Origin of the sequence: Maribacter aquimaris (genome assembly GCF_014596745.1) — a bacterium.
Taxonomy (GTDB): domain Bacteria; phylum Bacteroidota; class Bacteroidia; order Flavobacteriales; family Flavobacteriaceae; genus Maribacter_A; species Maribacter_A aquimaris.
Genome location: NZ_JABTCF010000013.1, coordinates 57,672 through 115,342 on the forward strand (window position 1 = coordinate 57,672; position 57,671 = coordinate 115,342).

Annotated in this window: 40 protein-coding genes (2 of these 40 cut by a window edge); 18 read left to right on the top strand and 22 right to left on the bottom strand. The window is 41.8% G+C overall.

All coding sequences use genetic code 11. From position 1 onward, the window contains the following. Both HPE56_RS17360 and HPE56_RS17365 read right to left on the bottom strand, forming a co-directional pair. A protein-coding gene (locus HPE56_RS17360) for an alkaline phosphatase (protein ID WP_188245023.1) crosses the window boundary here: on the bottom strand, window positions 1-550 show its 5' portion. 866 nt of this gene lie to the left of the window's left edge; only the first 550 of its 1,416 coding nucleotides appear in the window; the start codon lies at window positions 548-550; its stop codon lies off the left edge, out of view. A gap of 615 nt (window positions 551-1,165) precedes the next feature. Next, the gene (locus HPE56_RS17365) at window positions 1,166-3,238 is read right to left on the bottom strand and encodes a hypothetical protein (protein ID WP_188245024.1); all 2,073 of its coding nucleotides are present in this window, start codon (window positions 3,236-3,238) and stop codon (window positions 1,166-1,168) included. A 698-nt stretch (window positions 3,239-3,936) separates the two neighbouring features. On the opposite strand from HPE56_RS17365, the gene ppsA reads away from it, so the two are divergent. From ppsA to HPE56_RS17380, 3 genes are all read left to right on the top strand, one after another. Further along, window positions 3,937-6,345, top strand: a complete 2,409-nt coding sequence (ppsA, locus tag HPE56_RS17370; protein WP_188245025.1) for a phosphoenolpyruvate synthase — start codon at window positions 3,937-3,939, stop codon at window positions 6,343-6,345. 155 nt (window positions 6,346-6,500) lie between these two features. Next, entirely contained in the window at window positions 6,501-7,190 is a 690-nt protein-coding gene (locus HPE56_RS17375) for a 2,3-bisphosphoglycerate-dependent phosphoglycerate mutase (RefSeq protein ID WP_188245026.1), read from the top strand. Window positions 7,191-7,285: 95 nt separating this feature from the next. Next, window positions 7,286-8,332, top strand: coding sequence for a class I fructose-bisphosphate aldolase (locus tag HPE56_RS17380; protein WP_188245027.1), 1,047 nt, complete (start codon window positions 7,286-7,288; stop codon window positions 8,330-8,332). 85 nt (window positions 8,333-8,417) lie between these two features. On the opposite strand, the gene HPE56_RS17385 is transcribed toward HPE56_RS17380, so the two are convergent. From HPE56_RS17385 to HPE56_RS17420, 8 genes are all read right to left on the bottom strand, one after another. Continuing rightward, a complete protein-coding gene (locus tag HPE56_RS17385; protein WP_188245028.1) occupies window positions 8,418-9,494 on the bottom strand; it encodes an ABC transporter permease in 1,077 nt (358 codons plus the stop codon). Further along, window positions 9,491-10,468, bottom strand: a complete 978-nt coding sequence (locus tag HPE56_RS17390) for an ABC transporter ATP-binding protein (RefSeq protein WP_188245029.1) — start codon at window positions 10,466-10,468, stop codon at window positions 9,491-9,493. Before HPE56_RS17390 ends, HPE56_RS17385 begins: the two co-directional genes overlap by 4 nt. After that, a complete protein-coding gene (locus HPE56_RS17395) occupies window positions 10,468-11,616 on the bottom strand; it encodes an NEW3 domain-containing protein (protein ID WP_188245030.1) in 1,149 nt (382 codons plus the stop codon). Before HPE56_RS17395 ends, HPE56_RS17390 begins: the two co-directional genes overlap by 1 nt. 70 nt (window positions 11,617-11,686) lie before the next feature. Continuing rightward, window positions 11,687-12,649, bottom strand: coding sequence for a DUF4340 domain-containing protein (locus HPE56_RS17400; RefSeq protein WP_188245031.1), 963 nt, complete (start codon window positions 12,647-12,649; stop codon window positions 11,687-11,689). Window positions 12,650-12,671: 22 nt separating this feature from the next. Next, entirely contained in the window at window positions 12,672-14,174 is a 1,503-nt protein-coding gene (locus HPE56_RS17405) for a GldG family protein (protein WP_188245032.1), read from the bottom strand. A 15-nt stretch (window positions 14,175-14,189) separates the two neighbouring features. Next, window positions 14,190-14,912, bottom strand: coding sequence for an ABC transporter permease subunit (locus HPE56_RS17410; protein ID WP_109651487.1), 723 nt, complete (start codon window positions 14,910-14,912; stop codon window positions 14,190-14,192). A gap of 2 nt (window positions 14,913-14,914) precedes the next feature. Further along, on the bottom strand, window positions 14,915-15,844 hold the full coding sequence (locus HPE56_RS17415; RefSeq protein ID WP_188245033.1) for an ATP-binding cassette domain-containing protein: 930 nt from the start codon (window positions 15,842-15,844) through the stop codon (window positions 14,915-14,917). A gap of 99 nt (window positions 15,845-15,943) precedes the next feature. After that, the gene (locus HPE56_RS17420; RefSeq protein ID WP_188245034.1) at window positions 15,944-16,276 is read right to left on the bottom strand and encodes a hypothetical protein; all 333 of its coding nucleotides are present in this window, start codon (window positions 16,274-16,276) and stop codon (window positions 15,944-15,946) included. A gap of 825 nt (window positions 16,277-17,101) precedes the next feature. On the opposite strand from HPE56_RS17420, the gene HPE56_RS17425 reads away from it, so the two are divergent. The 6 genes from HPE56_RS17425 to HPE56_RS17450 all read left to right on the top strand — a co-directional run bounded on the left by HPE56_RS17425 (window position 17,102) and on the right by HPE56_RS17450 (window position 24,608). Further along, window positions 17,102-17,788: an NUDIX hydrolase gene (locus tag HPE56_RS17425; RefSeq protein ID WP_317173225.1), complete on the top strand. Its 687-nt coding sequence runs from the start codon at window positions 17,102-17,104 to the stop codon at window positions 17,786-17,788. 98 nt (window positions 17,789-17,886) lie between these two features. Continuing rightward, window positions 17,887-19,578 carry a ribulokinase gene (locus HPE56_RS17430; protein ID WP_188245035.1) on the top strand — a complete coding sequence of 564 codons (1,692 nt, stop codon included), beginning with the start codon at window positions 17,887-17,889 and terminating at the stop codon, window positions 19,576-19,578. Next, complete coding sequence (locus tag HPE56_RS17435; protein WP_188245036.1) at window positions 19,571-20,275, top strand: L-ribulose-5-phosphate 4-epimerase; 705 nt, start codon at window positions 19,571-19,573, stop codon at window positions 20,273-20,275. Before HPE56_RS17430 ends, HPE56_RS17435 begins: the two co-directional genes overlap by 8 nt. A 25-nt stretch (window positions 20,276-20,300) precedes the next feature. Further along, complete coding sequence (locus tag HPE56_RS17440) at window positions 20,301-21,926, top strand: sodium:solute symporter (protein WP_188245037.1); 1,626 nt, start codon at window positions 20,301-20,303, stop codon at window positions 21,924-21,926. 13 nt (window positions 21,927-21,939) lie between these two features. After that, window positions 21,940-23,430, top strand: coding sequence for an L-arabinose isomerase (gene araA, locus HPE56_RS17445; RefSeq protein WP_188245038.1), 1,491 nt, complete (start codon window positions 21,940-21,942; stop codon window positions 23,428-23,430). Between the two features lie 269 nt (window positions 23,431-23,699). Continuing rightward, window positions 23,700-24,608 carry a 1-phosphofructokinase family hexose kinase gene (locus HPE56_RS17450; RefSeq protein ID WP_188245039.1) on the top strand — a complete coding sequence of 303 codons (909 nt, stop codon included), beginning with the start codon at window positions 23,700-23,702 and terminating at the stop codon, window positions 24,606-24,608. Window positions 24,609-24,688: 80 nt separating this feature from the next. Here the strand turns inward: HPE56_RS17450 and HPE56_RS17455 are convergent, their stop codons facing one another. Continuing rightward, entirely contained in the window at window positions 24,689-25,840 is a 1,152-nt protein-coding gene (locus HPE56_RS17455) for an SIS domain-containing protein (RefSeq protein WP_188245040.1), read from the bottom strand. Between the two features lie 198 nt (window positions 25,841-26,038). Here HPE56_RS17455 and agaR point away from each other — a divergent pair, with 198 nt between their 5' ends. Further along, window positions 26,039-26,824: a transcriptional repressor AgaR gene (gene agaR, locus HPE56_RS17460; protein ID WP_188245041.1), complete on the top strand. Its 786-nt coding sequence runs from the start codon at window positions 26,039-26,041 to the stop codon at window positions 26,822-26,824. A gap of 229 nt (window positions 26,825-27,053) precedes the next feature. Here the strand turns inward: agaR and HPE56_RS17465 are convergent, their stop codons facing one another. The 6 genes from HPE56_RS17465 to HPE56_RS17490 all read right to left on the bottom strand — a co-directional run bounded on the left by HPE56_RS17465 (window position 27,054) and on the right by HPE56_RS17490 (window position 41,323). Further along, window positions 27,054-27,941 carry a DMT family transporter gene (locus tag HPE56_RS17465; protein WP_188245042.1) on the bottom strand — a complete coding sequence of 296 codons (888 nt, stop codon included), beginning with the start codon at window positions 27,939-27,941 and terminating at the stop codon, window positions 27,054-27,056. A 19-nt stretch (window positions 27,942-27,960) separates the two neighbouring features. Then, window positions 27,961-29,499: a hypothetical protein gene (locus HPE56_RS17470; RefSeq protein WP_223170360.1), complete on the bottom strand. Its 1,539-nt coding sequence runs from the start codon at window positions 29,497-29,499 to the stop codon at window positions 27,961-27,963. 128 nt (window positions 29,500-29,627) lie between these two features. Then, a complete protein-coding gene (locus tag HPE56_RS17475) occupies window positions 29,628-32,840 on the bottom strand; it encodes a VCBS repeat-containing protein (RefSeq protein WP_188245043.1) in 3,213 nt (1,070 codons plus the stop codon). A gap of 64 nt (window positions 32,841-32,904) precedes the next feature. Then, window positions 32,905-36,420, bottom strand: a complete 3,516-nt coding sequence (locus HPE56_RS17480; RefSeq protein ID WP_188245044.1) for a VCBS repeat-containing protein — start codon at window positions 36,418-36,420, stop codon at window positions 32,905-32,907. A gap of 229 nt (window positions 36,421-36,649) precedes the next feature. Beyond that, on the bottom strand, window positions 36,650-38,203 hold the full coding sequence (locus HPE56_RS17485) for a RagB/SusD family nutrient uptake outer membrane protein (protein WP_188245045.1): 1,554 nt from the start codon (window positions 38,201-38,203) through the stop codon (window positions 36,650-36,652). A gap of 24 nt (window positions 38,204-38,227) precedes the next feature. Further along, entirely contained in the window at window positions 38,228-41,323 is a 3,096-nt protein-coding gene (locus HPE56_RS17490; RefSeq protein WP_188245046.1) for a SusC/RagA family TonB-linked outer membrane protein, read from the bottom strand. A 548-nt stretch (window positions 41,324-41,871) separates the two neighbouring features. Between HPE56_RS17490 and HPE56_RS17495 the strand changes: the two genes are divergently transcribed. The 4 genes from HPE56_RS17495 to HPE56_RS17510 are packed head-to-tail and all read left to right on the top strand — an operon-like array spanning window position 41,872 to window position 46,771. Further along, a complete protein-coding gene (locus HPE56_RS17495; protein ID WP_188245047.1) occupies window positions 41,872-42,816 on the top strand; it encodes a carbohydrate kinase family protein in 945 nt (314 codons plus the stop codon). Between the two features lie 3 nt (window positions 42,817-42,819). Next, window positions 42,820-43,638 (top strand): class II fructose-bisphosphate aldolase, encoded by an 819-nt coding sequence (locus tag HPE56_RS17500; RefSeq protein ID WP_188245048.1) that lies wholly within the window; start codon window positions 42,820-42,822, stop codon window positions 43,636-43,638. A 6-nt stretch (window positions 43,639-43,644) separates the two neighbouring features. Next, a complete protein-coding gene (locus HPE56_RS17505; protein WP_188245049.1) occupies window positions 43,645-44,718 on the top strand; it encodes an amidohydrolase family protein in 1,074 nt (357 codons plus the stop codon). After that, window positions 44,711-46,771, top strand: a complete 2,061-nt coding sequence (locus HPE56_RS17510) for a glycoside hydrolase family 36 protein (RefSeq protein WP_188245050.1) — start codon at window positions 44,711-44,713, stop codon at window positions 46,769-46,771. The genes HPE56_RS17505 and HPE56_RS17510 overlap by 8 nt, the downstream gene beginning before the upstream one ends. A 133-nt stretch (window positions 46,772-46,904) precedes the next feature. Here HPE56_RS17510 and HPE56_RS17515 read toward each other — a convergent pair whose 3' ends face one another. Genes HPE56_RS17515 through HPE56_RS17525 form a run of 3 tightly spaced genes read right to left on the bottom strand, consistent with a single transcriptional unit; the run spans window position 46,905 to window position 51,348 of the window. Further along, window positions 46,905-49,334, bottom strand: a complete 2,430-nt coding sequence (locus tag HPE56_RS17515; RefSeq protein ID WP_188245051.1) for an ABC transporter permease — start codon at window positions 49,332-49,334, stop codon at window positions 46,905-46,907. A gap of 22 nt (window positions 49,335-49,356) precedes the next feature. Continuing rightward, window positions 49,357-50,052 (bottom strand): ABC transporter ATP-binding protein, encoded by a 696-nt coding sequence (locus tag HPE56_RS17520; protein ID WP_188245052.1) that lies wholly within the window; start codon window positions 50,050-50,052, stop codon window positions 49,357-49,359. A 51-nt stretch (window positions 50,053-50,103) separates the two neighbouring features. Next, window positions 50,104-51,348 carry an efflux RND transporter periplasmic adaptor subunit gene (locus tag HPE56_RS17525; RefSeq protein WP_188245053.1) on the bottom strand — a complete coding sequence of 415 codons (1,245 nt, stop codon included), beginning with the start codon at window positions 51,346-51,348 and terminating at the stop codon, window positions 50,104-50,106. A gap of 161 nt (window positions 51,349-51,509) precedes the next feature. On the opposite strand from HPE56_RS17525, the gene HPE56_RS17530 reads away from it, so the two are divergent. Together HPE56_RS17530 and HPE56_RS17535 are read left to right on the top strand one after the other, a co-directional pair. Then, entirely contained in the window at window positions 51,510-52,868 is a 1,359-nt protein-coding gene (locus tag HPE56_RS17530) for a sigma-54-dependent transcriptional regulator (protein WP_188245054.1), read from the top strand. A gap of 6 nt (window positions 52,869-52,874) precedes the next feature. Then, window positions 52,875-54,206 carry a sensor histidine kinase gene (locus tag HPE56_RS17535; protein ID WP_188245055.1) on the top strand — a complete coding sequence of 444 codons (1,332 nt, stop codon included), beginning with the start codon at window positions 52,875-52,877 and terminating at the stop codon, window positions 54,204-54,206. A 22-nt stretch (window positions 54,207-54,228) separates the two neighbouring features. Here the strand turns inward: HPE56_RS17535 and HPE56_RS17540 are convergent, their stop codons facing one another. After that, window positions 54,229-55,113: a dienelactone hydrolase family protein gene (locus HPE56_RS17540; RefSeq protein ID WP_188245056.1), complete on the bottom strand. Its 885-nt coding sequence runs from the start codon at window positions 55,111-55,113 to the stop codon at window positions 54,229-54,231. A 127-nt stretch (window positions 55,114-55,240) separates the two neighbouring features. Between HPE56_RS17540 and HPE56_RS17545 the strand changes: the two genes are divergently transcribed. Beyond that, a complete protein-coding gene (locus HPE56_RS17545; protein ID WP_188245057.1) occupies window positions 55,241-56,347 on the top strand; it encodes a Gfo/Idh/MocA family protein in 1,107 nt (368 codons plus the stop codon). Between the two features lie 12 nt (window positions 56,348-56,359). Here HPE56_RS17545 and HPE56_RS17550 read toward each other — a convergent pair whose 3' ends face one another. Beyond that, window positions 56,360-57,307 (bottom strand): hypothetical protein, encoded by a 948-nt coding sequence (locus HPE56_RS17550; RefSeq protein ID WP_188245058.1) that lies wholly within the window; start codon window positions 57,305-57,307, stop codon window positions 56,360-56,362. A gap of 188 nt (window positions 57,308-57,495) precedes the next feature. On the opposite strand from HPE56_RS17550, the gene HPE56_RS17555 reads away from it, so the two are divergent. After that, window positions 57,496-57,671, top strand: the beginning of a protein-coding gene (locus HPE56_RS17555; RefSeq protein WP_188245059.1) for a pyridoxal-phosphate dependent enzyme. The gene runs 760 nt beyond the window's last position; only the first 176 of its 936 coding nucleotides appear in the window; the start codon lies at window positions 57,496-57,498; the stop codon falls past the right edge of the window.

The window sequence follows — 57,671 nt, forward strand, 5'->3', positions numbered from 1 at the left end:
CCATCATAACATCAAATTTCAGCTTTAAATACTTTTCGGCAATGCCCGCTTGGTCATTTCTACTTTTACTGTTCACACAAAATCCGGCAGGTGTTGCGTGTGTTATGGGTACGGTGGTCACACACCCCGCCATTTTGCCGACCTTTTTGAATTTTTGCCATATCGGAAGGTATGCTTCGCCCTTGGTTCCTATATTCAACCCTCCATTGTTTATTCTAAAACCACTTCCCCAAGAAGAACTTGCGGCAGCGGAATCCGTAACAATCGAACTTGCGGAAGCCATATCCATTAAGGCCCTATTGACCCTGTTGTCCTTATACAACTGAAGCCAGTTACTTCCCCTTCCCGTTTTTCTTGAAAGGTATAAATCGGCCATGTTCAAAGTTCCGGTACTCATACCGTCACTCACCAGGATGATTATATTCTTTGCTTTTTTATTTCTGTTTATCGCATCAGGCGCTAAGGTTGTTGCCTTTAGATCGAAAGGACTCAATAAGGTGGAGCCAAGTGCAAAAAGAGATCCGTTTCTGAAAAATTTTCTTCTATTCATAAAATATTATTTTACATAAAAAAAACAGCCTTAAATACACCCCAGTTACAATGGATCCATACATTAAATCTATAAGATAAGCCACTAAATGGTTTCGCGGCCTATCAAAAATCCCATTAATTCTCTACCATCGATATGGATATAAGGAATATTCAAAACAGTTGGATTTGGAAAAGGTGGAACAACTTGGAAATCAGGAATACGGTAACAAAGGTGCTAAAAATGCATAACTCAATCAACCAGAAGGGAAGATCCTTGAAGTTTGTTTGTAGGCAATGATATGCTTTGACCATATTACTTTGTTTAATCCAGGAAATTAAACCTATACAATAACCAAAAACACAATCAAAAATGGTTGTGATCAATCCTTAATCGGATTGATATCATAAAGGTACAAAAACGTGTTTGATCCAAGTGCAAATATCAATTATAATAGGGGGGGATTTTGGGCAGTTTATTCCCATAGTGGTACTACCTGTCTATTTTTTTTAACGTGACAGGGTTAACCATGGTAGCCCATGTATATGGTTGTTGGCCGATGTTCAAATAAACAATGGGTTCAAAGAATAAAATAAATACCAATATGTCGTCAAATAGTTGGTGTGTTCTATTTTCTTAATCCAACAATTCGGGAGTACCAAGGATGAGTTCTATTTTCTTGATAATGACGGTAATTTGACTCATTTGGGTTTCTATATTCCTGAAATAGAGACTAATATCCCTGTTGACCCAGCTTTCGGAAATAACCCTTGCACCTAGGCTGATTCTTAAAACAGCACTTTCGATATCATTGCCATATTTTACATTGACCGCTTGTCCTATATGGCATTTTTGGGCAGCAAGTCTAATTGTTTCCAAAGAGGAACCCTGATAATGGTCAGATAGGTCAGAATTCAACAAGGTGTAGAGTTTTTTGACTTTATCAATAGGTAATGCCTCATTGTCTTTCAGGATAAAGAAAGGGAAAATAGTACGTATATTCCGAATTCCGAATTCCTTACTGTTATAACTATTCGTTTTTGTTTCGTCCCCATATATCGGTTCTAAAAAACTAGCGTCTTTTATGGAATCCTCAACAAAATTGCAAAACATCTCAATACCCATGTTCCTATATAGGATAGGTGTTCTGTAATATCTGTCCATTTCGACCATGGCAGCGTTCCAGCGCATATAGGAACCGTAATTATACCCGCCGGGCAGATCCTTTGAACAGAACCACGATGTTGGCCAATCGGAATGATTGTAATATTTGGTTAAACCTTCTGGAAGTTTGTTTTTTACGGAATGGATTGATTCACCAACACTTTTGGGCAGGATCAAGGCGCCTGAATAAGGAGGGCCGGTAAAATATTTACTTCCTGTTATGGTAACAATGTAGCCTTTGTTTAGATAATTTTTAATGTCTTTGGGGTCCAGCCTAAGTTGCGAGCCATCCACGATTATTTGCATTGACAATTTATCGAGGGTGTTCAGTCGCTGAATGAGTTCGTCACTAGGGGACTGGTAACCCAATTTCGATTGATCCATAGTATGCAATACGACATGCCTACCCAGTGCATTGGTTTTGGAAATGGCATTGAAAACCTCATCGTCTAATTGTTTGGTCGATTTTAACGCACCTTTTTCATCCCTAAAAGTAATTTTGATTACATCAACATCCCTAAAACCTTCGATTTTATCGCCTTTCTTAACCGGATGGTTCAAAGCGGTGGTATTCTCAAAATGACATCCTTTTAATGCTGCAGGTACACCACTGCCCGTTTCATCCGAAGCCACTAAGACATGGGTAATGTCATTCTGGGAAACAATTTGGGTAATGGCCGCTATCTGCAATGCGGAATCGGTGCCCGACGGTGAAAAAATGATTTCACATCCATCATATAACTTAAATACTTTTCTAAGATTGTTTTTCAATAATTCGGAAAACTCAATAGTGGTCTTTTCAAAACCATTTTTCAGGCTATTCCTAATGAGTATACTTCTGACTTTATCCGTTTTATCAAAAGCATAATTCGAAACGCTGGTTGCTGTAGAAGAGGCAAAAGTAAATGCTTCGGGCCTAGGAAAAGGTCGGCACCCATATTTGTTCAACAAATCTATTTCGTCTATGTTCAAGCGAAGATCACCCCCGTCCATCAATAAATACTCAGTGGGTTTTGCCAGATTTTCAATTATGGGTTTCCAAGATTCCTTAAATTCCTTGTTCGTGTTCTTTAATCCATGAAAAGCCTGTAATGCCTCATTCTTCAATATTGATTCGGCATTGTGGACTTCTTCACTTTTAATCAGATCGATTAAAAAATAATCAAGGGATTTTAATTTCTCCTTATCATCCTTAGGTAATAGCTTGTAGAATATCTTAGTGACCTCAATCGCAGCCATATCACATAAAACGGTATCCTGTTTTTCGCCACTCAAAGCCTTGTACCAAAGTTGCCATTCAATACCATATCTTAAATATATCAAGGCCAAAACGGGTTGTTCTAAAAACACCGAACCAATGACAATCGATTTATTGGGTACGATCTTAAAGACATTGGGCTCACTGTTAGAGGTAATGATGTTGATGTTGTTTATCTTCGGTACCGTATTGAATCTTTTTAAAACGCGAACCAGGTAATTCACATTTTCCTTTTCAAATAAACTTGTTCTTTTATATTGATTTTCAATAAGTATATTATTTGTCATAGGTGTTTTAATTTAAAACGTTCATTAGAACGAAGTTCGCATTCGGGAATATTTTCCCAACCATCCGGATTTTGTATTTCTTCTGTTCCCAAACTTCGAAAAGAACGCCTTTATGGCTATTAAGGGGGATTCCAAGATATCAACCATTTCTATATGGATAGCATTGTTTTCAAGCATTGGATTTTTCGCCGATAAAGGTCTTAATATATTCGGACAATTAGGTGATTTAGTGGCAAATAATACAAATTATCCATAAAAGGTTCTACCATTATTTCGTCTCCATTTGTTTTGAGCAAGTGATATCATAGTGTAATGTATGAAAATCGGGGTAAAATTGCCAATTGAAACAACCACAAAGGGAAATTCCCGGCATAACTTCCTTTTACCCAATTTCAGCACTGCAAAAAAAAACATTTATGGGCAAGTTTGAAATAGTTTTAACGAAATCATAAGTATCCAGGCGCAATAATATAGTTGCGGGAGTATGTAATCAGGATAATTGTGCCCCTTAGATTCGGAAGTTTCATTATGGGATTGGCTTGCTGGGATACCCAGACGATTTGTAGTAAACCAATGTACATTCATCCAAGGCGTTAAAAATTCGGTGGCATGACCTAGGTCATAATCATTGGTGGGGAATCTCCTGAACTTTGGGGTTGGAAATTTTAGTCGTGAAAGATCTTTTAAAATATAAGGCAATGAAAAATTATATTCGACATTTTAATGAAATAAACATTAACGATGTTCCTATCGTAGGAGGGAAAAATGCTTCATTGGGAGAAATGTTCCAAAATTTGACATCAAAAGGGGTACAGGTTCCCGACGGTTTTGCAACCACTTCCGAGGCCTATTGGCATTTTCTGCAGGAAGTTCATATAAAGGATGAAATTTTTAGTCAATTGGAAAAATTGGATACCAAAGCATTCTCCAATTTAAAGGAAATAGGCACCTCCGTTCGGAAGGCCATTCTGGATACCGAACTTCCGGATGATCTTAAGGATGCCATTGGGGAAGGGTACGATACCTTATCGAAAAAATACAAGGGTGATATTTCTTTGGCTGTGCGAAGCAGTGCTACGGCCGAGGATTTGCCCAACGCTAGTTTTGCAGGCCAGCAAGAGAGCTATTTAAACGTTAGGGGAAAAGAAGAACTTATTGACGCCTGCAAAAAATGTTACGCATCACTTTTTACCGACCGAGCCATTAAATACAGGGAGGACAATGGTTTTGACCATACAAAAGTAGCTCTGTCGATCGGTATCCAAAGGATGGTACGATCCGATTTGGCGGCTTCCGGGGTGAACTTTACCCTCGATCCCGATACTGGTTTTGATCAGGTGGTAATGGTTTCCAGTATTTATGGCCTTGGTGAGAATATAGTGAAGGGCACGGTTAATCCCGATGATTATTTCGTCTTTAAGCCCAGTTTGGGAAATGGCGTTCCCCAACCCATTATTTCCAGAAATTTAGGCAGCAAGGAAAAAACCATGGTCTACGATACATCGGGTAGCGGCACGGTAAACCTTGATACCCCCTTAGGGAAACAGGAGCAATTTGTACTAACCGATGCCGAAGTGATACAACTCGCCCAATGGTCATTGATCATTGAGGAGCACTACAAACGCCCTATGGACATCGAATGGGCCAAGGATGGTAAGACGAACGAACTATTTATCGTTCAAGCAAGACCCGAAACCGTGCAAAGTGCAAAAAAGGACAAATTAAAAATCAGTACCTATACGTTGTTGGATAAAGGAAAGGAAATTACCAGGGGTATGGCGTTGGGTAATAAAATATCCTCAGGGAAAGCTAGGATACTTCATAGTCCGGAAGAATCGGATAAACTTCAACAAGGGGAAATACTGGTTACGGAACGAACCAATCCCGATTGGGACCCCATTCTCAAAAAAGCAGCTGGAATCATTACGGATCAAGGGGGGCGTACCAGCCATGCTGCCATTGTTGCCCGTGAAGTGGGTGCTGCGGCAATAATAGGAACGAACAATGCGACAAAACGGATTAAGGATGGACAGGAAATCACCATTTCCTGTGCTGAGGGGGATACCGGTATTGTCTATGACGGTCGTTTGAAATGGGATGAAAAGGTCGTGGATATCGCAGCCTTGGGTAAACCACATACCGAGCCGATGTTGATTCTTGCCGACCCGGACCAGGCCTTCAAATTTTCATTCTATCCTGCGGAAGGGGTTGGGTTGATGCGGTTGGAGTTTGTTATCAATAATTCCATTCAGATCCACCCTATGGCTTTGAAGCATTTTGATCAGCTAAAGGATACTGCCGTAAAGGATAAAATTCAAAAACTGACGCATCACTATCCTGATAAGTCCGATTATTTTGTACATAAACTGGCAGAGGGCATCGCCACGATTGCGGCCGCCTTTTACCCTAAGGATGTTATCGTTCGTACCAGCGATTTCAAATCGAATGAATATGCCAACCTTATAGGGGGCACGGAGTTCGAACCCAAGGAATCAAACCCTATGCTTGGTTTTAGGGGTGCGTCGCGATACTATAGTCCCAAGTACCAGGAGGCTTTTGAATTGGAGTGCAAAGCACTGAAAATGGTTCGGGAAGATATGGGATTGGATAACGTAAAAATTATGATTCCCTTCTGCCGAACACTGAAAGAAGCTGCAAAAGTTGTAGGAGTTCTCGAAGAAAATGGTTTGAAAAGGGGCGAAAAAGGGCTTCAACTGTATATGATGACCGAAATACCCAATAATATCATCTTGGCTGAACAATTCGCCGAATTCTTTGATGGATTCTCAATTGGCTCCAACGATCTTACACAATTGACCTTAGGTGTAGATAGGGACTCTGAATTGCTAAGCGATATCTTCGATATTAATGACCCTGGGGTCAAACAAATGATCGCAATGGTCATTGCATCGGCCCATAAGACCCACACCAAGATAGGGCTTTGTGGACAGGCACCCAGTGACTATCCCGAATTTGCCCAATTTCTCGTGGAAAAGGGTATCAATTCGATTTCCTTTAATCCTGATGCGTTGATTTCGGGAATAGAGAACATCAATAAGGCAGAGAAAACCGAAATACATTTTGGGATGGCCGAAAGTGGAAATTGAAAAGGAATGCCTATTACGGAAAGGCAGTAATATGCAATGAACGCAATGGGCATAAGGTGGTAAAGCCATCTTCATATTTACGGAAATAATGTTTCGATTGAAATCCTGGATCATATGGAAGAAGGAGATACATTAGGGAATAAAACAAAACAAAAATGGGAAAATTAATATTGGTCAGGCATGGCAAGAGTTTATGGAACGTAAAAAACGTATTCACGGGATGGACGGATGTAGACCTTGCCCCCGAAGGGATCGAGGAGGCAAAAAAAGCTGGGAAGCTCATCAAATCGAACCTTATCGATGTTGATATTTGTTTTTCCTCCTACCTGAAACGGGCCATCCGTACCGCTTGGATCATATTGGAGACTGCGGATATGATGCATGTTGATAGTCATTATAGTTGGAAATTAAACGAGAGGCATTATGGGGATTGGCAAGGTAAGAACAAAGATGAGGTGCTCAGGGAAATAGGGGAGGAACGCTTTTTAAGTGTACGAAGGGGTTACGATACCCCACCCCCTAGCTTATCCGAAGAGGATAAACGTAATCCCCGATTCGATTCGAATTACAGATTACTGAACCCTTCTGTTTTACCGTTGGGTGAATCATTGAAGGATACCTCAAAAAGGGTCGTTAATTATTTTTTCGAAGCCATTGCCCCAGAACTGGCGAAGGGAAAAACCGTACTTGTTTCGGCACATGGCAATTCATTGCGGGCATTGATCGAATATTTAGAGCATATATCCTCAGAAGATATAGCAAAGGTCGAGGTCGCTACAGGCGTACCACATCTCTATGAATTTGACGGCAAGTTGAATGTCATTGATAATTACCAATTGGAATAGATAAAGCATGGAATGTAATCTTGACGAAGGATGATACGGACAAGATCTACTATGGGATATAAAAACTATACTAATAACAAATTAAAACAGAAGAAATGCAACTTGAAAAGTATTTAAAAGACGAAACATCATATTTGCTAGATCACGTATGTAGTACCATAACCAAAGATAAAATCAACCTGCCAGGTCCTGATTTTACCGACCGGATCATGGCATCATCCGATCGTTCGAATAGGGTCTTGGGAAGTCTACAACAGATTTTTGACCATGGTAGACTCTCTGGTACGGGGTATCTTTCACTTTTGCCGGTGGATCAAGGTGTAGAACATTCGGCGGGGTCCAGTTTTGCCCCAAACCCTGAGTATTTTGACCCAGAGAACATTATAAAATTGGCCATTGAAGGAGGGTGTAATGCGGTAGCCTCTACTTTAGGCGTACTTGGGGCTGTCTCGCGAAAATATGCACATAAAATCCCCTTCCTGGTTAAATTGAACCATAACGAATTATTAACCTATCCGAACACCTTTGACCAAATCTATTTTGCCCAGGTAGAACAAGCCTGGGATATGGGTGCGGTTGCCATAGGGGCCACCATTTATTTTGGTTCCCCGGAATCGGACAGACAGATAATGGAGACCAGTAAGGCTTTTAGGCGTGCCCATGAACTGGGAATGGCGACAGTATTATGGTGTTACCTTCGTAACGATGCCTTCAAAAAGGATAAGGATTATTCCGTTAGTGCCGATTTGACCGGACAGGCCAACCACCTTGGCGTGACTATTGAGGCTGATATCATCAAGCAAAAACAACCGACAAACAATGGTGGTTTTCTTGCCTTTGAAAATTTCGGAAAAACCAATGAATTGGTGTATAGCAAACTGACTACCGACCATCCTATTGACCTGACCCGATACCAAGTTGCCAACTGCTATATGGGTCGTGCCGGACTCATTAATTCCGGTGGTGCTTCAGGCAAGGATGATTTTGTCGGCGCTGCACGTACGGCAGTCATCAATAAGAGGGCAGGAGGTATGGGACTCATTTCAGGAAGGAAAGCTTTTCAAAGGCCTATGAAGGAAGGTGTTGAATTACTACACCTTATTCAAGATGTTTATTTGGATGAATCGATCACAATCGCTTAGGCCGAACATACTTAATCCAATATATGGTTCCCTGTCCATGGACAGGGAACTTTATTTCCCATGCACCGTCAAATGGCACGATTTGCTAACCCCTAGAACGAATTTCACGTTTCATAAAGAGCAGATACGAAAACAAAAAACACAATAAGGTCAATGCTAATAACCCCGTAAACTGTGGCCAAACCAATAGGATACTCTGTCCTAAGGGCAAACTACTCGGAATGGCTCCTTGCATCTGTTCGGTGGTCAGTGGCCCCAAACTACGTACGGAAGGCACCAAAATGGCTGAGGTGATTTCATCAAATAGTTCATTGGGCATTATTTGAACCAAATAAAATTTCAACTTTTCATAGAAATAGATGGCATTCGGTGTGGCGTATTTTGAGGGTTCATATCCCTTGATTATCAAATTGGCGATCAATGGGTAGAATATCGTAAAAAACAGCCAAACAGCTATACCTGACAAAGCGGAAGTGGCCGATTGCCTGAAGCGGACCGAAAACAAAATGGAAAGGTTCAACCAAAAAGAAACATATACGATGCTCAATACCGTATAAACCATAATGCGCATAAATTCTTCCGCTGTGGGAGGAATACCCAAAGCCAAGAGTCCAGCCCCGAGGACCAAAAAGCTTAAAGCGAAGAACATCACACTGATTACAATGATACCCGCCAAAAATTTGGCATTAAGTATACTGTCCCTAGGGATGGGTTGCGCCAAAACACGACTCAAGGTCCCCCGATTCTGTTCCGAACTAATGGCATCAAACCCTAAGCTTATTCCGAACAAGGGGCCAAGGAATCCCACAAAAACAAAATACGCGGGCAAAGTGCCATCAGATTTAGTGAACAAATTCAAGAAAAAGAAGTTGTTTTCGGTAGTATCGTTTACTAGGACCTTCATTCCATCGGAGAGTGTAGCGAATAATGTACCCATACAGGCCAATGAAATAAGGGCAAATAGAATAATAAAACGCCAGTTTCTAATATGGTCGGTGATTTCCTTTTGTACCATTGCTTTGAAGGGACTGAATGCCAGTGAACTATCGCTGACCGGATTTCCGTTCTTAAAAAACGAAAAGGAGTTTATATGGGAGATTCCTTTGGGTAATTTTATAGCGGTCAATTTTGATGTTGCCCTTCTAAATATTTTATTCTTCATATCCTTTTTTCTTCTTCTTGAAAATATTGATGATAAATGTCGTCCAAACCATATTTCTTCTTGGTTAGATAAGCAAGACCGTATCCGGAGTTAACAATAAGTCGGGACAATTCGGCCGATACATCCTTTTTGGATTCCACTACAAAATGGTCTTTGTCGACCTCCACAAGGGAAACCTCCTTTATCCGTTTCATTTTGTTGACGACCTCCTCCAAGGAATCGGAAGCTTGGTTTGGGTTTTCGTCCATGGGGGTGATTCCCCCCTCAAGGGTAAAGGTGTTCTTGGAAAACAACTGTTCTGCCAGCGAGCTGATTTTTCCTTCAGCCAATAATTTTCCTTTGACAAAAATGCCCACACGATCGCAAAGTTGTTGTACCTGATGCAGGTGGTGGGACGAAAAAAGAACGGTAATTCCTTTCTTTCTGCTTAGTTCGACAATAAGTTGAAGGAATTTTTTAACGCCCTCTGGGTCCAGTCCCAAGGTTGGCTCGTCCAATATTATTACCTCTGGGTTTTTTATAAGTACATCGGCTAGGCCCAAGCGTTGGCGCATTCCCCGGGAATAGCTGGCCACTTTCTTGTCCATTTCCTCTTCCAGGCCCACCTCGGCTAGTGTTCTCAAGGCTGTTTTTTGGGCCTGTTCCAAGGGAATATTGTTTAAGCGGGCTACGTACAAAAGATTCTGTAATCCGGTATAATCGTTGTAAAACCCAACATCTTCCGGTAAATACCCGACCTTTCTTTTGACCTCAAGGGGATGTCGGGTGGTGTCTATCCCGCAGACCTTAACACTCCCTGAATCTACTTCGGTAAGCCCTAATAGCATTAATATTGTGGTTGATTTTCCCGCCCCATTGGGCCCCAACAGACCAAAAATCTCACCTTTATCAATAGACAGTGTTAAATTATCCACTGCCACATGTTGGCCGTACTTTTTGGTCAATCCGTTTATTTCTATGCTCTTTTCCGCCATTACCTTCTACCGTATTTTTGAAACAGGTAATAAATGGCTCCTAATGTTCCCAGAATGATGAAGATTCCCAACCATCCCCATAATAAAGGAGTCTTTACTAAAAGCCTTAAGGCTGTGGTAGAGGAGGCCTCTGGTGTTTTGGCCGTAATCTTGGTTACATAGTCTCCGGGGACCGACTTGTCGGCTGCTGTTATGGTGGCCTGAACCTTTGTGCTGGCACCTGCCTTAATGAGGGGAATGCTATCGGGTTCTATCGATATTTCCCAATTTTTGGGTTTGTTATGGGTGAAGGTGATATTCCGCAATTCACTGGAGCCGGTATTCCTGACTAAAAGCTCCAATTTTTTTTCCCTTCCAGAGGTTATACTGGAACTCAACAAACCATTGGGTGTGGTAAGTTCCATTTCATAGTTCCCTTTGATAACCACTTCCAATTCCAATTCGGCCGTGCTGTATTTATTGGCCGCTTTAATGGCGATTTTATAAGATCCGGCTTTCACAAGGGGAGAGGGTTTTACCTCAACTGTGATGTTCGTTGTTTTTCCGGGGGTGATCTCCACTGCGGTGGCTTGTCTTCCATTGGGTTTGAAAGCTACGTTCCAACCCCGTGGTGGTGCCGCCAACAAGGAGTATACTTGCTTTTCGCCAGTGTGGTTTTTTAATTTTGTCGAAAAGTTGAAATTGGATTTTGAATGTCCTTCCATATTGATTTGGTCAGAAGTGAATTCGGTTTTGAAGGTTCCTTCCTCAGAGACGTTGATGACCAAGGGAAGTACATCGTAGTTCTTGGCAATTAGCTTAATGTCATATTTACCTTTCTCTACCTTTAGCGGTACATTCACCGTTAGTGACAAGGTTTTTTTCTCACCGGGAAGTACGGCGATTCGCTTTATGGCATACCCTCCGGCTTTTAGGGATGAATTCCAATCTTTGGGCAATCCCGACAGAAGGATTTCCACATCCTTTAACTGACTTCCATAGTTTTTGACCTCAACGCTATAGTCAATGGATTCCCCCGGGGGTACTGAGATATTCGTATAGGGGGTGTATAAAATAACACCGTTGCCCGCCTTGGCAACCGTGCTATACAGGAATAAAAAAGTAAACAAAAACAGTACGTTCTTTAAATGGGATTTAGTGGGTTTCATATATAATGGTTTAGAATTCATAAAATGCTCAAAAGTTTGGGTTATTATAACCTCAGGTTCAACACATGGTTCATTTTTTATCGGCCTTGAAATACTGCTTGTCAACAAAAAGGCGTTTAAACATGCCTGCGGAATCGCTCTCGATATAAACATCCGGATGTTGGGACGAATTAAGGATGTATTTGTTCCCTAAGGTATCGGCATAGGCCTTTACAATAAGCTCATCCATAGATTCGCCAAGAACGGTCAAAGTGCGGAGGGCTTCCTCCTTTGGTACAAATGTGTCCGCAAATAGGGAGCTGTTCTGGCTGCGGAGGATATTCAAATAACGGGCTACCTTGGTACTGTCGGTTTGGGAACCGGAGATAGTCCATAGGGAGTCGTTTTTCCTTAGAATAAAATCCTCTTGGTCGTTACTTTCAAATCTTAGCTCGGTAATCTGGTCCTTATCCAACTGTATGAATTGGGGATTCCTCCATGCGTTGAACTTGTGGTTGAACGCCTCCGCGATTTGGTTGTTCAGGGCATAGGTTTCGGGTTTGTCGTTTATTCGAAAGTAAGTGGACCCCGTCAATGATGCCCTACCGTATTGGGATGCCGCTGTCTGTTCATATGAGGTTTTACCGAAGTAAATGGTTGTAGTCTCCCTACTTCCTTTTTCTTGAATCTCCAGTTTTCTCGCCAAGGAATCGGTGAGCCCATAGCTTTGCCATTTGTCTTTGGTTTTGGCTACCAAGCGTTGGGCCTTTATATCCTGCAGTTGACCCAATGCACTTCGTACCCGTGTTGGGTTTGCTTTCGATTTGATATTGGCCTGTGTAACCTCCCAATCCTTTTCCGATCTTGAAATTAGGATAGGTCCCTGTTCTGTTTCGCTCGGTGGGTATATAGTCACTTTTTCCACCTTCGAGGAATCCAATTGTATTATTTCAGGATTGAAAGTAGTGCTGCCATTACTCTTAAAATAACGGGAGGAAAAATAGAGTAGTACCAAAATGAGCAGTACCGCTAGCAACAAGTTGTTTTTCTTCATGGCGTATATTTCGTTTTAGTGATCATTCATAGTTTTCTTCCAATCTTCGACTGCGCTTGTTTTTGTTCATTTGCATCCGTACCATGCCGTAAACGATTACCATGACAATGGGCAATAAAAAATTGGCATATTTTAAAGTGGTCTTGGTTCCTTCCTCCAATTTGGCTATTGGTCTATAGCGTATTCCTTTGGTCCTAAGGTCGATCAGCCCCGTATCGTCGCTCAGCCAATCGATGGCATTGACCATCAGGTTCACGTTGTCGGCCTGTAGCGACTGCTGATTGCCGCCAACCGGGAAATCGCCATCGGCGACCACGTAAATTCGGGAACGATTACCGTTGGGATGGGTTTGCTCCAAAACCCCGGCAACAATCCGGTTGGGAGCGTTGAAATCGCTATCCGTCCATTCCTTTTGGATATTAAAAAACTGGGGGGCCGGTATACTGCCCGATTTTTTTGAGGAAAACGCCAAGGGTGTAAAAGTGGAAAGGGAATCCTTGGCCGTAAATTTCAGCGAACTGGCAAACTGCATCACTACGGCATCCAAGCCCTTGGTGCTGGGGTGGTCTGCAAATTCATTGATGATGGGGATGTATGGGAAGGCAACATTGGACGTAATGTTAAAGAAGCCCTGGCGTTGTTGTACGGCAACAGTGGCACATTGGGCGTCGATGACAAAATCTTCATGTACTTCCAACCCTTTTTCATGTAACCATTTCTCGACCCCGGTAGTTAATCCGGCTCCGTAAGAGTTGTTCAAGTCTCCGTTTACCCTGTTCAGGGCAATGAACAAATTCCCACCGTTTTCCAAAAAAGTGTCCAGTTGGCCGAGGGTAGCGTTATTGATGGTGTCCGTTGGGCGCACCAAGGCTAGGGTCTTGATCCCTTCGGGGACGGCCACACTGTCGTTTACGGTAATCGCCTTAAAATCGTACAATACATCCAAGGCTGTTTTCACTTGGGAGAGGTCTGTAATGGAGGCTTGGCCATGACCTTGCATCAAGCCTACCTCGGGTTTATCGGTTATGGCTATTTTTTTTATGGATGAGGACAACAGATATTCCAATGGTGCCCCGGGCTGTACAAACGGAATGGTTTCCTTCCGGTCTTCCAATTGCAAAACAGCTCCCAAAAAGGCCTTTTGTTGCTTCATCTGATCCTTTTCACGAACATTGATCATTACGGGATTGATTCCCGCTTCCATGGCCTCTTGTTCAAGGGCCTCGTTTTCGTTCGGATTGATAAAGGTGTAGAACAGATTGTTGTCGGAGTGTCGCGCATACTCGATCAGGTATTCCTCAAAATCGTTTTTGGTCTTGGCGATATCGGGCGGAAGGTTTTCCGAAAAATAGGCCTTTACGGTAATCGGGTTTTCCAAGGATGCCATAATGTTCTCCGTGGCATCACTTAGGGTGTACTGTTTGTCTTCCGTAAGGTCTAGCCTAAAAAAATACTGTTCTGATACCAGATTGGCAAACACCAAGATTGCGATGATCAGGACAATGGTTAGGTTTGTTTTTTTCATTTGATATACAAGCGTTTAAGAAATATGTCTTTTGGATAGGGACCATTCCCCTAGGTATAGCCCCAACACGGTTATAGAAAGAAAATATACCAGGTCCTTGGAGTCTAAAACCCCTCGGGAAATGGACTCAAAATGGGATTGAAGGTCTAGGGTGTCGAAGATTTGCCCCAGACTTCCTGTGAAATTTTGGGCCAATACCCCGAAAATGATCTGAAAAAATAAGCTAATGAGCAATGCGGTCATAAAGGCCACAATCTGATTGGTGGTAATACTGCTTGCAAAAATGCCTATGGCCGTGTAGGTAATACTGAGTAACAGTAATCCGAGATAGCCACATATGGTACCACCGTTATCGAGATTTCCGATATTCGATACCGTAATCACATAGGGCAGGGTAGCCGCCAAGGCAATACAGACCAATAGGATAGATCCCAAAAACTTACCAAGAATTACTTCCCTGTCCGATACCGATTTGGTCAACAGCAGTTCCAAAGTGCCCGTCTTTCGTTCCTCGGCCAACATTTTCATGGTAATGGCGGGAATAAAGAAGAAGAGGCTCCATGAGGCAATATTGAAGAATACGCGTAGGTTGGCCTGACCTACCAAAAAAATATCGTTTCCATAAAGCCAGGTGAAAAACCCACTAAACCCTAAAAAAAGAACCAGAATAATATAGGCGATGAGCGAGTCGAAAAAAGTTGCCAGTTCTCGTTTGGCAATAGTCCAAATGATATTCATATTTAATTTACCGTTAAGTTTCTAAAAATGTCCTCGAGTTTGGTTTCCAAAGGCGTGAGTTCGGTCAATACCCATTTATTTTCCACACAGAGATTAAAAATGTTCCGTTTGGAGGATTGTTGGGCGACACTCTGTACTTCGAATACGTTTTCTTCGCGTTGTATGGGGTCTACAACCTGTACCGTATCAAGGGCATTTAGGGATTTTATGATTTTTCCAGCCTCGGCGTCTTCAATGCGCACCCTCAAAACCTCATTGTCCTGTGCTTGTTTCCTTAGGGTTTCGGGTGTCCCATTTGCTACTATCTCCCCCCTATTGATGATTAGGATACGGTCGCAGGTAGCCTCTACTTCAGGAAGGATATGGGTGCTCAGGATAACGGTCTTCTCCTTTCCTAAATCGCGAATCAGTTTTCGGATCTCGATGATTTGGTTGGGATCCAACCCCGTAGTTGGTTCATCCAACACCAAAATCTCCGGATTATGGATCATGGCCTGGGCGAGTCCCACACGTTGGCGATACCCTTTGGATAGTTCCCCGATTTTTTTGTGCTTTTCGCGGTTAAGGCCACATAGCCTGATCATCTCACGAATCCGACTATTGATCTTGGTCTTTTCTACCCCTTGAAGGGAGGCACAGAAGGCTAGATAGTCAATTACGGGCATATCCAGGTACAACGGATTGTTTTCCGGCAGGTAACCAATATGTTGTTTAAAGTTGCTCTCAGGAGCGGCCACACTCTTGCCACCGATCCGTATATCACCTTCTTCAATGCCGATGTAGCCGGTAATCATTTTCATTGTGGTCGATTTCCCAGCTCCATTCGGGCCGAGAAATCCGAGGACTTCCCCGGTCTTAACATCGAAACTGATGTTGTTTACAGCTTTTTGTGGACCATAGGTTTTGGTCAGTTTTTCTATTTGTATATCCATTCGCGATAGGTCATATATTTATGATTGAATAATTCCTGATAGTATGTGGTAGGCTATGTGTTTTTTCTTGTTGCCAAATCTTTCTTTTATTTGGGTCGGTCATGGCGCAGTGATTCTATTGGACGTTACTGATGGTCTGAATTTTATAATGTCTCTTTTATAGTGTTTGGTCGTAAGGTGTATTTTTAGGATTCCATGGCGAAAGTGTATCGAGTTTATATATCTATACCGTTTATTGGGAAGGGCAATATGGAAATCCATATCCTTTTTATTTCTTTTTAAAGGCATCGTCTTGTCGTACTGGTCGTAACTGCCCTCAGGATGTTTGATTTTTAGATGCAACATTCCGTTGTGTACCCTTACGGAGTGGTTTCCTTTTTTTAGGAAATTGGCAGCGATTAGGACTTGGGCACCGCTATCATCCAATTTCATTTGAAATTTTTTGAATCGCAACGGGGGAAATGAATTAACCCTGCGGAGGCGGTTCTCTTTCGTGGTTTTCTGAAGTGATTCCATAACTATTTGCTTAAATTATACTTTGGTTATAAAAAGTATTCGTCTAAAGAAACAATACGAAACATGGTTTTGGGTATTGGAAGAAAATCCCGATTGCCCTATTATGGTTATAGGGAGCGCAAGCCTTATCAGGCACTTTAAGGGGATGGTTTTCCTTTATCTATCTGTAAAATTTGTATTCAAAAAATCTGTTTGCCGAAAGAAAAATAGGGAGAGGATAGGGGGACAGCATCCCTATGGGGAAAGGATTGGAAAAATGCCTGCTTTTTGTACTATTTGATAATAGATCGTCTGTTGTTCTTTCAATTGACCAAACAGAAAACGCAGGCGAAAAATCGTCTTCTTGTTCACTAAATTGCATGGTGTCGCTATTTCAAATTTTGAATAAAAATAAAAATTCAATAAAATACTAAAAGTTAAAAAATGTAAAAATATTGATTTACCCTTCTTATTTATATTTCGGGCAAGGGGTGATTGGCAAGGGTGTGGTATGTCCAATCAATTTAAAATGAAGGATTTAGGGAGAGAAAGGCGCAGGTGCTATACTTTTCGTCATTGGAAGGTTGCAAAAGGCAATGGTACGTCAGTAGTGTAAAAGGGCCATCCCAAAATGCGATAAAGACCCATTATGTGAAGGGTTTGGGTAATGGGTTGGATGGGTTGCCCTAAAGAAACAAGTGTTAACTTAACACCTAATTGGTTTTGTTTATATTTGGTTACTAGTAATTTCAAATCGTAATAATGGGTGAAATGGATAGGGCCTATAAGGAAGTTCAACAGATTACCCTTGCTGTTGATTGTATCATTTTTGGTTTTAATAACAACCAACTGGAAGTGTTGCTCATCCATCGGGGTTTTGAACCCGAAAAGGAACGTTGGTCCTTGATGGGTGGTTTTGTCGGGAACCGGGAAGATCTCGATGCAGCGGCCCACCGTATACTTCATGATTTATCTGGACTCGAGGATGTGTATATGGAACAGGTGCGCACCTTTGGTAAGGCTGATCGCGATCCTTATGAGCGGGTGGTTTCAACCACGTATAGCGCGTTGATATTGAAGGAGCAGTACAAAGCGGAACTCATTGCTCAATACAGGGCTAGATGGTTTTCCATAGATGATCTTCCAAATCTGATTTTTGATCATAAACAAATGATAGTATCCGCCTTAAACCGTTTGCGACGTAGGGTTAGGACCGTTCCTATTGTATTTAATCTGCTTCCAAAAAAATTTACATTACCCCAGTTGCAATTATTGTATGAGGGTATTTTAGGGGAAGAACTCGATAAGCGGAATTTTAGAAAGAAACTGAATACCATGGACTTTCTGGTCAAATTGGACGAAAAAGACATGTCCGGGTCAAGAAAGGGTGCATATTATTATCAGTTTGATGAAAATAAGTACAATCGTACCATGAATTTCAACATATGACAAATAAGTGTTTTTATAACACTTATAAATGTATTATATTGCTATAACTATTTACGGAGGGTTTTAAGGAAAGCCTCTTCCATCTAAATTCATTGATTATGCCAATTACAACCTATAGCCTAGGATTGGACTTCGGCTCGGATTCAGTCCGGGCATTGTTGGTCAACACAAGTACCGGTGAGGAAATAGCCACCGCTGTTCATTATTATATTAGATGGAAGGAAGGGAAGTACTGTAGGCCTTCAAAAAATCAATTTAGACAACATCCTTCGGATTATATAGCAGGGGTAGAGAGCACTATTAGGGATATCATTTCTCAAGTAGGCCCTAAAATCACAAAAAACATTATAGGTATCGGTGTTGATACAACGGGTTCAACACCAGCGCCGGTGGATGAAACAGGAACTCCTTTGGCGTTGCTGAAAGATTTTGAGGATAATCCCAACGCCATGTTTGTCCTTTGGAAAGACCACACAGGTATCAGGGAAGCCAAGGAAATTAATGATTTATGCAAAAAATGGGAGGTGGATTACGCTCAATATGAAGGGGGTATCTATTCTTCGGAATGGTTTTGGTCAAAGATTTTGCATGTCTCTAGACATGATAAGGCTGTTCATGAGGCGGCTTATTCATGGGTCGAACATTGCGATTGGATTCCTTTTTTATTGACAGGGGGAACCGATGTTCGGGATATGAAACGTAGTCGATGCGCTGCGGGTCATAAGGCATTGTGGCATGAGTCTTTTGGTGGCTTGCCCTCGAATGAATTTTTTGCAACCTTGGACCCTTTGCTCGATGGATTGCGAGATCGGTTATATGAAAAGACCTATACTTCCGATGTTTCCGTAGGTACCTTAAGTCCCGAATGGGCGAAACGACTTGGGTTGTCCGAATCGGTGGTGGTTTCGGTCGGGGCGTTTGATGCACACATGGGTGCAGTAGGGGCAAAATCGGAACCCTACTATTTGACGAAGATCATGGGTACTTCAACATGTGATATTCTTGTGGCACCGATGGAAGGGGATGAAAAATTGGTAAAAGGAATCTGTGGGCAGGTAGACGGTTCGGTCATACCCAATATGTTGGGGTTGGAAGCCGGTCAGTCTGCATTTGGTGATATCTATGCCTGGTTTGAAAGACTTTTGGCATGGCCTATAAAAGAAATTATTGGCACTTCAAGTTTGATTGATGAAGCCACAAAGGAAAAATTAGTTCAAGAGGCTATGGACCGCCTTATTCCAGATCTGAGTAGGGCTGCTTCAAAAGAGCCTATAGGAGCAGCTGGTGAATTGGCCTTGGATTGGATGAACGGAAGACGTACCCCGGATGCCAATCAAAATTTAAAGGGGGTTATCGCCGGAATTAATTTGGGCAGTACCGCTCCCAAAGTGTTTCGTGCCTTGGTTGAAGCGTCTTGTTTTGGCGCAAAGAAGATTGTAGACCGGTTTTTATCTGAAGGAATACCGATCAAAGGAGTGGTAGCTTTGGGCGGAGTGGCCAAAAAGTCTCCCTTTATCATGCAAATGATGGCCGATGTACTCAATATGCCGATTAAAGTGGTGGCCTCCGAGCAATCCTGTGCTTTGGGTGCGGCGATATTCGGTGCAGTTGCCGCCAAGGCATACCCCGATGTTCCTGAGGCCATGGAAGTAATGGGTAGTCCGTTTGAAATTGTATATGAACCGGATAATGAACGTGTAAATGCTTATTCGTTAGTCTATGAAGAGTACAAAGCGCTTAGTGATACCATGGAAACACACATTATGAATCAAGTTAGGGCCAATGGGTAATTATAAAAGATTAAAAGAAGAGGCCTATGAGGCCAATATGCAGCTTCCCGAATTGGGATTGGTGCTTTTTACCTTTGGGAATGCCAGTGCTGTAGATCGGGACAAAGGGGTATTTGCCATAAAACCTAGTGGTGTGCCTTATGCGGAATTGAAAGTCGATGATATGGTCATCTGTGATTTTGATGCTACCATCATCGAAGGTAAAATGAGACCTTCTTCCGATACCAAGACACATGCTGTTTTGTATAAGGAATGGGATAAAATAGGGGGTGTTGTCCATACCCATTCCACCTATGGTACCGCATGGGCCCAAGCCATTAAGGATGTTCCCATTTTTGGGACTACCCATGCCGATCATTTGATTTCCGATATCCCATGTGCCCCACCCATGAAAGACGAATACATACAAGGGGACTATGAGCATATGACGGGGTATCAAATTATTGATTGTCTTAAGGAGCGCGATATCGATTACAACGAATTAGGTATGATCCTAGTTGGTAGCCATGCCCCATTTACCTGGGGGGAAACCGTTGCAAAGGCGGTATATCATAGTGCAGTATGTGAGGAAGTGGCAAAAATGGCCTATTTGACCTTGCAGATCAATCCCGATGCTGCCACATTGAAAGCTGCGTTGAAAAAGAAACATTTTGACCGAAAGCATGGCAAGGATGCCTATTACGGGCAAACGGACTAATATTAATCAACTAAACTATAGGCAAATGAAATCATTGGATACACTCGATTGGGTGGTAATTGCGGCTTATTTTCTTGTTTTATTGGGTGTTGCTTGGTGGGTCATTTTGCAGAAGCAAAAAAATACCGAAGATTATTTTTTAGCGGGTCGAAATATCGGTTGGTTTATGGTTGGGGCCTCCATTTTTGCTTCCAATATAGGATCTGAACACGTGGTGGGCTTGGCAGGAAATGGTGCAGGGGACAAGATGCCACTTTTGATTTATGAATTGCATGCCTGGTTGGTCTTGATGCTGGGTTGGGTCTTTTTACCATTTTACGCCCGTAGTGGTGTGTTTACAATGCCCGAATTCCTTGAAAAACGTTTTGATGCCCGCTCCCGATGGGTGCTTTCCGTCGTCTCATTGATCGCTTATATCCTCACCAAAGTTTCGGTAACGATTTATGCCGGTGGGGTAGTAGTCTCTGCGCTTTTAGGAATTCCGTTTTGGATTGGGGCTGTTGCCACCGTGGTGCTCACAGGGATATATACGGTTTTGGGAGGAATGCGTGCCGTGGTGTATACCGAGACCATTCAGGCTGTAGTCTTGGTGCTTGGTGCAGGTATTTTAACGGTTTTAGGATTGGATGCCGTAGGAGGTTGGGGTGAATTGAAGGCAACCATAGGTCCTGATTATTTTAATATGTGGAGACCGAATTCAGATCCCGATTATCCGTGGTTGCCATTATTTATTACAAGTACGGTTGTGGGGGTTTGGTATTGGTGTACCGATCAGGTCATTGTTCAACGGGTACTTACGGCCAGGAACATTAAGGAAGGACGACGAGGCAGTATCTTTGGGGCCCTATTGAAATTAATGCCAGTATTTCTTTTCCTGATTCCCGGGGTGGTTGCCTTAGGGTTGAAAATGCAGGGAAAATTGGACTGGGATAGTCCGGATCAAGCCTTCCCGGTCTTGATGAGTAATTTAATGCCTTCCGGTCTTCGAGGATTGGTGGCTGCAGGATTGTTAGCGGCCCTGATGAGCTCCTTGGCGTCTGTCTTTAACTCCTGTTCAACCCTTTTTACCTTAGACATCTATAAAAAACTTAAGCCTAATAAACCGGAAGCGGAATTGGTGAAAACCGGGCGAATCGCTACCTTCTTTGTCGTGGGTCTGGGGTTGTTGTGGATTCCGATCATCACGAAACTGTCTGATGGATTGTATGAGTATCTTCAAAATGTCCAGGCCTATATTTCACCTCCGATTGCAGCGGTATTTTTATTGGGTATTTTCTATAAACGGATTAATTCGAATGGGGCAATCGCTACTTTGGTCGGTGGTTTTATTATCGGATTTCTAAAATTGACCCTTGAAATAGTGCAATCGAGTTTTGCTGAAGGAAGTTTCCTTTTTAATCTGGCCGATATCAATTGGTTGGTATTCGGTGCCTATTTCTTTGCCCTGTGTATCGCAATCGCCGTAATCGTAAGTATGTTTTATCCAGCTCCCTCACAGGCGCAGTTGGCCGGACTCACATTTGGTTCGATTACCAAGGAGCAAAAGGAAACCAATAAATCAAGTTATAACATATGGGATATTATCGCGTCGGTGGTGGTGGTCATTATCGTGATTTATATAATGATATCCTTTAGTACATTGAGTTTATAAAATAAAAAACAACATGATAGATTTAACCAGGTATGAAGTTTGGTTTGTAACAGGTAGCCAACATCTTTACGGACCGGAAACCTTAAAGGAAGTCGCGGAGCATTCTAAAAAAATTGCTAAATCCTACAGTGAAAGTAAGGACATAGTGGTCAATGTTGTTTGGAAGCCTACCGTGAAAACGGCGGATGAGATACTTCAAGTATGTAAGGAAGCCAATAATACGGATAACTGTGTTGGATTGATCGCATGGATGCATACGTTCTCGCCTGCAAAAATGTGGATTGCCGGATTGCAGGCATTATCAAAACCTTTTTTACATCTGCATACCCAGTTTAATCGCGATATTCCTTGGGGTGGTATCAATATGGATTTTATGAATTTGAACCAATCCGCACACGGCGGGAGGGAGTTTGGGTTTATGGCGTCTAGAATGCGGATGGGCCGAAAGGTCGTCGTAGGGCATTGGCAGAACGATTCGGTGCAAAAACAAGTGGATGCATGGTGTAGGGTAGCCTGTGCCGTAGCGGATTCCAAAAAGATGAAGGTGGCCAGAATAGGGGACAACATGCGGCAGGTGGCCGTTACCGAAGGGAATAAGGTTTCTGCCCAAATGCAGTTCGGATACGAGGTAAATGGATATGGCGTAGGCGATCTGGTTGCTTTTGTTAACCAAATTACGGATGCCGAAGTGGATGTTTTGATTCAAGAATATACCGATAGTTATACGTTGGTCCAGAATGTACAAAAAGGAGGGGCATTCCATCAATCCTTAAGAGATGCTGCAAAAATCGAGTTGGGGATGCGTGCTTTTATGGCAGACGGCGGGTTTACGGCATTTACGGATACGTTCGAGGATTTACATGGCATGAAACAATTACCCGGAATTGCCACACAGCGTTTGATGGCGAGCGGTTTTGGATTTGGTGCGGAAGGAGATTGGAAAACCGCTGCATTGGTGCGCAGTATGAAAGTTATGGCAGCCGGTCTGGATGGCGGTAATAGTTTTATGGAAGATTATACGTATCATTTTGACCCCTCCAATGCTGCTGTATTGGGTTCCCATATGTTGGAAATCTGTCCTTCGATCGCCGAGGGTGAAGTTAAGGTGGAAGTACATCCGTTGGGTATTGGGGGCAAGGAAGATCCTGCCCGTTTGGTTTTTAATGGCGGTGCCGGCAAAGCCTTGAATGCTTCGGTCATCGACATGGGTAACCGTTTCAGGATGTTGGTCAATACCGTTAATGCGATATCCATTGATAATGATATGCCAAAATTACCGGTAGCAAGGGTATTGTGGAGTCCCAATCCGACCCTCGAAATAGCCGCTTCTGCATGGATCTACGGAGGAGGGGCGCATCATACCTGCTATAGTGAAAACCTCAGTGCAGGACAGTTGGAGGATTTTGCGGATATATTCGGCATTGAATTTTTGTTGATTGATGAAAAAACCGATCTCTATCGCTTTAAGCAAGAATTACGGTGGAATGATATGGCCTTTAAATAGGGGTTGTCTTTTTTAAAATCCATATTGTTTGTTCCTTACCGGGTTTAGGAGTCCCTTCCTAACCTTTGATAAAGTCTCGATTCAAATTCCTTTCCGAAGTTACTAGGGGCCTTTAGGCACGATGTGTTTTACGTTAATCCACAGGGTGATGATGGGAGTGGTGTGTCAAATAAAAATGTTATGAAAGTTTTAATATTTCATATACTTTCAATTACTTTGTAATATACAATAGTTACAAAGTTTTTAAAGGTTAATTAAAATATATTCATATGGTACTTTCAGTCTGTCCAAATCCGTCAATTGATACTTATGCATGGTTGCAAAGCTTTGAGATAGGTCAATCAAATCGTATTGATCGGCTAGATGAATTTCCGGGAGGGAAAGGTGTCCATGTGGCAATGGCCCTGAAAGAGTTGGGTAATCCTGTATCACTTTTTGCCAATTGGGCGGGAAATAATGGGGAATGGATCAAAAGTGCCCCGCAACTCCGTAATGTCCAAATACAGGGGAATCAACTAAAGGGAAACAATAGAAAATGCTATACGTTCAGGTCCACGGATAAAGCATTGGATAATACGGAATTGTTAGAGCCCGGTCCTGAAATGACTACCGGGGAATGGAATCAGTTTCTTTTGGAATTTCAAGTAGCGGTAAAGGCCAGCGATTTAGTCTGTCTTTCCGGCTCATGGCCAAAGGGTGCCCCAGAGGACGCTTACCTTCAGTTGTTGGAAATCTGCAATAAGGAAGGAAGGAAGGCCATCTTGGATTGTTCGGGCATACAGTTGGAAAATGCCTTAAAGACCACTTTTTTCGGACTGCATATCAACGAGCACGAAGCACTAAGTACTTTTGGGACCAAAGACCACATGGAAATACGCAACCAGTTAAGGAATAGGGTTTCATTAATAGCCATTACCAAGGGAAAGGAAGGACTTTTTCTACACACCGATGAACAATCCGTACATGCCAACGTGGTCATAGACGAGGTTAAGAGTACCGTTGGGAGTGGGGATTGCCTAACGGCTGGAATCGCCAATGCGGTATTCAAGGGGATGTCGCTTCAGGAAATCGCTAAATATGGTGTGGCCTGCGGGGCAGCCAACTGTTTGAATGAGGATTTGGGCATCTTGAAATTAGAGGATGTAAACCAACTCTTGCCTAAAGTCAAATTGACTTAGGAAGAGTTGGTTTATAGAACTTTAGTGAACCCCCTAATCAGGGGTAAGTCAATTATCCTGTATAGAAGGGCTGTAGGGGACTAGTAAATAGTAACTCCCTTTACAACCCTGGATATTGCACCGCTCAATGATGGTGAATCTGGATTCAATCCTAAGTCCATGGATTTGAAAAAGCCCAAGAGTTGACCTAAAAGAATATTGCATACCGAAAGATAGGGCTCATCTATATGGTTGCCATCCTTGGAAAGTACGATTAGGGCATCCAAATCCAGACCGGCAGGCATTTTTTCAGCGATACCCATTTGAAATAATGGTTTTTTACCTTCATCCATGGCTGCAACCAAATCTTTCTCATACCTATAAACATCCTCGTTATTGGAAAAATAATAAACGAGCAATGTTTTGTTATTGACGACCGCCTTGGGCCCGTGTCGAAAGCCTAAATAGGAGTCGTTCTTGCAAATAATCTGTCCATCGCTTAGTTCCTGTAATTTTAAATGGGATTCCATGGCTGTGCCGTATTGTGGGCCAGATCCGAGGAAAACCGCCCTGTCGAAGGGTAGTTCTGCCGTTTTCTTAATGGTAGGGAGGAATTCCGTAAGTAAGGAAGTTCCGTATTCACTGACCTTATTCACGGTACTGTGCAATGATTCTATATTCTTGATATCATTGATCAATAGTGCTGATAGGAGCATGCCCGAGTAACTTCCGGTCATGGCCAAACTTTTGTCATTTGCTTCTGGTGGCAGGTAAAAAACATATCCATTTTTTTTAAATGAACGTTGTGCCAGGTCTCCGTCGGTATTGCACGTAATGATTAGATGATAACAATCATTACAATGTTTGTCGGCAAGTTCAACCGCGGCTACACTTTCAGGGCTGTTTCCCGATCGCGCAAATGAAATGAGTAGTGTGGGAGTGTCCGGCTCAAAATAGTCCTGTGGGTGGGAAACAAGGTGTGTCGTGGCTACTGGGACAGTTGTTATTTTGGTAGTACGCTGTATAACACCTTCTAAGGAAAAACCGATATAGGCACTTGTTCCTGCGCCTGTTAGGATTATTTTTTTTGCAATTGGATAAACATTGTCCAGAAACGAGGAGATAGATTCACGCTCAGAACATATGTTATTGTAAATGGCTTCCCATAGTTCGGGTTGACCTTGTATCTCTCTTGCCGTATCAATGGCTTTTAAGTCGATTAGTGCACTTTCGGCAATATTTAGATATCTCATTTGGTAAGTCGTTATTTCAAATGCTTATATTCTTTCAGAACATTTCATACAAAGTTATTAAACTTATTTAAACTTTCAAATCTTATTATTTAAATTACGAAACATTATTATATATTGAATCATAAGATTACTTTTTTATTTTTGTTAATTACCCAAATTAAAATGTTATTTTAGATTGTTAATTTATGAAGTAGGCCAATGGATAAAAGCAAAACAAAGCGTTCAACTGTGGAGCGCCGTAAGAAAATATTAAATCTACTCGATATAAACGGACAGGTGTTCGTTCACGAACTCAGTGAGCAATTCAACGTTAGTGAGGTTACCATTCGAAACGATCTTGAACTTTTTGAATCCAAAAAGTTATTGATTCGTGCACGTGGTGGTGCAATGAAATACGATAATTCCGTAAGTGCCGATTATCAACTCTCTGAAAAGGATAAAATACATTATGCCGAAAAAATTGAAATAGGAAAAAAAGCGGCTTCCCTTATTAAGGAGGGTGAAACCATTATTTTGGATTCCGGAACCACGACTATGGAGGTCGCCAAGCATCTGGATACGGAAAAAGCAATTAATGTGATCACCAACGCCTTTAATATCGCCAATCAGTTAATTCACGCCCAAAACATCAATATTATTGTTCCGGGAGGCACATTGAGAAAGAACTCACATTCCTTGGTTGGGCCTTTGGCTGAAAAAAACCTTCGTAATTTTTATGTGGATAAGGTATTTCTGGGTGTAGACGGACTCGATATTAAACAGGGGGCATTTACCCCCAATATTGAGGAGGCCTCATTGAACCAGATTATGATAGATATTGCCAAGGATGTTATTTTGGTGGCTGATTCCAGTAAATTCAACCGAAGGAGTCTCGCATTTATATGTCCTACAAATAAAATCGATATTATAGTGACAGATGAAAATATGCAAAAGGCGGATAAATTGTTCTTGGAAGAATTGGGGATTGACGTAGTCATTGCTTGATGGACAGGGGGGCTTGAAATATTTTGGACCCATTTCACATCTAACATAACATTTAAGTCAATATCCTTTGGGAATTACCAAACCAAAACCCAGGACCGTATCCGAGCCTGGGTTTTTTTATTTATGTCAATTAAGGAATATTGTGACATATGTTGATATGGGAGGTCATGACAGTGAAATTTTTATCTTCCATGTCCTAAACAATTCGTTAACGAGGCTCGTTTAAAATTTATTCAGTTTCTTCTTCCTCAGGGTCAATTGCCAACAAAAAGGCTGCGATGATCGCAAAAACAATACCGATAATCTTAATGGTATTGGGTACAAAATTCAATAGGACCATGGAAATAATAGCGGTAATCAGGGGGGCACCCGCATTGGTCAATGGGGATACTACCATTGCCTTGCCATACCTGAATGCGAAAACCAAGCAGAGCGCACCTACGGCGTTCAATATTTGAATACCAGCGGCCAACCAAGGGCCATTGGCTCCCCAATTGATCTCTTGGGAAAAATCGGTCATAACTAAGGCTACGGGAATAATCAGTAAACCTGTTATGGTCATGTAGAAAAATATACTTTCCGCGTTCATGCTCTTGTTGGCAAACTTCATAAAATAAGCCTGAATGCCCCATGCCGCAAGGACCAAAATTGCCAAAATGAACCATGAGACCCCATACCCCTCGGATTCATTACCTGTAGAGTATTCGAATAAGGGCAATGCCAGAATAGCGAGTATAATACCAATAGTTCCTTTAGGCCCGGTTCTTTCCTTCAAAAAGAAATAGGATAGTACTACGGTGATAATGGGTGATAGCGAGATGATCGGAAAAATCAAATAGGTTGGTCCGACAGTTACGGCATGAAAAAGCACCATTTGTCCACCAGCGCCTAAAAGGCCGATCAAGCAACCATAAAAAATAGATTTTTTGTCGTACTGTAATTTCCAATTAACGCGGTACAAAACAAATATGGCGGGAGGTATCATCGTTAGTGCCCATACACAATAAACTAAGGTCTCGGGAAATCCATTTTCTGCTGGTAAACCGGTAAAAGCCCCCCAAACCCCCCAAAAAAGAGTGGTTGTCAGTGCGTAAATAAGCCATGGTTTTGATTTCATTGTAGTGTTGGTTATTTGGTTATAAATTTTGTTTTAAACGAAGGGTTCCATCGTCTTCAAGCTTTTGTTCGCAGGCCCATTTTATTTGATGACGTATTCCTTTTACTTCTATTTCGGCTTTTATGCGTAAGTTTTCCCAGACCGTTCCTTTAGGTAGAAGGAAGGAAGCCTGCCTAACTTTACCTGGTATCGGGTATCCTGGGTCTATACTTCCTGTGGTAATTAAATTGCCATCATTGTCCAGCACCGAAATACACAATGCCCCCGGAACGCCACAAACGCCATCGTTCACCAAGCCTAGAATCAATCCGGGATATCCCTCTTTTTCGAAGTGCCATACCCAGGAAGGCCGTACATTATATCCTAAGACCATAGCCAATTGGTCTAACGGTTCAGGATGTTTTTCGTAGTAACCGAGAAGGTTTTCCAAGGCGATATTATGCCAGTTCCAAAGGGAAAAATAGTTGGGGCTGACATCCTTGATATGGGAAATGATGTTTTCATTTCGGGTAATACCCTCAATTTCGGATGTATTATTTTCTTGCTCGGTTCTGATTCCTTGTTCTATTGTTGCTCCTATCCAAGGGGGGCGGTTGCTCAAGGCATCTATTTGTGAGGGCTCTATAAAAATGGTATCCGTACGCAGCCAATTGTAAGAGCGAATGGTTCTATCCAGTACTTCAGCATTGCCAACTTCATTATAATCAGGTTGGGTATTGGTCACCAAAGGGGTTTTTGTCCAGTTGGCCGCTTGGTATTCGAATATTTCAACAAAGGTCTTTTCGGCCGTATAATTATCTGGAAAAGGGTTGCCGTTAAACGGCCATGAATGTCCTTCCCCCCAAAAACCATACATACAGGTATCAACATATTCAACCAGTTCATGACCATTGTAGATTGCCGATAGAAGATCATCCATTTTTTTAAAGGCCTTCATGAATTCGGGATGATCGTATCTTGGTGCATAGTGTACTTTATTTGGAATGCCGATTTCATCGGTGGTGCCCAGTTTTACCATGGGTACTTTTCCGATTAAAAAATCGGGCATGGACTCAGGTTCAATCACGGGGCTCATCAGTTGTATTCTAAAGGCCACGCGCTTGCCGTATTTCTTGGCCATTTCAAATGTTAGGTGCCAATGTTCCGGGAACTCCAATTTATTGGGCTCTTTTTGAATGTCACGCCAATCGACTCGGATATATAATACGTCTCCCAAAGGGAATTTGGCTAGTTTTTCAATTGATTCCCGTAATGTTTTCCCTTTTGTTTTCGGTGGGCCAACTTCATCACAGATGTAAGTCACGAAACCCTTACCATAATTGCTGATAGGTTTTTTGGCAGGTGTGGTTACCATTACTACATCGGCACCAGGAGTGGTAGCTGCAGGTCCATATGTTGAAAACGGACCTTGATTCATTCTGTTTTCAATTGTAGGTGGTGGGCCAAAATCATAACCGTCCCAATTGTGTGGTGGTATATGGTCTTGGGGTTTTGACCATGGAATGCCGACAAGTAAACCTGCTGAGGCACTTTTGGTGATAAATGATCTACGTTTCATTTTTGAAAATCTAGGATGATGTATTTAAAGCTACAAATGCAATAACGGTTTTATTTGTTATAAGGTAAATATATGAAAGTATAATAACTTTCAAAAACTTATTATTTACAAAATATATGTTTTTTATTCTAATGAACATAAGAAAAAGCTCTTAGAGCACTAGAATTGCTACCCACCAAAATCACTTCGCGGCCATCACCCATTTTCAACTGTTGGATGTCCTTGGCGTCACTATGGACATAAAAACCACTTTTCGTAACAGGAACGGTACTGAAACCACCCTTGCCATCCCCTTTTAAAAGAAGTCCTATCATTGCATCGTGGTTGCCTATGGCTGAATCCCCTGAATAATTATTACCAACGATGAGTACATCTAATTGTCCGTCTTTATCTGCGTCAATAAAGGCCATATCGTTTATGGGTGCAATTTGGGCCATTGGGGGTAGGGCCTTGGTTTTGAATGTGCCATCACCAAGGTTTTCAAGATAGAGACTTTGAAATTCCATAGCTTTAACAATTAATGCGTTTTCCAATTCTTCAGGCAAAAAGGCATCTTCGAATTCTACTTCGGCGTAGGACCCGAAGGTGGCAAACCGTCCTCGCATCGAAGCGATTTGACCTACCAATAAATCACGTGGGTGTGCTATATAATTTTTACCTTGGATATAATAACACATTATAGGGTCGATGCTGTTGTTTTTGTCATAGTCCTTGGCATAAATGCATAGGGGTTCCGATGTTGAGGCTTTGTATCGACTGTTGGTGCCGAGGTTTCCAGCAAAGAAATCCATATCGCCATCACCATCAATATCTGCTGATTTAATACAATTCCACCATCCAGAGGTATCGGAAAGGCCTGTGTTTATTGTGACGTTCTCTAGTTTGCCATCGGTGTTTTTAAATACGGTAATGTTCATGAATTCCCCGACGACAATAAGGTCGGTTTCCCCATCCTGGTCATAATCTTCCCATACGGCGTCGGTTACCATGCCGATGTTGGACAATTCAGGGTTCAATTCTTGGGTAATATCCTGAAACTTTCCATTTTGGTTCCTCAATACAAAACTTCGAGGTACGGTAGGGTATTCACCGGGGACCAACCTGCCACCCACAAAAAGATCTAGATCATTGTCCCCATCAAAATCAAAAGGCCTGACTATAGAGCCTGAAGCTTTGATTTTGGGTAGGGCACTTTCATCCTTCGTGAAATTACCATGGCCGTCGTTCAGATATAAACGGTCTTGGTACCATGGGTTATGTTTATTGAATTCACTTCCGCCACTAACCACATAGAGGTCGTTATCCCCATCATTGTCCGCATCAAATAGGAGTGAACCCATATCTTCCGATTGTATATCCAAATTAAGGGGTTGTTCTTTAAAGCCTCCTTCTGGTCCCTGAACAAAGAACACTCCACTATAACCTTTACTGCCACCGATATAAAAGTCTTGCAACCCATCGCCATTTATATCGCCCTTGGTCATTTTTGGTCCATTTTTAGAATGCATATGGGGCAATAGGGGTTGTACCTTAAAATCCACAAAGCTGTTTTCCTTATGTTCAAAGTCAATTTTCAAGGAATCCGTAATTTCTTTGAGGAGCGTATTTGTCAAATGGGCTTCAACGTTATTCACCCCGATTGTTCCTTTGGCGTATTCGACGCTCAACATTTGATTTTCCTTGACGTCCTTTAGAACCTGCGTATTTTGATCGGGCCAAACAATTGTAATGCTATCTATTTTTGTTTTCCCCAAGCCAAAATGCACTATTTGGTCCACACTGGATTCGTAACCCCTAGAGAGGAAGTGTTGATAGTACTGGTTATCCCCATTGGTATGTACGGTGATTTTTGTACCGAGTCCATCCCTGTTGCCTTCTTTACCAATGAGTTTTAGTTTTAAATAACGGGATTGGTTTTTCTCGCTATTGTTTTGCAGTATACTGGCCTTTTCATTGATGTTGTTCACTACCAAATCCAGGTCTCCATCGTTGTCAAAATCAGCAAAAGCGGAACCGTTGGATAAATTGGCATGTTCAATACCCCAATCCGTTGTCGTGTTCGTAAAGGTAAAATCACCATTGTTTTTGTAAAAATAGTTTTTAACGGAGGCACTTGGCAACTCTTTTATGGTCTGTAGTTTTCTTTCCCTTCTGGCTTTCTCAGAACCGAACGGATTCGATGATTCCTGTTGGTAATTGATATAATCCATGTCGCCAATATCCCTTCTGAAACCGTTGGTGATAAAAGCATCCTTAAGTCCGTCATTGTCATAGTCTGCCAAGAGTACGCTCCAACTCCAGTCCGTTTGGCTGATCCCTGCGAATTGCCCTATTTCACTGAAGGAATTGTTGCCGTTATTGAGCTGCAGGGTATTTCGTGTATATTGGGCAGTATATCCCTTGTTAAGCGTCATTTGGAATTTATCAAAATTACTTGCTGGAATAATGGTCTTTTGGCGTTTATGATCCTCGGGAAGCATATCCAAAACCAGAATATCGGCCAAGCCATCGTTATTGTAATCGGCTATATCGTTGCCCATGCCGGCAAAACTGGTGTGTTTGAAATAGGTGTTGGAAACATCCGAGAATGTGCCATTCCCATTATTTCGATATAAAATGTCATTGGTAAGAAAATCGTTGGAAACATAGACATCCGGCCAGCCATCGTTATCGATGTCACTGATGCCGAGGCCGAGACTATACCCTTCGACCAGAATTCCCGATTCGGCAGAAACATCGGTAAAGGTATTGTCCCCATTGTTTCGATAGAGCTTGTCGGTACTATTTGATTCGCCGTTCAATTTTCTGGCACGTATGGTGTTTACAGATGACATGGTGTAATCCACAGGATTAATGATCAAAAACATGTCGAGGTCACCATCCCTGTCATAATCAAAAAATGCAGCATGCGTAGATTGGCTGGTATCAGCAAGTCCATAACTTTCACCCTCCTCGGTGAATGTATTGTTTTTTTGATTGATGTACAGCTTATTGGCTTTTTCATGGGATTCCGAACCGCCTGAAACGGCAACATAAATATCCAACCAACCATCTTGGTTGATGTCTACCATACTTACACCCGTGGACCATCCCTTGTTGTTGATACCTGAATACGCTGTGATATCTTCAAAATTGAAACCACCCTTGTTCAGATACAATCGGTCCGGAACGATGTTGCCCGCAAAGAAAATGTCGGTAAGGCCATCGTTGTTGATGTCGCCAACACCAACGCCGGCCCCAGCGTAAATGTTCATGAAATTAAGAATGTTGTGCTCCTCGTTTTCTTGAATCTCATTTGAAAAATCGATATGGGTATCGGTCGATTCGAGCGCAGTGAACAAAGTGTCTGGGTTTTTACAGGAAGACCCTGTTAAAAGACATAAGACAAACAAACATAAAGGGTATCTATTTATCATCACCTATCTCAATTTTTCTGGTTTGGTTCGTGTACGAAAAGAATACAATATAATCAGTTTTGGTTTTATCTACTTTTAGCTGTCTTGATGTTTGGCTTAAATACGAACTGCCATAGGCAAATTCTTTTTTGTAGAAACTTCCATCCCTCATGTAAACAAGGGCGTGGGTTTCCTGAGGTTTCGGGTGCATCACTAATTTGTTGGTTGTGTACGAATATGCTTTTAACACACCCAAATTCTGACTGGCTAGAAGTATGGCATCACCATTTGCGGCCCCCAATTCAACCAATCCTTTGGCGTCACCATTTATTTTTAAGCCACTTTCTGTTGCTTTAACGGGCAGAAACCCACCGATGCCATCCCCTAAGAGACAGAGGCCGGAAAGTGCGTCATAGGCACCAGTGAGGGCTTCGGTAGCATAGAGATTGCCGACTAACAATACATCTAAATTGTCATCGCCATTAAAATCCTCGACCAATGTGCCAAATATTGGGGCATATTGGGCTTCAATGGGCAATTCCTTCATTTTAAACTTTCCTTCCCCCATATTTTCCACATACATACTGGTCAACATCGTTGCTTTTAGCGTATAGGCATCCTTCAATTCTTTATTTGAGAAAGTCCTGTCAAAAGGGGCATTGGCATAAGCTTCATACGTTCTAAAGCGGCCCTTCATGGCTACGATCTGACTGTTCAATACGTCCCTGGAGTGTATCAGGTGCTCGTTACCTTGGCGATAACAGGTGATCATGGGGTCAATAGTACCGTTAGCGTCAAAGTCCTTGGCATAAATCGTAACAGGTTCCTCGGCACTTGCCTTGTACGCACTGTTTAATCCGAGATTACCTAGGATATAGTCAGTGTCACCATCTTTATCAAAATCGCCAGAGGTTATGCTGTTCCACCATCCTGAACAATTTTTGAGTCCGGTGGATTTTGATACGTTGATGAGGTTGCCATTATCGTTCTTGTAAAAGAGGGGTTCGGAAAACTCGGCAACAATAATTAGGTCTAGCCAGCCATCATTATCGAAATCGGTCCAAAGTGCATCGGTAAGCATTCCGAACTTTTTTTCGTTATTGAATACCGCTTGGGTAACATCCTGAAATTGACCTTTTTCATTTTTTAAGAGGTAACTATTGGGTGATAACGGATAGGAGCCACTCACATACCTTCCGCCAATGAAGAGGTCTAAATCACCATCTTTATCATAATCCCCGGCTTTTACAAAAGAACCGGCATCAGGTCGTGTGAAAAAATCCTTCCCCTTAAAATTGGCTTGACCATCGTTGAGGTACACCCTATCGGTATAACCTTGTTTTGATCCGGTGCTTTTTTCGCCCCCACTGATTATTAAAAGATCTAGATCGCCATCGCTATCGATGTCGAATAAAAGGGTACCCATATCTTCGTGGGTTTCTCCATTTAACAAAGGTTTTTCAAGAAAACCACCATCATTTTGCTGTATAAAAAAGCTGCCATTCTGGCCTTTACCCCCTCCAACATAAAAGTCCTCAAATCCGTCAGCATTAATGTCCCCGACTGCAATACCCGGGCCCAGTCTGGAGTTCATTTGAATCAACGTTGTCTGCTCATTGAAATCAATATGCTTTTCTTCCCTGTGGGTGTAGTTAATTTCCATTCCGCCCATTTCTTGAAATAATGTTCGGATAGGGGTGTTCTTTTTGCATTTTCCGGCATTCGCAACGTCAAGGGTGATTGTCTGGTTGGACAAAACCTTTTTAAGGGTCTGACATGTGCCATTGGGCCATTTGACGGTTAATGAATCTACTTCTTTCGTATCGCCCAAACCGAAATGGAGGCTCTCGCCCATGGTGGACAAATACCCTTTTACGGTGTTGTGGTATTGGTATTGCACGGTATTTTGGTCGTAGAGGTAAACTTCAGTCCCTGTTACATTGGGTAGCCCTTTCAATGTAATTTGAATAAAATGGTTTCCTGAAATGGCGGCATTGGCTTCAATGGTGTTGTTTTTGTAGATATGGGCCTTGTCATCAATATTATTGATGGCCAGATCCAAATCCCCATCATTATCTAGATCGGCGTAAGCCGAACCATTGGAGTAACTGGGGGTGTCTATTCCCCAAACCAAGGACTTGTCAGTGAAATCTACCCCACCGTTATTCTTGTATATGTAATTGTGTAATTTGACTTCAGGCAGGGCATTTAATTTTTGCAATTTATCCTTTCGGATGGTTTCCGGGTCACCAAAGGGTCCCTGTTTTTGACCGTAGACAATAAAGTCCAAATTGGTTACATCCCGTCGGTAACCGTTGGTGATAAAGACATCCTTGAAACCGTCGTTGTCAAAATCGGCAATAAGGGGAGACCAGCTCCAATCCGTTGCATTAATGCCCGACAATTGTCCAATTTCACTAAAGCTGCCATCCCCATTGTTCAGTTGTAGTGTATTGCGGACATACTGTGGCATATAGCCGAATTCCGTATCGAGCATATGTTTATCGTAACTGAAATACCCTAAGGTCTGTTTTAGTCTTTTGTTGTCTTGGGGCAGCATGTCGAGAACAATGATATCTGATTGTGCATCGTTATTGATGTCGGCAATGTTCAAACCCATACCGTTATAGCTTTGGTGTTTCAGATAATCGAAGATCTTATCGGAGAATGTGCCATCCCCGTTATTGATGTAAAGGATGTCATTGGTCAAAAAATCGTTCGACACATAAATATCGAGCCAACCATCCTTATTGATGTCACATACGGAGACCCCGAGTCCAAATCCTTCAATAGTTACACCCGCTTCCTTGGAAATGTTCGTATAGGTGTTGTCTCCATTGTTTTTGTACAGCCTATCGGTGCTAGGAGCCTTCCCATTCAGGATTTTGGGTCTTGAGGTATTTCTGTTGTATGGGACAAGGGCATTCGTCAAGAGGTACATATCATTGTCTCCATCCTTGTCGTAATCAAAGAAAAGGGCCTGTATGCTATATCCGGTATCGGCGAGCCCGTATTCTTTGGCGCTTTCAATAAAAGTACCATCCCCCTTATTGAGGAAAAGTAGATTGGCCATTTGTTCTTCAGGGGTATTCCTTGGTCCGCCCCTACTAATATAGAGGTCTAAAAAACCATCCTGGTTGACATCCTTCATGGCGATCCCATTGCACCAACCTGTGGTTGTGACGTTGGCTTCGGCCGTAATATCCTTGAATTTGAAGTCGCCTAAATTGCGATATAATTTACCGGAGACTTGATTGCCTGAAAAATAGAGGTCCTGTAAACCGTCATTGTCGATATCACCGATAGCCACACCGCCCCCATTGAACATAAACTCGAAATCAAGGATGTTGATGGTGTCGTTTTCAGACAACCTGTTCTCAAAGTCGATATTGCTGTATTCTGAATCTACGAGTTCAAATAAACGTTTTTCAGTGGTTGATGTGTTGCAATTGATAGCCAACAGCCCTAATAGGCCAATGAAATGTAATCTTAGTAGCGTATTTATTTTGTTGTGATGGCTTGTCATCAGAAAGAGTATAAATATTTTGGCTAAAAAGTAGGCATTTGTTTAATGGTCTTAAACTATTTTCATAATAAAAACCATAGCTTCCTTCAGTTGGGTTTGCTTTTTTTTTGATAAAAAGCGAATATTATAAAAGGAGTGGGGGTATAATAAAGAGAAAGGCATCGTATAATAGATGCCTAACCCTATATTAAAAACTCAAACTAACATTTTTTTGGAACCATAATTTTGGTTATAATCCAGGAAGCTGGTTTAATACACCTTGGCTTCTTTCTATTTCACTTTGTGGTATTGGGAACAGGCCATTGGCTGTTTTACTGTCCCAAAGATTATCATTGGTACCAGTATCCAAAGCGTCAAAGGTTTCATTTGCGATTCCCCAACGAACAAGGTCGAAATAACGTTGTCCTTCAAAAGCCAATTCCAATCTTCTTTCCAACCTAAGGGCATCAGTAAGTTCAGTTGCACTTAAACCGTAAGCTACCGGTGTTGCATCCGGGTAAGATCGAAGTCTTACTTCATTGATGAGGTCAGTCGCCAATCCTGGATCGGAATCAATCAAAGTCTCAGCGTACAATAAAATTAAATCGGCATATCTAAAAAGGCGTTCATTGTTGTAATCAACAACTTCATTGGTGGCCCCCATTTTGGCGATGTTCTCACCTCGGTATTTTTTAAGTAAATATCCGGTATCTGAGAATTCTGACATATCCTCGATTACAAAACTATCTCCGTAGCCATCATAATAAATGTCACCCTCCCCGTAAATATTTACGGCATACCTTGGGTCTTCGGCATCGGATACCATGGCATATTCGGCCGTTGGTCTATAGATGGCGCCGCCATCGATATCTTGGTCCGATCCTCGGTTATACCCTTGGGTCGCTTTAAAATTCTCGGAGTGAAAATCATCTAGAACCCAGCCATTGTCATCTGAATTACCCGTAAACTGAACCTCAAAAATAGATTCTTGGTTATTCTCGAAATCATAGTCGAACACTGAGGCATAATCGGGCATTAAACTATAAGGGCCTTGCTCATACACATTTTTGAAAAAGGGCATTGCGGCTATTGGGTCTCCATTGTACAAGTTTACTTTTCCCATGTAGGCAATTGCCGCCCATGATGTAGCACGGCCTAAATTGGAATCATCCCAGGATTCGGGCAAATTATTGGCCGCTGTTTGAAGATCTGAAAGAATTAAGGCAATAGTGGCCTCTGGTGTTGAGTTAGGTGCTGACAGGTTTGAGAAGTCTGTTAATGTAGCTTCCATCAATGGAGCATTTCCTCCCCATAATTTAAAGCTCTGGAAGTGAAACCAAGCTCTTAAGAATTTGGCTTCCCCTTCGTACTGTGCTTTTTCCTCTGCGGTCAACTCATTCTCTTCGTCTAATTTTTCCAGTACCTTGTTGGCCCTATAAACGCCTTGATAAATAATCGTGTATATAAAGGATAAGGCATTATCTTCGGGTAGGAATCTGAATTTATTATAACCGTACAAGTCTGAATCTACTTCACAGGACATGTCGTCTTCTGTCATAATCGTGAGTTTCCACCATTCATTGGCCGCATACAGGTTTTCCTCTGTGGTGGCATACAAACTTTGAATAGATGAATAAGAAGCTAAGGTCGCCCCTTTGAAATCAACCTCTGTCTTGAAGAAATTATCCTCAATGACAGCATCCAAAGGCTGTAAATCGAGTTCGTTACAGGAAAATAAGAACACTACTAATGCCAATAGACTGTAAGAACGTATTCTTGCTATATTGATACTTATTATTTTCATATTAATTACGCTATTTATGATTGATTAGAAACTTATTCTTGCTCCAAATTGAATACTAACTGGTTGTGGTGAAGCATAGCCGTCATCAACTCCCGTTGATAGGTTGTTTTCCCCTTTTTGAAAACTAAAGGCTCGGGTAACCTCAGGATCCAAACCAGAGTATTTGGTGAATACCGCTAAATTTTGGGCACCAGCATATAATCTGATATTCGAAACAAAACCATTGAAAATGTTTTTAAGAGTTTCAGCGTCGAAATTATATCCTATTTGAATATTTTTTAATCTGGTGTAGGCACCACTCTCGACCCAGCGATCGGAGAAACGGCTGTTGTTGTTCGATCCTTCCGCATCTAGTCGGGGTATTGAGTTGCTTGTACCTTCCCCAGTCCATCTTTTCAATATGGCTGTTGATTGGTTTGAATATCCTTCCATGCTTTCCAATTCCTGTCGGGCTGCATTATAAACTTTGTTGCCACCAACACCTTGAAAGAAAATCGAGAAATCGAAATTCTTATAATTTGCACTTAGATTAAGTCCGTAATAAAAAGAAGGTATTGGACTTCCTATGTTGGTTTTGTCATCAGGTGTGATTTCCCCATCACCGTTGACATCGACAAATCTTATATCACCTGCTGATGCACCGTCAAAGGAATCCTCATCGGGAAGGGCTGCAGCGGCTTCGGCATCTGTTTGATAAAGACCATCTGTTTTATAACCATAGAAATGTGCCATGGACTCCCCTTCGATCGTTCTACTGATTTGAGAACCAAAGACCCCTGATAGAAGTTCAAATCCACCTAGATCGGCCACTTCATTCTTAAGGGTTGAGAAATTGGCGCTGATTCCATAACTGAAATCATCGCTTAAGGAATTGTTGTAGTTCACTGAAAATTCAAGACCTGAATTTTTAATTTCCCCTAAATTGACATCGGTAGGAAGTGCAAAACCTGTAACTGCAGGAAAAGGAACGCCGACTAAAATGTCTTTCGTGTCTTTCATGAAGTAATCAACGGAGAAATTCAGTTTATTGTCGAACATGGTTACGTCGGCACCGATATTCGTTTGATTACTTTTCTCCCATTTTAGGGCCGGATTGGCCAGTACGACTGATGCAGGTGCAATGATGACCGTTTGGTCACCGCCAAGAACATAAGCCGATGTAAGTCCCAATTGGCTTATATATGCGTTATTGGCCCCTGTGAATTGGTTACCGGCTTGTCCCCAAGACGCTCGTAACTTCAGGTTGTTCAGGTTGTCTACGTTTTCCAGGAATTTTTCTTGGCTCAATCGCCAGCCCAAGGCAAATGAAGGAAAGTAATCTGCCCTATTATCGGAAGAAAACCGCGAGGTTTCGTCCCTTCTTAAATTAAAGGTAGCTAAATACTTACCATCATAATTGTAGTTTATTCTTCCTAAATATCCTCTGATTGCCCATTCATCCGCTTCTTCATTAGCTGCAGAATTGGCACCGGTGTTTACAATTTTCACTGTGTTGTTTAGTAAATCGGTAGCCTGTCCTCTTAGTTTTGTGAATTGAAACCTAGTTTCTTCATGCCCCAATAGCAAGGATAAGGTGTTCTTTCCGAAAGAGGTATCATAGGTGAGAATGTTTGAGACATTGACGGTTTTTTCAATGGGTCTTTCTTTTACCAAAAGATCGGTTCCAGTGGTATTTCCTTCCCCATCACCGAAATCATATTTACCTTGGTACCATTGTCCCTCACCAACTTGGTAATCCAAACCGGCGGTGAATTTATATTTTAACCCTTTCACAAATTCAACTTGGCCATAGATACTTCCAAGGATCCTATTTGTTTTTACGCGGGTTTCGTTGTTTTCCAAATCATTGAGTCCAACAATCTGTCTGTCACCTGTATTCCAACTGGCATCCCCTACAGTGTCATAATTGGCAGAGGTATAACTTCCATCTTCATTGTAGATAGAAAAGAAAGGTACATTGGTAGCGGATAGGAATGATGCGGCAGCACCTGGTTCTGATTGTACTAATCTATCAGTACTACCAAAAGTGAAGGATTCCCCGAATTTAAAATGTTCACCGACTTTAATATCCGAGTTTGCCGAAAAACTGTAACGTTCAAAGTTCTGGGACAATTGAATACCGCTTTGCTCTATATATCCTGCCGATATACTATAATTGGCATTGTCGGTTCCACCACTAACCCCAAGGTTGTGGTTGATGGTGTTTCCTGTTCTATAAATGGCGTCTTGCCAATCATAAGTATCACTTCCACTAAATTGGGAGAAATCGTGCCCTTCGCCAAGACCGGCTTGGTAGGCAATGTATTGCTCCGTATTCAATACATCAAATCTTTTTCTGTTTGTAGATGTTGTGGTATATATGTCATACGTTATTTTGGCTTTTCCACTTTTCCCCCTTTTGGTGGTGATAATGACAACCCCGTTTGCGGCCCTTGCACCATAGATTGCTGCGGCAGAGGCATCTTTAAGTACGTTGATCGATTCAATATCGTTCGGATTTAACGTTGCTAAGGGGTTACTCTCGGTATTTGAACCTGTATTTACGGTTTGGTTGGAGGTTTGTACTAAAGGAATACCATCTACAACAAATAAAGGTTGATTGTTTCCGGTGGTACCCACACCACGGATTCTCACATTTATCGGAGCGGCTGCATCACCACCGCGATTAGCAATATAAACACCCGCTACCTGGCCTCCTAACGCCTGGTCCAACGATGTGTTTGGGGTTTTCGTAATGTCGTCGGAAGTAATCGTTTCGACAGCACCGGTCAAATCTTTCCGCTTTTGTGTTCCAAAACCAACAACAACTACTTCATCAAGACTTTCCGCACTTTCTTGCATGGCAACGTCTATTGTGGTTCTTCCTTTTACAGGAATCTCTTGTGTTTCAAAGCCTAGGTAGGAAAATACAAGGATGGCATTGGATTGGTCAACGGTGATCGAATAGTCCCCGTCGAACGTGGATGAAACACCGTTGTTGGTTCCTTTGACCAAGACATTGACACCCGGCAGGGGCACACCTTCCGAGGTCACCATTCCGGTAATCGTTTTTTCTTGCGCGAATCCTGCCAGCGAAAAGAACAGGGCAAAAAGCGAAGTGATTAAAAATTCTTTTTTCATACTAAAAAGTTTGTTTGGATTAGTTTAAATAAGTTATTGAAAAAATTAACATTATTATAACAAAGCTATAAAAACATAAATACTTTCACAAACTTATTTTTAAAATTTCGAAATGTAATTTAAACTTGTGTGGGTTTTATTGATAAGAAATAGTGAAAATCCGCTCCAAAATAGATGGTGAATTCGTAGGATATTCATATATGATGCCGTTTTAAAACATTGAAAATAAAGTAGATAATAAAAATTTAAATTAAGAATAATTCGGGATTACACAAATTGAAAAAGATGTTAGGGTTGATGATAAACGGAGTGTATTTCATCATTTTTTAATTAATTTGATAAAATATCAGGTTATAAATAAGTAAAAAATAAGTAAAAGAAAGTTGATAGAAAGGTTTTGAAAGATTAAATACAATCCTTATTTTTGGACTATTAAATTTTGGTATTTCTATTTTTTATACCGATACCTTTATTTAATGAAATAGATTTGGAGGTATGCTAAGATGAAAACTTAGATGCCGTATTGTTTTATAAAGGACACAACTATTATGAAGTTTTTTGATGTTTTAGTGGTAGGGGAATTGAATGTCGATATCATTTTGGATAAAATCCAAGGTTTTCCGGTCGTTGGAAAGGAAATAATCGCTAAGGAAATGACTATGACCCTAGGGAGTAGTTCTGCTATATTCGCCAGTAATTTGAGTTCCTTGGGGAATAAGGTTGGTTTCTTGGGTAAGATCGGTAAGGATGATTTCGCCAGAACCGTAATAAACACCCTTAAAGAAAAAAAGGTTGACACCGAAAATATAATCCAGTCGGAAGAATACCAAACAGGGCTGACCATAGTTATGAATTATGACATGGATAGGGCGAATGTTACGTTTCCTGGTGCCATGGAGCATCTTAGCCTAGACGAAATAACAGATTCCCAATTGCAAAAGGCCAAACACCTTCATTTAAGCTCTGTGTTTTTGCAGACCGGACTATTAAGTGAAATTTCGGAACTTTTCAAAAGGGCAAAGAATTTGGGGTTGACCACTTCCATGGATCCCCAATGGGATCCTACGGAAAAATGGAACCTGGATCTCGAAGAACTTCTTCCTTATATGGATGTCTTTATGCCCAATACCGAGGAGTTTAAACATCTTACAAAGTGTTCCGACATCCAATCGGGATTGGATAAAGTAAAATCCTATGCCAATTATATAATCATTAAGGATGGTGAAAATGGGGCCCACCTTTGGGATGGGGAAAAATTAACCACCCAACCGGCATTCCTTAATAGCAATGTCATTGACTGCATTGGGGCCGGTGATAGTTTTGATGCCGGTTTTATCAGTGAATACCTTAAAGGGGGCAGTATGTTGCATTGCCTCGAGTTCGGAAATATCACAGGTGCTATTAATACTACCGCGTCTGGTGGTACGGGTGCCTTTAAAAGTCTGGAAAACGTAAAAAAAGTTGCTTTTGACCTTTTTAAATATCAATTATAATATATGAAATTACAACAGAAATTATCGCATAACAAAACAGAGGGAAAGGCTTTATTAGCTACAAATTTCTACAATTTTGAAACCCTTTCCGCTGTGTTGATGGCAGCAAAGGAAACAGATTCCGAACTTATATTGCAAGTATCGGAGAGTTCTGTAAAATATATGGGGCTTCGTGTAGCCAAAGCGCTGGCGACGAGTGCCAGGGAACAGTATGGTGTTACTGCCTGGTTGCATTTGGATCATGGTCAAAATGTCGAATTGGTAAAACAGTGTATCGATATAGGATTTGATTCGGTGATGATCGATGCCAGTGAAAAACCTTTCGAGGAAAACATACGGATAACATCCGAAATTGTTAAATATGCGGCAAGCTTTGATATTAATGTAGAGGCAGAACTTGGTTATATTTCAAAACTGGGACAGGATCAAAAAATGATCTATACCCAGCCGGAAGAGGCCAAGCAATTTGTTGAAAGTACCGGTATCAATGCATTGGCGATAGCCGTGGGTTCTGCCCATGGATTTTATAAGAATACGCCTAAATTACAGGTAGACCTTATCAAGGAAATAAATGCCGTTACCGATGCCGCACTTGTTTTGCACGGTAGTTCGGGTATTCCGGATGACCAGCTACAAGCCGCTGTTAAAAACGGAATCACTAAAATCAATCTGGCTACTGAAATTAAGAACATTTTCATGAAAACCTTGCAAGCAGAACTTAAGGCTACCGATAATATAGACTTAAGGGAAGTTTTCCCCAAGGCAACAGAACAGGCAAAAAATTTGGTTGCCAATAAGTTGAATGTGATAAACATCAAATAACCAAATATGCGCGCCCTACTTTTATCCATTGTTTTGATTGTCAATGTCTTTTCCGTGGTTATGGGGCAAGAGGATATTCTTCTGAAGGATTATAATCCGAAGTCTATCTACAAAACCCATAAAACGGTTTTGGAAAAGGCCAAGTTTCCCGTGATCGATATGCATTCACATGCTTATGCTACAAGTCAGGAAGAAATTGGGGAATGGGTTAAGACAATGGACAAGTTCGGTATTGAAAAAACGATAATCCTAACCAAGCTTACGGGTAAGGCATTCGATAGTGTTTACAATATCTATGCGAAATACGAAGGCCGTTTTGAAGTTTGGTGTGGATTTGACTATACCGGGTATGCTAAGAAAGGCTGGGCAGGGAAGGCTGTTCAAGAATTGGAACGATGTTATGAGGTAGGGGCTAGAGGTATCGGGGAACTCGGCGATAAGGGGGAAGGGTTATTGTATTCAAAACCTACAGCAGCATATGATATGCATATTGACGATGAGCGTATGAAGCCCCTTCTTGAAAAATGTGGTGAGCTGGGCATGCCTATCAATATCCATATTGCGGAACCGATTTGGATGTACGAACCTATAGACGTTTACAATGACGGTCTTATGAATGCTGCCGATTGGCAAATAGACACCTCAAATAAGGACCTGCTATTGCATTCAGAGCTCATTGGTACTTTGGAGAATGCGGTAAAAGCTAATCCCGGAACAACTTTTATAGCGTGTCATTTTGCGAATTGTAGTTATGATCTGGGTATCCTTGGCAAGCTTTTGGATCACTACCCCAATCTATATGCTGACATTTCGGCCCGATATGCGGAAACAGCACCTGTACCAAGATACACCAAGAGTTTTTATGAAAAATACCAGGATAGGTTGTTGTACGGGACCGATATGGGTTTCGATGCCTCGATGTACGAAATAACATTCAGGATCCTTGAGACTGAGGATGAACATTTCTACGCCAAAGAATTGTTCGGTTACCATTGGTCCTTATATGGTTTGGGGCTATCCGATGCGGTATTAAAAAAGATATATTATGAAAACGCAAAGAAAATCAGAAATTATGAATAGACTGAAAACAGGGCTCTTAGTGTTTGTGCCCCTATTGATTTTTATGTTCTCGTGTGACAATCAGAAAAAAGATGCCACTGTACTGACTATTCAGCAGGGAAATCTGACGTTGGAAATAAATGGGAATTTAAAAACGAGATTATCGGCTTCTCTTGAAGGAGCAAAACCTTTAATGGATGATTTTCAATCATCAGAACAATTGGTGGTTGCAAAACAGGGGCTGACTGATTTTAATGTGGAAGGTGTAGCGGAAACATCCCTCGAAGGGAATTTAACAGGCCGACAATGGGTAGTCAACGGAGTCTATAACGACAATGGTCTCTCTGTTGGTAAAAAGTTGATCATTACCGCTTATGATAAATATCCGGATTTATTGACGACCAAGGTCATATACACGAATACATCGAATTCGGATGTTTTCGTTGAAGAATGGGGCAATAATGGCTATCAGATCCTCTCCCAAGGGGATGAGCCGGCTTTCTGGGCGTTTCAGGGCAGTTCCTCTACCGATAGGAGCGATTGGATAAAGCCATTGGAACCCGGGTTTTATCAAAAAAACTTCATGGGTATGAATGATAGCGATTATGGGGGAGGTATTCCTGTAACTTCGGTATGGCGACCAGATGTCAATATAGCGGTTGGGCATTTGTCAATGGTTCCGAAACTAGTGAACCTTCCTACAGAGTTACCGACTAACGATAGTAATGTCCATATTGGGGTTTCCAAGGATTTTGAGGAGCGTACGGTATTTAAATCAGGGGAAACATTGGAAACTCTGGAAACCTTTATATCAGTGTCTAAGGGCGATTATTTCACCAATCTCTCAAGGTATTCCAACCTTATGCAAGACAAGGGGGTCAAAATAGCGGAAGCCGAACCGGCAGCCTTTGAGTCGATATGGTGCGCATGGGGTTATGAAAGAAAGTTTACGCTCGATGAAATTGTAGGGACACTTCCCAAAGTAAAAGAGCTTGGTATCAAATGGGCTGTGTTAGATGATGGCTTTCAAATTGCAGAAGGTGATTGGGATGCAAATCCCCAAAAATTCCCAAAAGGAAACCAAGAGATCAAAGGTCTTGTTGATGCTATTCATAAACAGGGCTTGAAAGCAAAAATTTGGTGGACTCCCTTGGCTGCCGATCCCGGGAGTAATGCCTTAAAGGAAAATCCTGAAATGCAGATTATGCAAAAAGATGGTTCCCCCCAATTTATAACATGGTGGGATGCCTATTACCTTTCACCTGCAAATGATAAAACCATTGAGCATACGAAGAAAATCATACACCTTTTTATGGAAGACTGGGGGTTTGATGGTTTGAAAATGGATGGACAGCACATGAACTGTGTAGCTCCTGACTATAATTTGGATGATCCGGAAAGTGCTCCGGAAAAACTGCCCGATTTCTTTCAAATGATCTATGATGAGGCCCGAAGTATAAAACCCCATGCCGTGATTGAAAACTGTCCGTGTGGCACATGTATGTCCTATTTTAACATGGCATCCATGAACCAAGCGGTTTCATCCGATCCACTTTCCAGCTGGCAAGTGCGCCACAAGGGAAAAACATATAAGGCCTTGGTTCCGAATACGGCTTATTATGGGGATCATGTGGAATTGAGTGATAACGCCAACGATTTTGCAAGTTCATTCGGTATCGGGGCGGTTCTAGGCACTAAATTCACTTGGCCCAAAGACAACCCTTATGCCGAGGCGAGTTATTTATTGACCCCTGAGAAAGAAAAAGTATGGAAGAAGTGGTTCTCGCTCTATGATGAAAAAATGCTTTCGAAAGAAAAGTATCTTGGGGAGTTGTACGATTTGGGATATGACAAGCCCGAAACCCATGTTATTCAAAAAGAGGAAACCCTTTACTATGCTTTCTATGATAGCGATTGGAATGGGGAAATCGTTCTTAAGGGATTAAAGGAAGGGGCGTCGTATAGTGTCAGGGATTATTTTAATGAAAAAGATTTAGGAGCGGTTTCTTCTGATAAACCTTCCATAAAGGTGAACTTCAAGGATTTCCTTTTAATAGCCGTAACCCCGTTATAAATCGTGGGTGTGTTCCTGAAGAAAAAGTTAATATGTAAACCAATATTGTAAAAGAAGGTATTTTGCCTTAAAACCAACCAAACCGATAAAAAGGGACGCCTATTGCGTCCCTTTTTTGTTGAATAAAACCATGTTATTCATATTTGAGATGGGAGACCAAGTCCAACTTCAGGGCTTTTACCGCTTGCACCAGAATGATGGCTATGGTCAATGTCAACATGACAATAGGGGCTATCAGAAAGGGGGCTATGGGAATATCGATACGATAGGCAAAGTCTTGCAGCCATCTATTCGATAGGTAGAATGAGATAGGGAGGGCAATAATAAGGGCGATTATGGTGATGAGAATAAAGTCTTTGATAAGTCCGAACACCAACTCTTTTTCCGAGGCTCCCAAGGTTTTTTTAATAGCCACTTCCTTATAACGCAGTTGTACGGTGTGCGAGGCAATTGCGAACAACCCAAGCAATGAGATGAAAATCATCAGTATTGAAAGTCCGGTTACCAGTTTTTCCAAGCGTTCGTGTTGGGAGAATAGTTCGGCAAAATTCTGGTCAAGAAACTCATATTTAAACGGAAAACGGGGTTCGATACGTGTCGTCCAGAATTTTTCGATCTCGTTCAAGGTGGTTTTCACGTCCTGGTTGTTCAATTTTATCATTACAAAGGATGGTTTGCCCCAATCCCCATCATCACCTTTAAGATAGTTCATGTATAAAGCGGGGTAGGCACCTTCGTCAAACCCTTTGGAGATATAGTTGTCGACCACGCCAATAATGGTGCCCTTATAGCCCCAATAGGAAACCTCTGTGCCAATAGGGTTTTCAAATCCGAATTTGTCCACCAATTTTTTATTTACAATGATTTCATTGAGGAGTAAGGTATCCCCATCCGAATCCATTGTGAATTTTGATCGATCTGTCTGCATCCAATCTTGAATGAAATTTTTTCCTTCAGAAAGTTTTATACCCATGGTGGGAAAATAGTCCGCATCGATAAAATGCATATCGCTCTGATAGCTTATTTCACGGTAATCAACATTTGAGTTTGAACCATTTCCAGCATAGGTGCCTGGGGGCCTTGTGGTCGTGGCTACCTTTTCAACACCTTTCAGTTTGGTGAGTTCCTGTTTGAATGTTTCCATCTTTTTCCAGGTTTCCCCCCCATTCTGAATGGGTACAAATAGCATTTGGTCTTTTTGAAACCCGAGATCCTTATTGTTCATATAATCCAATTGTGATTTTATGATGAATGCGGAAATCAGAAAGATCGCTGAAATACAAAATTGGAATATAATCATGGTCTTTTTGAGGGTGTTTCCGCTTTTTGAACGTCCGAAATTACCTTTTAACACTTTTACCGGATTGAAGTTTGAAAGGTATATCCCCGGAAAAATGCCGGCAATGAAAACGAGTAACCCAATAATGCCTAACGCCCAGAGCCACTTGTTGTACGGGTCAAGGATTTCCAGTTCGGAGTTCATTAGGCTGTTGAACAAGGGTAGAAGGATTTCTACCAAGGCCAAAGAAATTACGATGGCGAACAGGCATTGTAGGGTGACTTCAAAAATGAACTGCAATACGATTTTTGTCTTACTGGTGCCCAGTGTTTTTCGAACAGCAACTTCCTTGGCCCTTTGTGTTGAACCGGATATGCTCAGGTTTATGAAGTTGATCGAAGATATTACCAGGATAAGGAATGCCAATAAGGAAAGAATGAAAATGGTATTGGCCCCTTTGCCTTTATGGACTTTTGAAAACAAATGGATATCCCCTAAATTTTCTATGGACATTCGCTCTTCCTTCCCTTTTAGGTATTCTTCCCAAGAAATCCCCCAAGATTTATAGGTGTTTTCGTCATAGAATTTATCGAATTTGGAAATGAAGGACCCAATGTCGGTACCGGGATGAAACTTGAATAGGGCCGTGTAGTTGAAATTGCCCCAATGATCCATATTGTCGGTCTTCTTTATCAACTTTAAGATCGCAGGCTGGGTTTCACTGGGATAACCTTTGGTCTTATACACCCCGGTTATGAGGTACGTTATAGGTTGGTTCCTGAAAAGGGCCTCTATGGTTTTGCCAACAGGATTGGTGTCCCCAAATAGTTCATAGGCGAATGTATCACTTAAGACAAGTTCATTCTCGTTTTTGAAAAGGTTCTCTTTTGTCCCGTATTTAAATGGATAAGGATAAAAATCAAAGAAATTGGGAGTGGTGCCCATGGCTCCTTTCATCAGTTTTTTACCATCGGAATTGAAGAGAATGCTTCCCATCCAATTCATCATCATGGCATCTTCCAATTCAGGGAGTTGTTCCTTGGCTGTTTTTACCATGATACCCGGTGAGGTGGTCCATACCTCCCCATTGTCGAATAGGCGAATGGGCCTGTAAATATGCGCTAGGTTAGGATTCCATTTTTCATAACTCAATTCTTTGCTCACAAAAAGAATGACCAAGATAAAACAAGTGATTCCCAAGGTAAGTCCAAGGGTATTGATGAGCGGGTAGAGCGGTCTTTTTTTTAGGTTCCTTAGGAAGATCTTAAGCCAGGAATTAATCATGATTGTTCGTTTTTTGATTGATTTAGATGATTTCTATTTGACGTTGATTCACTTTTTCTCCAACGACTATCCCATCACGGAGTGTTACGATTTTACTTGAAAACCCAGCGTCGTAACTAGAGTGTGTTACCATGATGATAGTAGCACCTTGGGAGTTTAGCTCAGTCATTAATTCCAAAACCTCATTGCCGTTCTTACTGTCAAGGTTACCTGTTGGCTCATCTGCCAAAATGAGTCTGGGTTTGTTCACCAATGCCCGGGCTACGGCGACGCGTTGTTGCTGGCCCCCTGAAAGCTGTTGTGGGTAGTGTTTGCTTCTGTGTGAGATATTTAGACGTTCCATGGCTTCCTCAACCCTGACTTTTCGGTCTGCCTTTCCAATTTTATTGTAAACCAGAGGCAGCTCAATATTTTCATAAACACTTAGTTCGTCGATTAAATTGAAATTCTGGAATACAAAACCAATGTTCTGCTTTCTGAACAGGGCACGGTCCCTTTCCTTTAATCCGAACATTTCCTTTTCTAAAAAAGCATAGCTGCCCGAATCAAAGGAATCCAAGAGGCCTATAATGTTCAATAAAGTCGATTTTCCACATCCCGAGGGCCCCATAATAGCCAGGAATTCACCCTCTTTGACTTCGAGGGAAATATCATTTAGGGCTGTGGTCTCTACTTCCTCCGTGCTGTAGGTTTTACTTAAGTTTTTAAGGTGTATCATAATTGAATGGTTCTAACTGATTGATGAATGTTTTATGCTGTTTTTGGTTTCTTAGTTTAATGCCAGTACATCTTTGTCCTTGAAGTCGTCATAGGATGAGGTGATTACCCTGTCGCCTTCGACAAGGCCCTCCAGTACTTGGTAAAAGTTGGCATTGGCCTTTCCAATGCTTATTTTTCGCTTCTTCGCGGTACTGTCATCGGTTAATACAAAAACATATTGTCCGCCCGATGATTGGTAAAATGAACCCTTGGGAAGCAAAAGTGCCTTTTCCTTTTTATTGGATAAATAGATCTTAATGGGCAATGTCATTCCTTGTTGTATGGTTTCGGGAGCTTTATCCTCAAAAACGAGTTCAATATCGAATTTGCCATTGATGACCTCAGCAACCACTTTTTCAACCTTTAGATGATATTGTTGCTCGTTAAATTCCAAGAGGGCCATTTTCCCCTCTTTTAATTGGCTGTAGTAATACTCGTCGGCCCGTACCAAAAGTTTGTATCCATCCTGCATGTCCAGTTTTCCAATGAGTTCCCCCTTATTATAGCTCTTTCCCAATAACGGATTGAATGACGATAATAATCCGGTTGCAGGGGCTTTAACAATGAAATTTTCTTTGTTCTCTCGCAATTGCTCCAGACTTTCCTCCATTTTTTCTATGGAGGCATTGATCAATCGCAACTGGGTTTCCCTATCCTTTTGTTCATTTTGCATGTATTTTTTAGTATTCACTTGTTGTTTCCCTTGGAACTCGAAAGTCTCCTTTGATTTTAGATAATCATTTTTTGATATTACCCCTTTTCGGTACAATGTGGTGTCCATACGGTATTGTCGTGCAGCATTGTTGAAATTGTAAGACATTTGAATAAGGTCCTTGTCCAAGGTCATTTGTTGGTTTTTAATCGATATACGGGTATTTCTGAGATTATTGATCTGTTCGATTATCGCTGTTTCCTGGGTGAGATAACTAAGTTCGGTATTGGGGTTGTACAGTTCCAGTAAAAGTTCCCCTTCTTTGATTAGTGCACCATTTTGCCCGTGTATCTTTTTGACCGTGCCACTCTCAATAGTGTTTATTTGAAGGGTGTTCAGGGGTTGTACCTTTCCGTTGAAAAGGGCCATATCCTCAAAAGAATCATATACCACGGTTTTTATACTTACCCTATCCCTGTCAATCGTTACTTTGTTGCCGGCGGCCAATGCCGACCATAAAAGCAGGCATAGTACAATGGCAGGTAGGGTATACAGGAGTATGCGTTTGAGTGGATTTTTTTTATGTTCAATCTTTCTGTCCATTGAGGTAATTTTTTCAACTTATCCTTAGCGTATATCATGCCAAAGGGATTAAGGAATATTAAGTCACTGTAAATCAGTGTATAAAAATTTTTGACATATAAATAAGTGTCCGTTTTCGGACACTTATTTGTACGATATCGAACATATCATTAAAATTGAATATGGGAAAAAAGAAATACACATTGCTATTGGTCGATGATGACCCGGACATCCTTTATTCCCTAAAGCTATTCTTAGGTCGTTTCTACAGTGAGGTAATAACCCTGTCAGATCCCAAGAAGATTATGTCGACCTTAAGTCAATCCGTGGTAGACTTGGTGCTGATGGACATGAATTTCAGAAGGGGGGAACAATCGGGAAACGAAGGGCTTTATTGGTTGAAACGTATCAATGAAGTTTCCCCGGAAACAGTAGTCGTTCTTATGACAGCCTATTCCAGTGTTGGTCTGGCTGTTGAAGGGATTAAACTGGGGGCATATGATTTTTTGTTGAAACCATGGGATAATGATAAACTTTTGGTGACCATTGATGGGGGTATTGCCCAGAGAAAATCCAAAAAACAAGGGGAAAAGTTCAAGAAGATAACGACCTCGTTGGATATTGATGGCCATAGGGTAATCGGTACATCAAAGGCATTTAAGGAGATGGTCAATATGGCTGAAAAAGTGGCTGACACCAATGCCAATGTACTGCTGTTGGGGGAAAATGGAACAGGGAAATTCGTTGTTGCCAAGATGTTGCACAACCTATCCTCGAGAAGGGATAAGATTTTCGCACACGTCGATCTTGGGTCATTGAACGGCAATCTTTTCGAGAGTGAATTGTTCGGCTATGCCAAGGGCGCTTTTACCGATGCCAAGGAGGATAGTATAGGGCGCTTTGAATTGGCTGATGAAGGAACCCTTTTTTTAGATGAAATCGGTAACTTGCCCATACACTTGCAAACCAAACTATTGTCCGTACTTCAAAACAGAAAAGTAGTGCGTCTGGGGGAGTCCAGGGAACGAGCGATCGATGTCAGGATAATTTGTGCAACCAATATGGATCTACATGCTATGGTAGAACAGAAAGAATTCCGTCAGGACCTTTTGTATCGCATCAATACCATGGAGATACTTGTGCCGCCCCTTAGGGATCGTGTGGATGATATTCCGTTATTGGCCACTTTTTTCTTGGAAAGGAATAAGAAAAAATATCAAAAAGGGAAGTTACAATTTTCCCCCGCGGCCATTGAGGCATTAAAAGATTACAAATGGCCGGGAAATGTTAGGGAACTCGAGCATATGATTGAGCGGGCGGTGATTCTTTGTGATGAAAATGAGATATCGGAATCCGATCTGCATTTTGGCCCCCAAAGAAAAAAGGAGAATTTCGTTGCCAGCCTTAATTTGGAGGATACCGAACGAATGTTGGTGGAAATGGCCCTTGAAAAGCACCGGGGCAATGTCACCAATGCTGCGAGGGATTTAGGTATAACACGTGCAGCACTTTATCGCCGCATGGATAAATATAAGCTATAGTCTACCATGCGAAAACTAGGTATTTCATTTCTTTTATTGGTTGGGTTGTCCCTTGTACTTACCGTTTGTGGAACGATTTTAGTCATAAAGGGATATCCATTCGTGGCCTTATTGGTCTTTGTGTTGGCCATTTCGGCCGCCTATTCGTTTTTCGATAAAACCAAGGAAACCTTACTTCGAACGTCACAAACATTACAGGCATTGGTACAGCAGGATCTCTCCGTAAAGATTCCTAAAAGCAAGCTCACCAAGAACATCGCTAAACCATTACAGGAACTCTTGGAACAGTCGCAGGAGACAAGGGCCCAGTCAGAGTCGATGAAGTTGGTGTACGAATCGATTATCGAGTCGATGGATACGGGGATATTGATTTTGAAGCAAGATTCGGAACGGATATTTTTTTCGAACAAAGCATTTTTTGAAATCCTTGAATTACCGCAGTATACCAATTGGTCAATGGCCAAGGAATATTTAAATGCCTTTGAAAAATATTTAAAGGAGGAAAGTTGGCGGAATTTAAGGGATGTTATCACTTTGAAAGTAAATGATAAAGAGGAGGTCTTTAGTTTGCGAACCTATACTTCCGAAATTTATGGCAACCGTTATCTCGTTGTAAATCTTGATCCCGTTCAAAATATCATGGATCGCACGGAAAAGGAAGCCTGGTTTAACCTGATGAAGGTAATGAGTCATGAGATCATCAATACCATAGCTCCAATAACATCCTTGACCAATAATCTTGAATATTTGATTGGGGAAGAAAGCCAAGGGGTGGGGGAACATCAAAAGGATATAGCGCAGAGTCTCTCGACTATAAAAAAAAGAACCTTACATCTTCTGGATTTTATTGAGAATTATCGCCTCTTGGCCGAACTGCCAACACCCAAACCGACTTGGTTCGTTATTGCGGAACTCTTTGGGCACAGCAAGACTTTCCTGTCTGGATTATTGAAAGAAAAGGGAATCCTTGTCGACATCGATTTAGGGACAGAGTCCTTACGCTTATTTGCAGATAAAAACCAGTTGGAGCAGGTGTTGATCAATTTAATGACAAATAGTGTTTATGCACTGCAAAACAGCGAACATCCCAAAATTTCGTTGAAAGCCTATCGGGCAAATACGTCAACGGTCATTGAAGTAAGCGATAATGGCCATGGTATTAAGGATTCGATCAAAAAGGAGGTTTTCGTTCCTTTTTTCACGACCCGAAATAATGGTTCCGGTATTGGCCTAAGCCTGAGCAGGAATATAATGAACGCACATTATGGGACGATCAACTTCCATTCCAATGGGCAATCAACCACATTTAAATTGACATTCAAGGATCAGGTGGATTAATGTTATCCGAGGTTTATGTGTGTTACTGCAGTTCTTTTTTGAAAAAGGCAATGGTCCGATCCCATGCCAATTCTGCAGTTTCCCTATCATATCTTGGGGTAGTGTCGTTGTGAAACCCGTGATTGGCCTTTTCATAGATATAGGCTTCGTATCTTTTGCCGTGTGTTTTCAACGCAGCCTCATAGTCGGGCCACCCCGCGTTCACCCGTTTGTCCAATGCACCAAAATGCAGTAGGAGGGGAGCGTTTATTTTATCAATATCCTCGGTAGGTTGTCCCCCATAAAAAGGAACGGCTGCCTCTAGATCAGCAACCTCAACGGCCATCATATTCGATATCCATCCTCCAAAACAAAATCCCACGACACCCACATGACCATTACAATCCGGATGGTCTTTCAGATAGTGAAAGGCGGCTATAAAGTCTGTCAGCATTTCGTTGCGGTCCCTTTTGCGCTGCAGTTCCCGGCCATCATCGTCATTTCCGGGATATCCGCCCAAAGGTGTCAGGGCATCAGGTGCCAAGGAGATGAATCCGGCCAAGGCCGCACGACGGCCAACATCCTCGATATATGGATTCAATCCGCGGTTTTCATGAACCACGACAATGCCTGGAAGTTTTCCGTTGGCATCCGAAGGTTGGGACAGCAACCCTTTTATAAGTCCCCCACCATCGGGGGAATCATATTGGATGTATTCCGATTTTAATCGCGAATCATCTTGTTTGATTTGAATTTTTTTGACATAATCGGGAGAGATAAAACTGAGTAAGGAAGGAAGGGTGAGTCCGCCTACCGCATAGGTCGATAACTTATCCAAGAACAGCCTTCTATCCACCCTGTTATGGGCGTAATCGTCGTAGAGATCGAATACCTCCTGTTTAATGTCCTTTTTCCTTGGGTTTTTCATGTCCTGATGGTTTAAATGTCTGAATCATTGAAAGATACAAAATATTGGGGTAAGTTTTCCAAAGGCCCTAAATCCCGTTTTTAGTTTCCGGTATTAAAACGTAATTTTAATACAAATCAGATTTACTATGGGTTCACGAAGGGATTTTATCGAAAAAATGTCACTCACGGCGCTAAGCCTGCCGATTTTATATGCTCCAACAAGTCTTTTTGCGGCTTGTGAAGAACCTTATGACGGTCCCGTGCTACGGGTAGCCATAATGGGGTTGGGTAGTTATGGGACCCGGGTGGCCAAAGCGATGGTCGATTGTAAACGGGCAAAGTTGGTCGGGGTGATCAGTGGTTCTCCTTCCAAAGTCACTAAATGGAAATCCGAGTATCATATTCCAGATAAAAATTGCTACGATTATACTGATTTTGATCGGATCAAGGAGAACCCCGATATCGACGCGGTATATATCATAACCCCTAACGGACTCCATTGTGAACAGGCAATCCGTGTCGCCAAGGCGGGTAAGCATGTGATCTGTGAAAAACCCATGGCCATAAATGCCGATGAAGGGGAGCGTATGGTCAAGGCTTGTAAAGAAGCCAAGGTAAAGCTATTGGTGGGGTACCGTATGCATTATGAGCCCAAAACGGTTGAGGTCATACGCATGCGAAAAGCGGGTGAATTTGGACAACCCAAATTTTTTCAAGGACAATCGGGTTTCGTAATGGGCAATCCGAACCAATGGCGATTGGATAAAGAATTATCGGGTGGTGGTGCCATGATGGATATTGGTATCTATTCAATCAATGGGGCGCGCTATATGTTGGGAGAGGAGCCTATTTGGGTCACTGCCCAAGAAACCAAGACCGATCCGGTGAAGTTCAAGGAAGGAATTGATGAAACCATAACGTTTCAAATGGGGTTTCCCAGTGGGGCGGTGGCATCCTGTCTTTCAACCTATGCCATGAATCATTTGGATCGTTTTTACATGACCGGAGAGAAAGGTTGGGTAGAAATGCAGCCTTCCACGGGTTATGGTCCCATAAAAGGAAGGACCCACAAAGGGGAGTTGAACCAGCCGCATGTTACACATCAAACCTTACAGATGGAGGGTATGGCCCAACTTATTTTTGAAGATGTGCAACCCTTGGTTCCTGTAGATGGGGAAGAAGGATTGCGGGATTTAAAAATCATTGATGCCATTTTCCATGCCGTCAAGACGGGCGGGAAGGTGCCATTGTAATAGACAAAGAATCTATTTATTCACACTGATCATCACCGCTTCACAACTTTTCAGGTCGGAATTCAGGATGATGTTCTCCGAGGATATTCCATCGGTAATCTCGACCGAAACGGTATTGGGGGCATATTTCCCCAGGTTATGGGCATAGAGAAACAGGTCGTTTTTCTTATTGGGGTCTAAAGTGATTTCTATCTGTTTCTTGGAATAGGTCAAAAGGTGTTTTGAAATTATGGTGAACCCATTCAGATAGACGGAAACGATATCACCATCCTGTCGGCCGTGGTCCCATATTTTGATTTTGATTTTCTCGTTTTTAAAGGACAGCTCCTTTACATAGGTGATATTTCGACCGTCGAACTCCATTCTTTGAGGTGCTTCGGTAATTTTTGGTTTTTCGGATTTCTGGGGTGTTTTCACCTTGGCTACCGTATTGGTTTTTGACGCATTCAGTAGTCTGTACTGTTCTTTTCTGGCATCCGACTCTTTATTCTTGATGGAAAAATAGGGTGTGGACACCTTGGCAATATGAAACTTGTCATCGGGAAACATCTCAATACCTACCACCTGATAATTGTTTCCAGAGCTAATGTTCTTGGCTAGGATGATGCCACCCGCATTCCCTGAGTTTTTAAAGGTTCCCAATTCCTGCACTACCATATCGTCCTTGGCGAGAAAAAAGCGTATCGATTTGTCCGTGCCGATATTCTTGGTGTTCCATTCCAGCTCTACAGGTCCGGGGATAGTCCAGATACTACTGCTGTTTGGTGAGGTGATGTTGATGGCGGATTTTAGGATATCCGTTGCTTCCGTTTTTCCGATTTCCTCCAGATTGCTTGAAGCACTGCGTGGATTATTGGATGCTACAAAATCCTTGTGGTCCGATGTAAAATCAAAACCAAAGGTATGCCCGTACATCCATTGGCATAAAAGAAAAGTGCTAAGAATAAAAATGGTTCGCATAACAATACTCCAATTCGATTGGTAACTATCAAGATTCAAAAGCTGTGCCAATCCCTATACTAACGTAGATATGGCATAAATATTTGGCGTTCCTACCCTATGTATACGTGTATTATAGGGATAATGGATTTCTTTGTAGCTTTAAGCATAGTATTTTTCTTTTAGATGTTTGTAAAGTGAATATTGAAATGCAGAAAAACGTATTGATCGAATGCCATCAAAGAATTGCCCCTTTCATTCATGAAACCCCGATTTTTACCTCTCATTTATTGAATGGGATTGCAGGAACCGAGCTGTTCTTTAAGTGTGAGAATTTCCAAAGAATGGGTGCCTATAAAATGCGGGGTGCTACGAATGCCATTTT

What these genes read in the sequence shown, in the direction of transcription:
- HPE56_RS17365 (WP_188245024.1), bottom strand. Translation starts at nt 3,238, where the DNA reads ATGACAAATAATATACTTATTGAAAATCAATATAAAAGAACAAGTTTA.
- ppsA (WP_188245025.1), top strand. Translation starts at nt 3,937, where the DNA reads ATGAAAAATTATATTCGACATTTTAATGAAATAAACATTAACGATGTT.
- HPE56_RS17375 (WP_188245026.1), top strand. Translation starts at nt 6,501, where the DNA reads ATGGGAAAATTAATATTGGTCAGGCATGGCAAGAGTTTATGGAACGTA.
- HPE56_RS17380 (WP_188245027.1), top strand. Translation starts at nt 7,286, where the DNA reads ATGCAACTTGAAAAGTATTTAAAAGACGAAACATCATATTTGCTAGAT.
- HPE56_RS17385 (WP_188245028.1), bottom strand. Translation starts at nt 9,494, where the DNA reads ATGAAGAATAAAATATTTAGAAGGGCAACATCAAAATTGACCGCTATA.
- HPE56_RS17390 (WP_188245029.1), bottom strand. Translation starts at nt 10,468, where the DNA reads ATGGCGGAAAAGAGCATAGAAATAAACGGATTGACCAAAAAGTACGGC.
- HPE56_RS17395 (WP_188245030.1), bottom strand. Translation starts at nt 11,616, where the DNA reads ATGAAACCCACTAAATCCCATTTAAAGAACGTACTGTTTTTGTTTACT.
- HPE56_RS17400 (WP_188245031.1), bottom strand. Translation starts at nt 12,649, where the DNA reads ATGAAGAAAAACAACTTGTTGCTAGCGGTACTGCTCATTTTGGTACTA.
- HPE56_RS17405 (WP_188245032.1), bottom strand. Translation starts at nt 14,174, where the DNA reads ATGAAAAAAACAAACCTAACCATTGTCCTGATCATCGCAATCTTGGTG.
- HPE56_RS17410 (WP_109651487.1), bottom strand. Translation starts at nt 14,912, where the DNA reads ATGAATATCATTTGGACTATTGCCAAACGAGAACTGGCAACTTTTTTC.
- HPE56_RS17415 (WP_188245033.1), bottom strand. Translation starts at nt 15,844, where the DNA reads ATGGATATACAAATAGAAAAACTGACCAAAACCTATGGTCCACAAAAA.
- HPE56_RS17420 (WP_188245034.1), bottom strand. Translation starts at nt 16,276, where the DNA reads ATGAAATTGGATGATAGCGGTGCCCAAGTCCTAATCGCTGCCAATTTC.
- HPE56_RS17425 (WP_317173225.1), top strand. Translation starts at nt 17,102, where the DNA reads ATGGGTGAAATGGATAGGGCCTATAAGGAAGTTCAACAGATTACCCTT.
- HPE56_RS17430 (WP_188245035.1), top strand. Translation starts at nt 17,887, where the DNA reads ATGCCAATTACAACCTATAGCCTAGGATTGGACTTCGGCTCGGATTCA.
- HPE56_RS17435 (WP_188245036.1), top strand. Translation starts at nt 19,571, where the DNA reads ATGGGTAATTATAAAAGATTAAAAGAAGAGGCCTATGAGGCCAATATG.
- HPE56_RS17440 (WP_188245037.1), top strand. Translation starts at nt 20,301, where the DNA reads ATGAAATCATTGGATACACTCGATTGGGTGGTAATTGCGGCTTATTTT.
- araA (WP_188245038.1), top strand. Translation starts at nt 21,940, where the DNA reads ATGATAGATTTAACCAGGTATGAAGTTTGGTTTGTAACAGGTAGCCAA.
- HPE56_RS17450 (WP_188245039.1), top strand. Translation starts at nt 23,700, where the DNA reads ATGGTACTTTCAGTCTGTCCAAATCCGTCAATTGATACTTATGCATGG.
- HPE56_RS17455 (WP_188245040.1), bottom strand. Translation starts at nt 25,840, where the DNA reads ATGAGATATCTAAATATTGCCGAAAGTGCACTAATCGACTTAAAAGCC.
- agaR (WP_188245041.1), top strand. Translation starts at nt 26,039, where the DNA reads ATGGATAAAAGCAAAACAAAGCGTTCAACTGTGGAGCGCCGTAAGAAA.
- HPE56_RS17465 (WP_188245042.1), bottom strand. Translation starts at nt 27,941, where the DNA reads ATGAAATCAAAACCATGGCTTATTTACGCACTGACAACCACTCTTTTT.
- HPE56_RS17470 (WP_223170360.1), bottom strand. Translation starts at nt 29,499, where the DNA reads ATGAAACGTAGATCATTTATCACCAAAAGTGCCTCAGCAGGTTTACTT.
- HPE56_RS17480 (WP_188245044.1), bottom strand. Translation starts at nt 36,420, where the DNA reads ATGACAAGCCATCACAACAAAATAAATACGCTACTAAGATTACATTTC.
- HPE56_RS17485 (WP_188245045.1), bottom strand. Translation starts at nt 38,203, where the DNA reads ATGAAAATAATAAGTATCAATATAGCAAGAATACGTTCTTACAGTCTA.
- HPE56_RS17490 (WP_188245046.1), bottom strand. Translation starts at nt 41,323, where the DNA reads ATGAAAAAAGAATTTTTAATCACTTCGCTTTTTGCCCTGTTCTTTTCG.
- HPE56_RS17495 (WP_188245047.1), top strand. Translation starts at nt 41,872, where the DNA reads ATGAAGTTTTTTGATGTTTTAGTGGTAGGGGAATTGAATGTCGATATC.
- HPE56_RS17500 (WP_188245048.1), top strand. Translation starts at nt 42,820, where the DNA reads ATGAAATTACAACAGAAATTATCGCATAACAAAACAGAGGGAAAGGCT.
- HPE56_RS17505 (WP_188245049.1), top strand. Translation starts at nt 43,645, where the DNA reads ATGCGCGCCCTACTTTTATCCATTGTTTTGATTGTCAATGTCTTTTCC.
- HPE56_RS17510 (WP_188245050.1), top strand. Translation starts at nt 44,711, where the DNA reads ATGAATAGACTGAAAACAGGGCTCTTAGTGTTTGTGCCCCTATTGATT.
- HPE56_RS17515 (WP_188245051.1), bottom strand. Translation starts at nt 49,334, where the DNA reads ATGATTAATTCCTGGCTTAAGATCTTCCTAAGGAACCTAAAAAAAAGA.
- HPE56_RS17520 (WP_188245052.1), bottom strand. Translation starts at nt 50,052, where the DNA reads ATGATACACCTTAAAAACTTAAGTAAAACCTACAGCACGGAGGAAGTA.
- HPE56_RS17525 (WP_188245053.1), bottom strand. Translation starts at nt 51,348, where the DNA reads ATGGACAGAAAGATTGAACATAAAAAAAATCCACTCAAACGCATACTC.
- HPE56_RS17530 (WP_188245054.1), top strand. Translation starts at nt 51,510, where the DNA reads ATGGGAAAAAAGAAATACACATTGCTATTGGTCGATGATGACCCGGAC.
- HPE56_RS17535 (WP_188245055.1), top strand. Translation starts at nt 52,875, where the DNA reads ATGCGAAAACTAGGTATTTCATTTCTTTTATTGGTTGGGTTGTCCCTT.
- HPE56_RS17540 (WP_188245056.1), bottom strand. Translation starts at nt 55,113, where the DNA reads ATGAAAAACCCAAGGAAAAAGGACATTAAACAGGAGGTATTCGATCTC.
- HPE56_RS17545 (WP_188245057.1), top strand. Translation starts at nt 55,241, where the DNA reads ATGGGTTCACGAAGGGATTTTATCGAAAAAATGTCACTCACGGCGCTA.
- HPE56_RS17550 (WP_188245058.1), bottom strand. Translation starts at nt 57,307, where the DNA reads ATGCGAACCATTTTTATTCTTAGCACTTTTCTTTTATGCCAATGGATG.